53 protein-coding genes and 6 pseudogenes (2 of these 59 running past the window's edge) are annotated in these 57,671 nt (G+C 37.7%); 29 read left to right on the top strand and 30 right to left on the bottom strand.

The window, feature by feature from the left end; genetic code table 11:
• The 4 genes from topA to AA650_RS17945 all read right to left on the bottom strand — a co-directional run.
• Nucleotides 1–260: the 5' end (the start) of a type I DNA topoisomerase gene (gene topA / locus AA650_RS17955; protein WP_053540056.1), read on the bottom strand. The gene continues 1,906 nt to the left of window position 1, outside the view; the window shows 260 of its 2,166 coding nt (coding positions 1–260); it begins with the start codon at nucleotides 258–260; its stop codon lies beyond the left edge, outside the window.
• A 928-nt stretch (nucleotides 261–1,188) separates the two neighbouring features.
• Nucleotides 1,189–1,329 (bottom strand): hypothetical protein, encoded by a 141-nt coding sequence (locus AA650_RS28140; protein ID WP_168636572.1) that lies wholly within the window; start codon nucleotides 1,327–1,329, stop codon nucleotides 1,189–1,191.
• A gap of 111 nt (nucleotides 1,330–1,440) precedes the next feature.
• Nucleotides 1,441–2,280, bottom strand: coding sequence for an FAD-binding domain-containing protein (locus tag AA650_RS17950; RefSeq protein ID WP_053540055.1), 840 nt, complete (start codon nucleotides 2,278–2,280; stop codon nucleotides 1,441–1,443).
• Between the two features lie 783 nt (nucleotides 2,281–3,063).
• A complete protein-coding gene (locus AA650_RS17945) occupies nucleotides 3,064–3,648 on the bottom strand; it encodes a hypothetical protein (RefSeq protein WP_053540054.1) in 585 nt (194 codons plus the stop codon).
• A gap of 693 nt (nucleotides 3,649–4,341) precedes the next feature.
• On the opposite strand from AA650_RS17945, the gene sipA reads away from it, so the two are divergent.
• The 9 genes from sipA (at nucleotide 4,342) to AA650_RS17900 (ending at nucleotide 15,448) form a co-directional block, all read left to right on the top strand.
• Nucleotides 4,342–4,584 (top strand): regulatory protein SipA, encoded by a 243-nt coding sequence (sipA, locus tag AA650_RS17940; RefSeq protein WP_039204971.1) that lies wholly within the window; start codon nucleotides 4,342–4,344, stop codon nucleotides 4,582–4,584.
• 52 nt (nucleotides 4,585–4,636) lie between these two features.
• Nucleotides 4,637–5,194, top strand: a complete 558-nt coding sequence (locus AA650_RS17935; protein WP_053540053.1) for a peroxiredoxin — start codon at nucleotides 4,637–4,639, stop codon at nucleotides 5,192–5,194.
• Nucleotides 5,195–5,272: 78 nt separating this feature from the next.
• On the top strand, nucleotides 5,273–6,142 hold the full coding sequence (locus AA650_RS17930; protein ID WP_053540052.1) for a polyphosphate kinase 2 family protein: 870 nt from the start codon (nucleotides 5,273–5,275) through the stop codon (nucleotides 6,140–6,142).
• 200 nt (nucleotides 6,143–6,342) lie between these two features.
• A complete protein-coding gene (locus AA650_RS17925; RefSeq protein WP_053540051.1) occupies nucleotides 6,343–6,936 on the top strand; it encodes a chemotaxis protein CheB in 594 nt (197 codons plus the stop codon).
• A 218-nt stretch (nucleotides 6,937–7,154) separates the two neighbouring features.
• On the top strand, nucleotides 7,155–9,053 hold the full coding sequence (locus AA650_RS17920; RefSeq protein WP_053540050.1) for a CheR family methyltransferase: 1,899 nt from the start codon (nucleotides 7,155–7,157) through the stop codon (nucleotides 9,051–9,053).
• Between the two features lie 79 nt (nucleotides 9,054–9,132).
• Nucleotides 9,133–10,518, top strand: coding sequence for a cobyrinate a,c-diamide synthase (locus AA650_RS17915; protein WP_053540049.1), 1,386 nt, complete (start codon nucleotides 9,133–9,135; stop codon nucleotides 10,516–10,518).
• A gap of 175 nt (nucleotides 10,519–10,693) precedes the next feature.
• A complete protein-coding gene (locus AA650_RS17910) occupies nucleotides 10,694–13,639 on the top strand; it encodes a UPF0182 family protein (protein ID WP_234413221.1) in 2,946 nt (981 codons plus the stop codon).
• A 356-nt stretch (nucleotides 13,640–13,995) separates the two neighbouring features.
• Nucleotides 13,996–14,316, top strand: a complete 321-nt coding sequence (locus AA650_RS17905; RefSeq protein WP_053540047.1) for a muconolactone Delta-isomerase — start codon at nucleotides 13,996–13,998, stop codon at nucleotides 14,314–14,316.
• 736 nt (nucleotides 14,317–15,052) lie between these two features.
• Complete coding sequence (locus tag AA650_RS17900; RefSeq protein WP_053540046.1) at nucleotides 15,053–15,448, top strand: hypothetical protein; 396 nt, start codon at nucleotides 15,053–15,055, stop codon at nucleotides 15,446–15,448.
• A gap of 139 nt (nucleotides 15,449–15,587) precedes the next feature.
• On the opposite strand, the pseudogene AA650_RS28770 reads toward AA650_RS17900, so the two are convergent.
• A pseudogene (locus AA650_RS28770) lies at nucleotides 15,588–15,773 on the bottom strand (carotenoid isomerase); the annotation flags it as partial.
• Between the two features lie 363 nt (nucleotides 15,774–16,136).
• Between AA650_RS28770 and AA650_RS17895 the strand changes: the two are divergent.
• The 3 genes and pseudogenes from AA650_RS17895 to AA650_RS17885 all read left to right on the top strand — a co-directional run bounded on the left by AA650_RS17895 (nucleotide 16,137) and on the right by AA650_RS17885 (nucleotide 17,771).
• The gene (locus AA650_RS17895; protein WP_053540045.1) at nucleotides 16,137–16,538 is read left to right on the top strand and encodes a hypothetical protein; all 402 of its coding nucleotides are present in this window, start codon (nucleotides 16,137–16,139) and stop codon (nucleotides 16,536–16,538) included.
• A 285-nt stretch (nucleotides 16,539–16,823) separates the two neighbouring features.
• A pseudogene (locus AA650_RS17890) lies at nucleotides 16,824–17,111 on the top strand (transposase); the annotation flags it as partial.
• Nucleotides 17,112–17,432: 321 nt separating this feature from the next.
• Nucleotides 17,433–17,771: an ArsR/SmtB family transcription factor gene (locus tag AA650_RS17885; RefSeq protein ID WP_053540043.1), complete on the top strand. Its 339-nt coding sequence runs from the start codon at nucleotides 17,433–17,435 to the stop codon at nucleotides 17,769–17,771.
• Between the two features lie 1,230 nt (nucleotides 17,772–19,001).
• Here the strand turns inward: AA650_RS17885 and AA650_RS17880 are convergent.
• Both AA650_RS17880 and recR read right to left on the bottom strand, forming a co-directional pair.
• A complete protein-coding gene (locus tag AA650_RS17880) occupies nucleotides 19,002–19,622 on the bottom strand; it encodes a tetratricopeptide repeat protein (RefSeq protein WP_053540042.1) in 621 nt (206 codons plus the stop codon).
• Between the two features lie 23 nt (nucleotides 19,623–19,645).
• Nucleotides 19,646–20,245: a recombination mediator RecR gene (recR, locus tag AA650_RS17875; RefSeq protein ID WP_081424264.1), complete on the bottom strand. Its 600-nt coding sequence runs from the start codon at nucleotides 20,243–20,245 to the stop codon at nucleotides 19,646–19,648.
• Nucleotides 20,246–20,321: 76 nt separating this feature from the next.
• On the opposite strand from recR, the pseudogene AA650_RS17870 reads away from it, so the two are divergent.
• Nucleotides 20,322–20,765: pseudogene (locus tag AA650_RS17870) on the top strand (DUF4351 domain-containing protein); the annotation flags it as partial.
• On the opposite strand, the gene AA650_RS17865 reads toward AA650_RS17870, so the two are convergent.
• From AA650_RS17865 to AA650_RS17840, 6 genes are all read right to left on the bottom strand, one after another.
• Nucleotides 20,762–21,361 carry a tRNA-(ms[2]io[6]A)-hydroxylase gene (locus AA650_RS17865; RefSeq protein ID WP_039201206.1) on the bottom strand — a complete coding sequence of 200 codons (600 nt, stop codon included), beginning with the start codon at nucleotides 21,359–21,361 and terminating at the stop codon, nucleotides 20,762–20,764. The pseudogene AA650_RS17870 and the gene AA650_RS17865 overlap by 4 nt on opposite strands.
• Before the next feature lie 88 nt (nucleotides 21,362–21,449).
• Nucleotides 21,450–22,211 (bottom strand): sterol desaturase family protein, encoded by a 762-nt coding sequence (locus AA650_RS17860; RefSeq protein WP_053540040.1) that lies wholly within the window; start codon nucleotides 22,209–22,211, stop codon nucleotides 21,450–21,452.
• A 148-nt stretch (nucleotides 22,212–22,359) separates the two neighbouring features.
• A complete protein-coding gene (locus AA650_RS17855; RefSeq protein WP_053540039.1) occupies nucleotides 22,360–23,907 on the bottom strand; it encodes a mercuric reductase in 1,548 nt (515 codons plus the stop codon).
• A 273-nt stretch (nucleotides 23,908–24,180) separates the two neighbouring features.
• Complete coding sequence (locus AA650_RS17850) at nucleotides 24,181–24,861, bottom strand: TVP38/TMEM64 family protein (RefSeq protein WP_053540038.1); 681 nt, start codon at nucleotides 24,859–24,861, stop codon at nucleotides 24,181–24,183.
• A gap of 9 nt (nucleotides 24,862–24,870) precedes the next feature.
• On the bottom strand, nucleotides 24,871–25,557 hold the full coding sequence (locus AA650_RS17845) for a TIGR04283 family arsenosugar biosynthesis glycosyltransferase (RefSeq protein ID WP_053540037.1): 687 nt from the start codon (nucleotides 25,555–25,557) through the stop codon (nucleotides 24,871–24,873).
• A gap of 289 nt (nucleotides 25,558–25,846) precedes the next feature.
• Nucleotides 25,847–26,071: a DUF6737 family protein gene (locus AA650_RS17840; protein ID WP_053540036.1), complete on the bottom strand. Its 225-nt coding sequence runs from the start codon at nucleotides 26,069–26,071 to the stop codon at nucleotides 25,847–25,849.
• A gap of 289 nt (nucleotides 26,072–26,360) precedes the next feature.
• On the opposite strand from AA650_RS17840, the gene AA650_RS17835 reads away from it, so the two are divergent.
• Nucleotides 26,361–27,722, top strand: coding sequence for an NAD(P)/FAD-dependent oxidoreductase (locus AA650_RS17835; protein WP_039200825.1), 1,362 nt, complete (start codon nucleotides 26,361–26,363; stop codon nucleotides 27,720–27,722).
• A 122-nt stretch (nucleotides 27,723–27,844) separates the two neighbouring features.
• On the opposite strand, the gene AA650_RS17830 is transcribed toward AA650_RS17835, so the two are convergent.
• A complete protein-coding gene (locus AA650_RS17830) occupies nucleotides 27,845–28,249 on the bottom strand; it encodes a type II toxin-antitoxin system VapC family toxin (protein ID WP_053540035.1) in 405 nt (134 codons plus the stop codon).
• Between the two features lie 5 nt (nucleotides 28,250–28,254).
• Entirely contained in the window at nucleotides 28,255–28,551 is a 297-nt protein-coding gene (locus tag AA650_RS17825) for a hypothetical protein (RefSeq protein ID WP_053540034.1), read from the bottom strand.
• 245 nt (nucleotides 28,552–28,796) lie between these two features.
• Between AA650_RS17825 and AA650_RS17820 the strand changes: the two genes are divergently transcribed.
• From AA650_RS17820 to AA650_RS17800, 5 genes are all read left to right on the top strand, one after another.
• Nucleotides 28,797–29,216, top strand: coding sequence for a hypothetical protein (locus AA650_RS17820; RefSeq protein WP_234413220.1), 420 nt, complete (start codon nucleotides 28,797–28,799; stop codon nucleotides 29,214–29,216).
• A 320-nt stretch (nucleotides 29,217–29,536) separates the two neighbouring features.
• Nucleotides 29,537–31,840: a tetratricopeptide repeat protein gene (locus AA650_RS17815; protein WP_053540033.1), complete on the top strand. Its 2,304-nt coding sequence runs from the start codon at nucleotides 29,537–29,539 to the stop codon at nucleotides 31,838–31,840.
• 72 nt (nucleotides 31,841–31,912) lie between these two features.
• Nucleotides 31,913–32,272 carry a DUF433 domain-containing protein gene (locus tag AA650_RS17810; RefSeq protein ID WP_053540032.1) on the top strand — a complete coding sequence of 120 codons (360 nt, stop codon included), beginning with the start codon at nucleotides 31,913–31,915 and terminating at the stop codon, nucleotides 32,270–32,272.
• Nucleotides 32,273–32,276: 4 nt separating this feature from the next.
• Nucleotides 32,277–32,639 carry a DUF5615 family PIN-like protein gene (locus AA650_RS17805; protein ID WP_053540031.1) on the top strand — a complete coding sequence of 121 codons (363 nt, stop codon included), beginning with the start codon at nucleotides 32,277–32,279 and terminating at the stop codon, nucleotides 32,637–32,639.
• A gap of 116 nt (nucleotides 32,640–32,755) precedes the next feature.
• On the top strand, nucleotides 32,756–33,565 hold the full coding sequence (locus tag AA650_RS17800; RefSeq protein ID WP_053540030.1) for an Rpn family recombination-promoting nuclease/putative transposase: 810 nt from the start codon (nucleotides 32,756–32,758) through the stop codon (nucleotides 33,563–33,565).
• Nucleotides 33,566–34,080: 515 nt separating this feature from the next.
• On the opposite strand, the gene AA650_RS17795 is transcribed toward AA650_RS17800, so the two are convergent.
• The 5 genes from AA650_RS17795 to AA650_RS17775 form a co-directional block, all read right to left on the bottom strand.
• Nucleotides 34,081–34,662 carry a Uma2 family endonuclease gene (locus tag AA650_RS17795; RefSeq protein WP_053540029.1) on the bottom strand — a complete coding sequence of 194 codons (582 nt, stop codon included), beginning with the start codon at nucleotides 34,660–34,662 and terminating at the stop codon, nucleotides 34,081–34,083.
• A 592-nt stretch (nucleotides 34,663–35,254) separates the two neighbouring features.
• Entirely contained in the window at nucleotides 35,255–36,097 is an 843-nt protein-coding gene (locus tag AA650_RS17790) for a nitrate ABC transporter ATP-binding protein (RefSeq protein ID WP_039200832.1), read from the bottom strand.
• Nucleotides 36,098–36,313: 216 nt separating this feature from the next.
• On the bottom strand, nucleotides 36,314–38,320 hold the full coding sequence (locus tag AA650_RS17785; protein ID WP_053540028.1) for an ABC transporter ATP-binding/substrate-binding protein: 2,007 nt from the start codon (nucleotides 38,318–38,320) through the stop codon (nucleotides 36,314–36,316).
• A 406-nt stretch (nucleotides 38,321–38,726) separates the two neighbouring features.
• Nucleotides 38,727–39,566 carry a nitrate ABC transporter permease gene (gene ntrB, locus AA650_RS17780; protein ID WP_053540027.1) on the bottom strand — a complete coding sequence of 280 codons (840 nt, stop codon included), beginning with the start codon at nucleotides 39,564–39,566 and terminating at the stop codon, nucleotides 38,727–38,729.
• Nucleotides 39,567–39,831: 265 nt separating this feature from the next.
• Nucleotides 39,832–41,205, bottom strand: a complete 1,374-nt coding sequence (locus AA650_RS17775; RefSeq protein WP_053540026.1) for a CmpA/NrtA family ABC transporter substrate-binding protein — start codon at nucleotides 41,203–41,205, stop codon at nucleotides 39,832–39,834.
• Between the two features lie 872 nt (nucleotides 41,206–42,077).
• On the opposite strand from AA650_RS17775, the gene AA650_RS17770 reads away from it, so the two are divergent.
• The 3 genes and pseudogenes from AA650_RS17770 to AA650_RS17760 all read left to right on the top strand — a co-directional run bounded on the left by AA650_RS17770 (nucleotide 42,078) and on the right by AA650_RS17760 (nucleotide 44,981).
• Entirely contained in the window at nucleotides 42,078–42,518 is a 441-nt protein-coding gene (locus AA650_RS17770; protein WP_053540025.1) for a ubiquinol-cytochrome c reductase iron-sulfur subunit, read from the top strand.
• A gap of 387 nt (nucleotides 42,519–42,905) precedes the next feature.
• Nucleotides 42,906–43,834: pseudogene (locus AA650_RS17765) on the top strand (LysR family transcriptional regulator).
• Nucleotides 43,835–43,943: 109 nt separating this feature from the next.
• A complete protein-coding gene (locus tag AA650_RS17760) occupies nucleotides 43,944–44,981 on the top strand; it encodes an anthranilate phosphoribosyltransferase family protein (protein WP_053540024.1) in 1,038 nt (345 codons plus the stop codon).
• Nucleotides 44,982–45,033: 52 nt separating this feature from the next.
• Here AA650_RS17760 and panD read toward each other — a convergent pair whose 3' ends face one another.
• The 5 genes from panD to AA650_RS17735 form a co-directional block, all read right to left on the bottom strand.
• Entirely contained in the window at nucleotides 45,034–45,423 is a 390-nt protein-coding gene (panD, locus tag AA650_RS17755; RefSeq protein WP_027404164.1) for an aspartate 1-decarboxylase, read from the bottom strand.
• Between the two features lie 257 nt (nucleotides 45,424–45,680).
• Nucleotides 45,681–46,199, bottom strand: coding sequence for an inorganic diphosphatase (locus AA650_RS17750; RefSeq protein WP_027404163.1), 519 nt, complete (start codon nucleotides 46,197–46,199; stop codon nucleotides 45,681–45,683).
• Between the two features lie 717 nt (nucleotides 46,200–46,916).
• Nucleotides 46,917–47,105 (bottom strand): hypothetical protein, encoded by a 189-nt coding sequence (locus AA650_RS17745; RefSeq protein WP_053540023.1) that lies wholly within the window; start codon nucleotides 47,103–47,105, stop codon nucleotides 46,917–46,919.
• A gap of 201 nt (nucleotides 47,106–47,306) precedes the next feature.
• Nucleotides 47,307–48,098, bottom strand: a complete 792-nt coding sequence (locus tag AA650_RS17740; protein ID WP_053540022.1) for a DUF4231 domain-containing protein — start codon at nucleotides 48,096–48,098, stop codon at nucleotides 47,307–47,309.
• Nucleotides 48,099–48,257: 159 nt separating this feature from the next.
• Nucleotides 48,258–49,436: an MFS transporter gene (locus AA650_RS17735; RefSeq protein WP_053540021.1), complete on the bottom strand. Its 1,179-nt coding sequence runs from the start codon at nucleotides 49,434–49,436 to the stop codon at nucleotides 48,258–48,260.
• Between the two features lie 155 nt (nucleotides 49,437–49,591).
• Here AA650_RS17735 and AA650_RS29350 point away from each other — a divergent pair, with 155 nt between their 5' ends.
• The 3 genes and pseudogenes from AA650_RS29350 to AA650_RS17730 all read left to right on the top strand — a co-directional run bounded on the left by AA650_RS29350 (nucleotide 49,592) and on the right by AA650_RS17730 (nucleotide 51,022).
• On the top strand, nucleotides 49,592–49,735 hold the full coding sequence (locus AA650_RS29350) for a hypothetical protein (RefSeq protein WP_199924287.1): 144 nt from the start codon (nucleotides 49,592–49,594) through the stop codon (nucleotides 49,733–49,735).
• 526 nt (nucleotides 49,736–50,261) lie between these two features.
• A pseudogene (locus tag AA650_RS28760) lies at nucleotides 50,262–50,363 on the top strand (ion channel); the annotation flags it as partial.
• 26 nt (nucleotides 50,364–50,389) lie between these two features.
• Entirely contained in the window at nucleotides 50,390–51,022 is a 633-nt protein-coding gene (locus tag AA650_RS17730; RefSeq protein ID WP_053540020.1) for a bifunctional 4-hydroxy-2-oxoglutarate aldolase/2-dehydro-3-deoxy-phosphogluconate aldolase, read from the top strand.
• A gap of 542 nt (nucleotides 51,023–51,564) precedes the next feature.
• Here the strand turns inward: AA650_RS17730 and AA650_RS26825 are convergent.
• The 5 genes from AA650_RS26825 to petP form a co-directional block, all read right to left on the bottom strand.
• Complete coding sequence (locus tag AA650_RS26825; RefSeq protein WP_233455532.1) at nucleotides 51,565–51,714, bottom strand: hypothetical protein; 150 nt, start codon at nucleotides 51,712–51,714, stop codon at nucleotides 51,565–51,567.
• A gap of 24 nt (nucleotides 51,715–51,738) precedes the next feature.
• Nucleotides 51,739–51,951 (bottom strand): hypothetical protein, encoded by a 213-nt coding sequence (locus AA650_RS17725; RefSeq protein ID WP_053540019.1) that lies wholly within the window; start codon nucleotides 51,949–51,951, stop codon nucleotides 51,739–51,741.
• A 203-nt stretch (nucleotides 51,952–52,154) separates the two neighbouring features.
• The gene (gene chlG / locus AA650_RS17720) at nucleotides 52,155–53,189 is read right to left on the bottom strand and encodes a chlorophyll synthase ChlG (protein WP_053540018.1); all 1,035 of its coding nucleotides are present in this window, start codon (nucleotides 53,187–53,189) and stop codon (nucleotides 52,155–52,157) included.
• Nucleotides 53,190–53,281: 92 nt separating this feature from the next.
• On the bottom strand, nucleotides 53,282–54,382 hold the full coding sequence (locus tag AA650_RS17715; protein ID WP_053540017.1) for a Get3/ArsA fold putative tail anchor-mediating ATPase NosAFP: 1,101 nt from the start codon (nucleotides 54,380–54,382) through the stop codon (nucleotides 53,282–53,284).
• Between the two features lie 85 nt (nucleotides 54,383–54,467).
• Complete coding sequence (gene petP, locus AA650_RS17710) at nucleotides 54,468–54,659, bottom strand: cytochrome b6f subunit PetP (protein ID WP_053540016.1); 192 nt, start codon at nucleotides 54,657–54,659, stop codon at nucleotides 54,468–54,470.
• A 108-nt stretch (nucleotides 54,660–54,767) separates the two neighbouring features.
• Here petP and AA650_RS28130 point away from each other — a divergent pair.
• From AA650_RS28130 to AA650_RS17695, 4 genes and pseudogenes are all read left to right on the top strand, one after another.
• Nucleotides 54,768–54,911: pseudogene (locus AA650_RS28130) on the top strand (Uma2 family endonuclease); the annotation flags it as partial.
• Between the two features lie 342 nt (nucleotides 54,912–55,253).
• Entirely contained in the window at nucleotides 55,254–55,925 is a 672-nt protein-coding gene (locus AA650_RS17705; protein ID WP_053540015.1) for a Uma2 family endonuclease, read from the top strand.
• Between the two features lie 117 nt (nucleotides 55,926–56,042).
• Nucleotides 56,043–56,849 (top strand): ABC transporter permease, encoded by an 807-nt coding sequence (locus AA650_RS17700; RefSeq protein ID WP_053540014.1) that lies wholly within the window; start codon nucleotides 56,043–56,045, stop codon nucleotides 56,847–56,849.
• A 680-nt stretch (nucleotides 56,850–57,529) separates the two neighbouring features.
• Nucleotides 57,530–57,671, top strand: the 5' end (the start) of a protein-coding gene (locus AA650_RS17695) for a Uma2 family endonuclease (protein WP_053540013.1). The gene runs 626 nt beyond the window's last position; 142 of the gene's 768 nt are visible here — the first part of the coding sequence; its start codon is at nucleotides 57,530–57,532; its stop codon lies beyond the right edge, outside the window.

Genomic DNA, 57,671 nt, shown 5'->3' with positions numbered 1-57,671 from the left:
TCTGTAGCTAAAACAACTTCATCAACTTGCCTAACAGCGGCTTTTAATTGTTGAATTGTTTCTTTTGCCCGTTGGTCACGGGGGATATAATTGCAGCGAACAGTATTACCATCCATTGTAAATCCTAGTGAATCATCACCGTCGTTACTGAGTTCGCGGATATGTCCACAACTAGCGCGGACAATCCAATCTGCACCGAGAATTTGACTCAATTTTTTGACTTTTCCGGGAGATTCGACCACTAGGAGGCGTTTAGGCATGGCGCTTGTTTTTGAGATGCTTTATCTAGGATAATTGAGAACGAGTGTATTTACCATTCATAGCACAAAGAAAAATTAAGTAATTGGACAAAAATATTTATACTCAACACGGCTTAATAATTTGATTCTGTGGGTAGGGGTAAAGCAAGAGCTTCATTGGTGTCAACTTAAGCTCAAATCCTGATGATATCTCGTTCCCAGTCTCTGACTGGGAATGCTATTACAGAGGCTCTGCCTCTGTTTTCATAGAAGGCAGAGCCTTCTAGAATTCATTCCCATACAGAGTATGGGAACGAGAAATTCATTCCCAGGCGGGCTATGGGTTTTACGTTAATACTATTAGGGACTTCCAAGAAATAAATTATCTTGATTAACGAACCACAGAGGCGCAGAGGACACAGAGGAATAAGGGTTTGAGAGATTTTTGCGTTAGGTGGTTGAGTATTTTTTTATTTGGAAGTCCCTTAGACTGGGAATTCATTCCCAGGCGGGCTATGGGTTTTACGTTAAGTTGACACCAATGAAGCTCTTGCTTTACCCCTACAAATCTAGGTTTTTCGTAATTTTGTAAAAGTCCATGTCTCAACCGTGTTTAGTATACAGTCATTGCGAGCGAAGGGAAGCAATCACAACCCTTGCGATTGCTTCATTTCACTTCGTTCCATATGGCTAACGCCACGCAACGCTTACGCAATGGCATTGTGTAATTAATTTTGCCTCACTACTTAGAGCCGCTTTAAAATCTTTAAATTATACTGTAAAAAATCAATTGGGAAAGGACTATTTAGCTCATATCACAGCAATTTTCTCATTAAAACAAGGTATAAACATCTAAAAACCCGATCAAGGTTGACCGGGTTCTAATGAATTTGCAGGTTTCAAATGATTAAAGTGAGTAAGTGAATTTAAGTTACTAAGGGTGGACTTTCTAAAACGCAAATACAGCATCTCCACGTCTTTCCGCTCTGGGATTTGGCCTCGCCACCTCATCTAGAGTTTGGCTAGTTGCCACTTCGTCATCAATAACGCTGTAATTGTCGGGCTGATGATAGGGGACACACTGAATCATTTACCCTTTCTTTTAGTTGGTTTTTATTTGCTTGGTGTCCTATGCTTTTAAGATATCATTTGATTTTTGAGATAGGACTTATTCTTTACATTTATTAACAAATTGGTGGGCTTATCTTCGATGATTGCCTTTTTGCCAACTTTGACTATTAGGCTGTTTGCTGAATTTAGCTTGAGGAAAAAGTCGCTGTTCTATTTGTTCATAACTGCCTTCAAAGTCGCATTTACCGAAATGGGGACATTGACGACAATAAACGCCTTTGCTGTAACGTTCTAGATTCTCACGGTTGAAAAAATAGGGTTTATGACTAAATGTACTTGCTACCCATTGCCATGACATATTGTTACTTGCTGGATCACCGTCGAGTAAATGTTGAAGAAACCATTTTGCGCCGGCTTGCCATTGAATATGTCGCCAATGGATAATATAAGCTGCTAACCACATTCTTATATGGTTGTGTAGGTAGCCTGTTTCTCGTAGTTCCTGACTAAAGCTGTCAATGCAAACTAGTCCTGTCGTTCCGGTTGTGATATCTTCAGGTAGTTGGGCTGCGTAGTCTGTTGATTGATAACCGGTTTTGAATTCTTCTTGATTTTGCCAAATCTCGTTTCCTAGTTTGACATATAATCTTTGCCAATAATCACGCCAGCCTAATTCGTTAATTAGTTTATTAGCATCCTCTGGATTCTCAATTCGGTTCAGTATATATTCTCGAACTTCCCGCAAACTCAAGACTCCATGACGAAGGTATGGTGACAATTTGGTAATGTCACCAGTTAGGAAGTTGCGGGTTTTTGCGTAAGCTATGGGGTCAATTTTTTGTAGCGCTTGTTGTGCGGCTTTCCTTCCTCCGGGAATATCGCTAATGTGATCATCTTGTGCTGCGGCTTGGGGGAACTGTTCCTTGAGATATGCGACTAATTCGGCTCGATTTTGGAAATCACGTAACATAAAATTTGTATATGTAGGTGAACACAATAAAACCAAACTGTGTAAAGAAACGTAAAATCGCCCAAACCCTCTTCACTCTTGCCTCTTGCCTCTTGCCTTTTGCCTTGCCATAACGACAATTTTCAACGCCAACCTACTTATGTCAATTTAAGATTTTAAGAATAATTAAACGCAGATAAACGCAAATAAATGCAGATAAGGAAGGATGAGTCAATGTATTTTATGATTCTGTGGAGATTCACGTAAAATTGGTATTAGTAGTTTACAATCAGATGTGGTTTTATCCCCTAACTAATTGGTCTATATCCTAACTCATTTTACCTATTATAGTAGGTTGGCGTTGAAAATTGTCGTTATGGCAAGGCAAAAGGCAAGAGGCAAGAGGCAAGAGTGAAGAGGGTTTAGGCGATTTTACATTTCTTTACACAGTTTGGTTTTATTGTGTTCACCTACTTATACTCAAAACGGCTTGATTGTTTGATTCTAAACGTAGGGGTAAAGCAAGAGCTTCATTGGTGTCAACTTAAGCTCAAATCCCTACCACATCTCGTTCCTAGTCTCTGACTAGGAATGCAGTTGATGAGGCTCTGCCTCTAATATTATTGAAGGCAGAGCCTTCTAGAATTCATTTCCAGTCAGAGACTGGGAATAAGATGAACAGCATTAATATTTAAAATGAGTTCGTAGGGGCGCAGGGCCTGCGCCCAAATAAGGACTGCGCCCAAGCAAGGAATGTACCCAAACAAGGACTGCGCCCAAAATATTATGCGCTCAACATCGTATTTATCTTGAAGATACATTAAAGGAATTTAAAAACCCTTCTATACTCTTAGTTAAAAACTTCTGTCTTTTTTTGGTAGTTTCCGCACTTACTTGATATAACCGGGTTTTAACTAAATATATTCTTAGTTTGACAATGTTTCCTCCCGGTTTACTATAGCTAATTTCCCTGCCAAAATAAGGACTTAATCTAATTTTTTGTTCACTAATTAAAGTTCCTTTGGCTTTTTTAACCACATTATTGCGTCCGTTATCTAAAGCCTTTTCAACCAGCTTTTTGCGATTTAATAATTCAATATATTCAGAGGAATAATCAACATAACCAACGGCATAATTAACTTCCTCTTGTTGGCGTTCAACACTAAACAGATTTAATTTAATTTTCCCCGATTTTGTATTTACTGTTTGTTTAGTCTCTCTGGGATTCCCTGGCATTAAAATCCGAAAACTACCGTCAGCAGGAGAAAACAACTTCCAGATAGATTTCGCTACTTTTACCTGTTGGTTAGCGGCTATAGTTGGAGTAATTGTATATCCGCCACATAAAACCACCAGCGCAAGAGAATAATTGAGAAATCTTATTTTCATGATTATCGAATTTAAGTAGGTGAACACAATAAAACCAAACTGTGTAAAGAAACGTAAAATCGCCCAAACCCTCTTGCCTCTTGCCTCTTGCCTTTTGCCTTTTGCCTTGCCATAACGACAATTTTCAACGCCAACCTACTTAATGCTATGAAATTTTATAAGAAAATAGGCTAAAAACCCTTGAGGGCAGGTTTTGGACCTTGGCGGAAAAACTTAACTGTCCTTTAGGGACTTCCAATTAAAAAAATCCCCAAAAGTTTCTTGTGGTGCGGGCATCTTGCCCGCTAATTACCAAGGACAGACAGGATGCCCATCCCACAAAATTGGGTAATTTATTTTTTGGTGATCCCTTAGGCAAGGAATGAAAGCCAATGGAACGAAGTGAAATGAAGCAATTCCAAGGGTTGTGATTGCTTCCCTTCCCTCGCAATGACTGTAAGTAGGTTGGCGTTGAAAATTGTCGTTATGGCAAGGCAAGAGGCAAAAGGCAAAAGGCAAGAGGTAAGAGGGTTTGGGCGATTTTACGTTTCTTTACACAGTTTGGTTTTATTGTGTTCACCTACTTAAATATTTTTGTCCAATTACTTATCGGGGTAGGCACTGGGGCGCTACCCCTACACCTACATTAAATCTAAATCTTTTATATAATTAATTTTGCCTGCCTACTTATTCAAAACTACAAACCATTGCAAAATGTCTTCAGAATTCCCAATTGGTAGTAAAGTCCGTGTGGTATCATTGCCACCATACCTGAAAACGGCTGAACCAATGCCTATGTTACGTCCCCCTGAAGTAATTCATATTGGCGAGGAAGGTATAGTTCTTGACCATCGCCCTGGTGGTTATTGGGGTGTCCGCTTTACTAGAGGCGCTTTTCTCATAGATAGCCAACACATTGAAAGTATCGAAAACCTGTCCGAACCGCAATCAGATTGAAAGAGAACAACAAAAATGTAAACTTATTTAAGTTATTCTTTTGGTTGAGAAAATGGGTTCCCGTCGCACTTTTATTAGCATTTTATTTGCTTCTTGTTTGGCTGTTATTAGTTGGTTTAATTTTACCCCTCCTGCTCAAGCTTTAGGTGGTAAATTACCCACAATTAATCAACCTGCACCTGAGTTTACCTTACCCACTAATACAGGCAATGGTAAAGTTTCTCTAGCTGATTTTCGGGGTAAGTGGGTAGTTCTTTATTTCTACCCCAAAGATTTTACTTCTGGTTGTACTATTGAAGCCCGACGGTTTCAGCAAGATTTACCTAAATATATTCAGAAAAATACTGAGATTATTGGTATCAGTGCTGATGATGTTGATTCTCATGCAGAATTTTGTGACTCGGAGGGGTTAAAATTTCCTTTGTTAGCTGATATTAAGGGTGAAGTTAGTAAGGCTTATGGTTCTTGGATAGGTGTTGTCTCTATGCGCCATAGTTTTATTATTGATCCTCAAGGGATATTACGCGCAACTTTTGTGAAGGTTAATCCTAGTATTCACAGTATGCAAGTTTTGGAAATGTTGAACAAGTTGCAATCTTCTGTTTCTTAGCAAGAGGGCGATTAGAAAGATGCCGGAGGCATCTTTCCAATCGCCAGGGATAATTCCATTGGAGGCTAATTTTTTGAGATGAATCATGATCCTTATATTGTTAAACCAGGTGATCAGATTTCTTTGATCAAGGACTATAATCCAGGTTATAGATGCGAGTTTCACCCAAAAACTGATGCGATTAAAAAATTAAAAACAGGTGTTTTACAACTAGCTAAATATCAAGATGTTCTCTATGCCCAGAATAGTTATTCTTTGTTAATTATTTTTCAAGCTATGGATGCTGCTGGTAAGGATAGCACCATTAAGCACGTGATGTCGGGGGTGAATCCCCAAGGGTGTCAGGTATTTAGTTTTAAATCTCCTAGTGAGGAAGAATTAGATCATGATTATTTATGGCGTTCGATGAAGTCTCTCCCGGAAAGGGGTAGAATTGGCATTTTTAATCGTTCATATTACGAGGAATTACTTATAGTTCGTGTCCATCCAGAAATTCTTAAAAAACAACAATTACCCAAGTTTCCTCAAGGTAATCAGATATGGAAACAGCGATTTGAGGAAATTAATAATTTTGAAAAATACTTGGTTAATAATGGGGTAATTGTGCTGAAGTTTTTTCTAAATGTCTCAAAATCGGTGCAAAGAAAGCGGTTTTTAGCACGGATTGATTCACCGGAAAAACATTGGAAATTTTCTGCTAGTGATATCCGAGAAAGGGCTTTTTGGGATGATTATATGGATGCTTATGAGCAAGTTTTTAACAATACAAGTACAGAATTTGCTCCCTGGTATATTGTTCCTGCTGATCGGAAATGGTTTACACGGTTGGTGGTAGCAGATATTATTTGCACAAAGTTACAGGAATTAAATTTGCAATATCCTGAAATTAGTGAGGAAAATAAAAAGCAATTACAGGAAGCTAAAAAAAATCTGGAAGCAGAAAATTAGCTTTGTCAGTGAAATGTGAACAAAAAGATCCCCGACTTCTTTAAGAAAAAAGATCCCCGACTTCTTTAAGAAGTCGGGGATCTAAGCATTTATATGTTTACAAATTAGCTATGATTGATCCATAGGTCTGTAGGTACAGGGAATGAGTTGAAAATTTAGATATCTTAGAGTTGGGAAAGAAGATAATTTTCAGGATAAATATGCCAAATCTTCCTAACTTTGATATTGTGGCTTTAGCGGCTTCTGCTGGTGGATTAACGGCATTAATTGAGGTGCTTTCAAATTTACCTGCAAATTTCCGAGCAGCAATTGTTGTGGTTCAACATTTAGATCCTCGTCATCCATCCCTGATGGCAGAAATTCTCAGTCGTCGGACTCCACTGAAAGTAGTCCAAGCAAAAGCAGGAGATGAACTCACTCCGGGGACTGTTTATATTGCTCCTCCGAATAACCACCTGTTGGTGAATAGTGATGGTACAGCTTCTTTGTCTCAGTCGGAAATGGTGCATTTTCTCCGTCCTTCGGCGGATTTGTTGTTTGAATCCGTGGCAGCAAGTTATAAAGAAAGAGCGATCGCTGTTGTCCTCACAGGAACTGGTAGTGATGGCGCAATGGGAGTGGAAGCAATCAAAAAAATGGGTGGGACGGTAATTGTCCAGGATGACAAAAGTGCTGAATTTCCGGGAATGCCATCTTCAGCAATTAAGACAGGGAATGTAGATTTCATCCTCCCTTTAACAGAAATTTCTTCCGCTTTGATAACTTTGGTTATGTCTCACGCTATTTCGTCATAATCTCCATGCTGTTTTACCATAAAATACCACCAATTTATGTTATTATTAAAGACTGACTATGTATGAACAATAGTTTTGCAAGTTCAATATTCTCGGTTCTTCGGTACTTGTTATGCTCAACCGATAAGTTGAGAAAAGGGAATAGGGAACAGGGGAAGTTTATAATTTGTAATTATCTATGATGTGTATCTATTTCTAGTAAAAACCTAATTGATTTTATGAATGCTCCACACAAGGATCTGGATTTTGAAAATCTCCTCCAATATTTGAGAATCAATCGAGGGTTTGATTTCACAGGTTATAAACGTTCGACTTTAATGCGTCGTGTTATTAAAGAGATGGAGACTTTAAATATAGATAGCTTTGTGAATTATCAAGATTATTTAGAAGTTCATCCAGATGAGTTTAAAAATTTATTTAATACCATTTTAATTAATGTGACTGCTTTTTTTAGAGATAGTTCAGCTTGGGAATATTTAGCCAAAGAAATTATCCCTGATATCATCAAAAATAAACAAAAAGATGAACAGCTTCGGTTCTGGAGTGCTGGTTGTGCGTCTGGACAAGAGGCTTATACTTTAGCAATGGTTCTAGCAGAAATATTGGGAGTAGAAGAGTTTCGTAAGCGGGTAAAAATCTACGCAACAGATGTAGACGAAGAAGCTCTCACCCAAGCTCGTCAAGCTAGTTATTCAGCCAAAAATATCATTGAAGTTCCATCAGAACTGCGCGATAAATATTTTGATCTAGTAAATAAAAATTATGTTTTTCGCCAAGATTTGCGTCGTTGCGTGATTTTTGGTCGTCATGATTTACTTCAGGATGCACCAATTTCTCGTTTAGATTTATTGGCTTGTCGCAATACCTTAATGTATTTTAATTCAGAAATACAAGGAAAGATTATCAATCGGTTTCATTTTGCCATTAATGATCATGGCTATCTATTTTTAGGAAAAGCAGAGATGTTAGTCATGCACTCTAATTTATTTATACCTATACATTTAAAAGATCGTGTATTTGCGAAAGTATCTTTGGGAAACATCCGTAATCGTCAACTAGTTATGACAAATTTGCAAAATAAAGAATCCTCTAATAATGTTTATGCTGAAGAACTGCGAATTAGAGATTTGGCTTTTGATACAGCGTCTAGCGCCCAAGTTGTTATTGATAATCATGGTATATTAATTATGATTAATGAAGAAGCTCGACGTTTATTTAACCTGACAAATAAAGATTTAAATCGCCCCTTTCAGGATTTAGAATTATCCTATAGACCTGTAGAGTTACGCTCATTAATCGAGCAAGTATATAATGAACGCCATCCTATTATACTCACAAATGTTGAACGTTATCAGCCAAATTCAGAAGTTCAATATTTAGATGTGCGAATCATTCCTTTACAAGATAATGATCAAACCATTCTCGGTGTCACAATCTCTTTTAATGATGTCACCCGTTATCTGAAACTCCAAACAGCATTACAACGCTCTCGACAGGAATTAGAAACAACCAATGAAGAATTGCAATCTACTAATGAAGAACTAGAAACAACCAATGAAGAATTGCAATCTACTAATGAAGAACTAGAAACAACCAATGAAGAATTGCAATCAACAAATCAAGAAATGGAGACAATGAATGAAGAACTCCAATCTGCTAATGAAGAATTACAAACAATAAATAATGAATTAAGCGATCGCACCACTGAACTTGACCAAACTAATATTTTTCTTGCTTCTATTTTAAGCTCTCTGCAAATGGGAATGGTAGTCTTAGATAATAGTTTTAATATTTTAATTTGGAATCATACAGTTGAGGATATGTGGGGTTTACGCAGTGACGAAGTAATGAATAAATCCTGGTTTAGTTTGGATATCGGTTTACCTGTAGAACAACTGCGAAATTCCCTTCGTGATATTATATCTAGTAAGAAGAAATTACAGGAAATACTTCTGAATGCCACCAATCGTCGCGGTAAAAAAATCCAATGTTATGTTGCCTGTAGTCCTTTACTAAAAGAAACAGTAGAAGGTATTATCATTATGATAACAGATGTGGAGAAAATCAATAGTATGATTTCTCCAGTGGACATTGAAGAAAGACAACGGGAAGGATAATAGCAAGGAGTCAGGAGGTAGGGGCGCAGGGCCTGCGCCCAGTCTTTATTTTTAATTGTTAATTTTTAATTGCTAATCTATGTCTATAATTATTGCTGGAGAACGGAGTGGAGTCGGGAAAACAACAGTTACACTTACCCTATTAGCATCTTTACGTCGTCGTGGTGTAAAAGTGCAATCTTTTAAGGTGGGACCCGATTATATTGATCCGATGTTTCATCAATATGTTACTGGTCTTCCTTGCCGAAATTTAGATGCTGTGCTAACTTCAGAAAGTTATGTGCAGCAATGTTTTCACCATCATTCTCCCCAGTCTGAATATACTTTAGTTGAAGGGGTAATGGGTTTGTTTGATGGTATTAGCCATTTGTCAAACACAAATGAAAAAACCGACTTTGCAAGTACAGCCCACGTTGCTAGATTATTAGATATACCAATAATATTAGTAATTGATTGTAGTCGTTTATCGGGTTCAGTAGCTGCGATCGCTCACGGTTATTGTTCTTTAGATAGTAGAATTAAAGTTGCTGGATTAGTCTTAAATCGAGTCGGAAGCGATCGGCATTTATCATTATTAAAAGCTGCCCTTTCACCTTTACAATTACCCATACTCGGTGTCTTACGACGACAAGATAATATTACCATTCCTGACCGTCATCTGGGTTTAATTCCCACCGCAGAATTACCAGAATTAGATCAAATAATTAATAGTTTGGCAGATTTAGGTGATATTTACTTTGATTGGGATAAACTTCTCCCACTTTTAAAATCAGCATCTTCCCCAATTCTCAATTCTCAATTCTCAACTCCCAATTCTGCTGTAAGAATTGCTGTAGCGCGAGATCAAGCCTTTAATTTTTACTATCAAGATAACTTAGATCTACTAGAAGAATTAGGAGCAGAATTAGTATTTTGGAGTCCATTAAATGATGATCAATTACCCAAAGATATCCAAGGAATGTATTTTGGTGGAGGGTTTCCTGAAGTATTCGCACAACAATTATCTAAAAATACCAGCCTAATACAAACAGTCAAAAACTCAATTTTAGGAGGAATACCCACAATTGCGGAATGTGGAGGATTGATGTATTTGTGTGAAAAAATTATTGATTTTGATGGTAACTCTTGGTCAATGGTAGGAATATTACCCACTTATGCACAAATGGATAAAAGATTAACATTAGGATATCGTCGCGCAGTAGTTTTAGAAAATACTTTTTTACTTGATAGCAATAAAAACATTTTTGGACATGAATTTCATCGTTCTCATGTAATCACCAATTCTCCCCAACCATTATTTAATACCTATCGCTATGATTGTGATGAAAATACAGGTTTTGAAGGTTGGAATTTACCCAATGTTCATGCTTCTTATATTCATCAACACTGGGGAGAAAGTAGAGAAATTCCTCAAAGATTTATCCAGGAATGTTTAAGAGGATGTTTGAAAAGTCGTATCCCGTAATTTTCATCACATTGTTACCCCCCTTTCTTATAAAGGGGGGAAACAATAAAAATCCAGTTCCCTCCCCTTAGTAAGGGGAGGGTTAGGGTGGGGTAAAAAATATTTGATACATCAACCATAACTTTTAAAACACCTTCTAAAATCCTAGTGACAAATGACATTAAATGGTTTAAAAATGAAAACTATTAGAGTTTTTATAGGATGTTTGAGTTTGTGGCTATTCTTATATATAGCTGCTTATTTGGGTGCGGAAATTTTTTGGTTTCAGGAAGTTGGTTATATAGAAGTATTTTTGCAAAGATTGTTAACTCAGGGGAGTTTATGGTTGTTTATTGTGAGTTTGAGCGCCATTTACTTATTAGGAAATCTGACTTTAGCTGAGAGGTTGAAATATCCCCCTTTTTCTCATTCTATTCCGGTACAGGAACTAAAAATTAGTCAAAGATTAACGAGTTTTCTTAGTCCTCAATATCCCAGAAATAATCAATCCCCTCAATGGCAAAATTATACCAGTAAAATTAAATTGCGATCGCTCTTACCTCTAATATTAGGGTTAATTTTTTTACTGTGCCTGATGCTAATACACTATGGAAACATTGCCCTCTCCTATTGGTTAGAGAAAGTTAATCAATCTAGTTTATCAGTACCACTATTATTTCGAGCCGAGATAATTTTACAGTTGGGAAGACAGATAATTTCTCAACCTTGGTCTTTAGGACTATTGGGGGGATTATCTATGGCTATATTAATTTATAGCAAATTGTGCTTCAGAGCGATCGCTATTATTTTTAGTCTTATCTTTGGCTGGATACTATCTCAACATTGGGCAAAAATTCTCTTATCTTTTCATCCTATTTCCTTTGATCATCCTGAACCATTATTTGGCAAGGATATCAGTTTTTATATTTTCCATCTCCCCATTTGGGAACTTTTAGGATTTTGGTTAATAGGATTATCCCTATATGCTTGTATTAGCGTCATTCTCACCTATTTATTATCAGCAAATAGTCTCAGTCAAGCCGTTTTTCCCGGATTTTCTTCTCCACAAATGCGCCATTTATCGGGATTAGTCGGCTGTTTAATGTTAGTCGTATCTTTAAATTATTGGCTCAGTCGTTATCAACTCCTATACTCGGTTCGTGGTGTCAGTTATGGAGCTAGTTATACTGATGTTAAAGCCCAATTACCAGCAGATACAATACTGTATATTTTATCAGTATCTATAGCCTTATACTTATTATGGTTAACTGTATTTTGGCAACAAAAATCTTCACATCATCGTCGGGTAAGTTATGCTTTAGGTATTTATATAACTTTGATATTCATAGGTAATTTCATTGTACCTATGGCTGTACAAAATTTTATTGTTGAGCCAAATGAATTACAAAAAGAACAACCTTATATAATGCGAAATATCGCCCTAACTCGTCAAGCATTTAATTTAGATGTCATTGACTCTCAAATATTTAACCCCACAGGAAAACTCACAGAAGCAGATATCAAAGCCAATGAATTGACAATTAGAAATATTCGGCTTTGGGATCAAGAACCATTATTAAAAACTAACCGTCAGTTACAACAAATTCGCCCTTATTATAAATTTCCCGATGCTGATATTGATAGATATTTAATTAAAAATAACGGTGATCAAGAAAAACAACAGGTACTAATTGCAGCGAGAGAATTAAATTATCCAGATGTTCCCCTCCAAGCACAAACATGGGTAAACCAAAATATGATTTATACTCATGGTTATGGCTTCACTATGAGTCCCGTCAATACCGTTGCTGCTGGTGGATTACCAGAATATTTTGTCAAAGATATTAGTGAAAATGGTAGCGTATTAAATACTTCTAGTCCTAATATTCGTGCCAGTATTCCCATCGGACAACCCCGAATTTATTATGGAGAAATTAGTAATACTCACGTCATGACTGGGACAAAAGTTAAAGAATTAGATTATCCCAGTGGCAGCGATAATGTTTATAATAGTTATGATGGATTAGGGGGTATTCATATCAACTCTCTATGGCGAAGATGGCTATTTTCCATATATTTAAAAGACTGGAAAATGATATTTACCAGAGATTTTTTACCAGAAACCAAAATATTATTACGGCGGAATATTAACCAACGAATTCGCACCATTGCCCCTTTTTTAAAATTTGATAGTGATCCTTATTTAGTTGTAGCAGATGCCCATATAGATGGTCAAAATCAACAATTTCCCGGTAAAGAAAATTATCTTTATTGGATAGTTGATGCTTACACCACAAGCGATCGCTATCCTTACTCAGATACAGGTAAAAATAGTATTAACTATATCCGTAACTCTGTTAAAATCGTCATTGATGCTAACAACGGTACAGTCAGATTTTACATTGCTGATGCCTCCGATCCATTAATTACAGCTTGGTCAAAAATATTTCCCAAAATGTTTCAACCACTGAATAATTTACCAATCAATCTCCGCAATCATCTCCGCTATCCAGTAGATTATTTCAAAATTCAATCTGAACGCTTAATGATCTACCACATGACAGATACCCAGGTATTTTATAATCGGGAAGATCAATGGCAGATTCCCAATGAAATCTATGGTAACGAAAGCCGTAAAGTTGAACCCTACTATTTAATAACCAGTCTCCCTAACGTTTCCTTTGAAGAATTCATCCTCCTACTTCCCTACACACCCAAACAACGCACCAATTTAATCGCTTGGTTAGCAGCACGTTCCGACGGTGAAAATTATGGGAAATTAGTATTATATAACTTTCCCAAAGAACGTTTAATTTATGGACAAGAACAAATTGAAGCCAGAATAAATCAAGATCCAGTTATTTCTCAACAAATTTCCCTATGGAATCGTCAAGGTTCCAGAGTAATTCAAGGTAATCTGTTAATAGTTCCCATTGAGCAATCATTACTATATGTTGAACCAATTTATTTAGAAGCCACACAAAATAGTTTACCAACATTAGTGAGAGTAGTCGTAGCCTATGAAAATCGCATCATCATGGCACCCACCTTAGAACAAGCACTACAAGGAATCTTTCAACCAGAACTCGCACCACCAGCAACTATTATTCGTCTCCTAGAAGACGAAATACCCCCTGGTTAAATAGCTGATATTTCAACTCAGAATTATACTGATTTTAGTTTAAACTAATAAGTAATTGGACAAAAATATTTACAGTCATTCCGAGGGAAGGGAAGCAATCACAACCCTTGCGATTGCTTTATTTCACTTCGTTCCATATGGCTAACGCCACGCAACGCTTACGCAGTGACATTGTGTAATTAATTCTGTCTCACTACTTAAAATAAAAACTTCCAGGAAAATGTAACTAAGTAGGTGAACACAATAAAACCAAACTGTGTAAAGAAACGTAAAATCGCCCAAACCCTCTTCACTCTTGCCTCTTGCCTCTTGCCTTTTGCCTTGCCATAACGACAATTTTCAACGCCAACCTACTTATGCTATATCATTTAGATTTTCATGTTGAATACCCCGATAACATAAATCAACAAGAACTATTTGCCTTATGGAGTGAAGAAGCAGATGTCGCCCTCCAAGCCAAACAAGCCGGAATAGTGGTTGATTTATGGAAATGTGTTGGTACTCGTCGTGTAATTGTCATTGTTGATGTTCCTACTCCCGACACATTAGACCAAATTCTTCTAGACTTGCCTATCATGAAAAAAAACGGACAAAAAGTGCAAATAGAAGTAACACCTTTAAGAAAATATGAAGACTTCGCTGCTGATATCAAAGCTAGATTAAATAACCAGGAATAGCTACAACACCGATTTAATAATCCGTAAAATGGCAATTCTCTCTAGGGGCAATGCCCCCGTGCTTGCCCCAAAACCCTACCAGAACAACCACAGGGGGATTGCCTCTACAATTAAATTAATGTATCGGTGTTCTAGAAATTCAAAAATTTAAAAAACTATTAGAGTAAGCCGCAAAATAAATGATCCTGTTTTGTCATGCTGAGTGTAGCGTTCGCGGAGCGTGGCGTTAGCCATAGCGAAACGAAGCATCTCAAGAGATTCTTCACTACACTTCCTTTCGTAATGCCTATGGCAGCACGAACAGAATGACATTGGGCATTTCTTTTTGTGGAGTTCTCTTACCAACTGTATTTTTAATATCCACGTACTACTTCAGGTATATATTCACATAATAAAAAACAAAACTATTGACAGAGATAACTAATCTTTACTTTTGATAAACCTATAATCAGAAGCCATATACAGCTTTACTCAAACAAAGCATAGACTTAAATTAAAAGTTTCAAAATCAAACATCAGTCACAATTAAAACAGACTTTATATTGAGGAGCTTGCCACTTGGTTCTGTCACATTTTTTAATTACAGCACTTTCTGATGTTATCAGGTACAGTTTTCTATCGCAAAACCCGTAGGGGCGCAGGGCCTGCGCCCTCCATTATGTCCTTCGCTCTTCATTGTATTCCATGAAAACGAAAATTGTTGTAAGAACCATTATAGATAATTAAGGAAAATAAGATGTATATAGAGCAGGTATTGGGAAATACATTCATGACCGACAATACCAACTTGTCCATTGCTCAAGGTGCAGTTCAACAAGAAAAAGTCCAAGTGCAATATCACAACATCCAAATACCAGATTTAGCACTATCGTTAGCTCCTCTGGGATTTATTTTTGTTTGGGCTATTTTTCTCCTGCTTTTTCATAAAATCCGCACCAATGCAGATGATAAGGTCTGCATAAAAAACAAAATTCTACAAAAAGTCCCCTGTAAAAAATGTCAATTTTTTGCCAATAACCATTATTTAAAATGTGCCGTCAAGCCTGATACTGTTCTTACAGAAGAAGCCATAGACTGTTCTGAATACGTGCCTAAAAAGGTCAGCTTCCCCCCTAAAAACTTATTTCACTAAATATCAGATCCCCGACTTCTTACAGCAAATTGTCATCAAACCCGGAACAAGAACCCCACCCCCAACCCCCTCCCCGCAAGCGATGAGGGGGCTAAGATGTACTTTATATGATTGGAAATCATTGTGAAGAAGTCGGGGATCTATTTCCGATTGCTCCATAAATGCCATCTATCCATCCTAAAAAGCGTCTGTGAGTACGTGGAGTCCCAATTTCCAAATAATCTAACCCAGTATCTAAACCAGGAAAAATTGCCGCTAATCTGTCAATAATTTGCCATGCTGCTATTTCTTTTTTAGCCGCATACTCCCTTTCTGAAAGTCCTTCAGTCGGTTAAGGAAATGTAGGTTGGGTTGTTCGCTTTAGCGTTGCGGAGCAATCGGAACGAACCCCAACAAAATCCTTAATAATGTTGGGTTATGGCTATACTCAAAACGGCTTGATTGTTTGATTCTAAACGTAGGGGTAAAGCAAGAGCTTCATTGGTGTCAACTTAACGTAAAACCCTTAATAAATAAGGAGGAGAACAAGAGCGATGGCGCGGAATGAACTGCTATAGGCGATTCCTAGGTCGCGCTTTGCGATCGCTCTTGTTCAAGAGGGTGATGTGCCTAGCTCACCGAAGGAATCGCATTTGAACCAAAAAAGAGGATAATAAAATTATGAAAAACACTCACAGGGTCAAAAATTATGACTCAAACAAGAAAAAGAAAAAATGGGAATCCAGATTTGCGTCGTCAGCAACAAACTCCATCGCCATCATTACCACAAATTGAAGAAGAATTAACAAAATATCTACAACCAAGTCTATTTACACAATTAAAATATTTACCAGGAAACAATGATAAACCGATGAGAGATAGATTGCTAAACTTACCAGTAATGGTAGCACTAAGTAGGTTGGCGTTGAAAATTGTCGTTATGGCAGGGCAAGAGGCAAAAGGCAAGAGTAAAGAGGTTTTGGGCGATTTTACGTTTCTTTACACAGTTTGGTTTTATTGTGTTCACCTACTTAATTCTCAGTTTAGTTTATCGACAAATAGCGGGATTATCAGAAGCAGTAAGAGTATTAAAAGAAGAAGGATTAAGTAGGTTGGCGTTGAAAATTGTCGTTATGGCAGGGCAAGAGGCAAGAGGCAAAAGGCAAGAGTAAAGAGGTTTTGGGCGATTTTACGTTTCTTTACACAGTTTGGTTTTATTGTGTTCACCTACTTATTATGGGTATAACCAATAGAAGTTAGCAAACAAGCATTATCAAAAAGATTAAAAATAAGCGAAGATAATTCATCAAAATTAGGTGGGAAAATCATGATAATTGTCGAAGCTTTTACCCAAAATCCCGTCAAATTATGGTATTAACAAAATCCCAAAAGTCATGACCAAAACCGGGGAAAAGATTTGTTAGATAAACTGCCAGAAAGAGGCTTGATAATAGTGGATCTAGGATTTTTCAGCTTTAATTGGTTTGACAAATTAACCGAGAGTAAAAAGTACTTTATTACCAGAATAAAAGAAAAAACAAATTATAAATTTAAACAAGTATTATCTCAATGCACTTATTATAAAGATGAAATTATCATCATGGGTAAATATCGTTCAAATCCATGTAAATATCCAGTGCGATTAGTATCAGTTTTAATTTGGGAGGCTGTACCGTTAAGTTGACACCAATGATCACCGCTAAACCCCTACCCGCTTAAATCAAATAATTAAGCCGTGTTGAGTATAATTGACGGGTAAATAAATTTTTCCTCTTCCTTCTTCCTTCGCTCTCTTTGCGTCCTTCGTGGTTCATTTCTTCTTTATGTTCTTCCCTCCCCTGCCCTGCCTCTCTTCTCCCCCTGCTTGCCTTCACCCGTCATTTTCGGGTTGACAGACTACTAGGGTTTGCTGAATAAGTTGTCTGTGAGGGCTAGAAGTATGGCTAACGCCACGCTATCAGCAAACCCTATCTAGAAAATCAAATATCATGAGGATGGATACCTAATGCTCTTAAATAAACCACTAACTTTTCCTATTGCCACTCACAATTTAATAGTATCGGGTTTTCATGCCCTATCAGATCCCATTAGAATCAGTGTTATAGAACTTCTGCGTCAGCGTGAACTATGTGTATGTGATTTATGTGATGCTTTAGAAATAAATCAATCAAAACTTTCTTTTCATCTCAAAACCCTCAAAGAAGCAAGTCTAGTAAATTCCCGTCAAGAGGGACGCTGGATTTATTACAGCTTGAATATTTCCCAATTTCAGATTTTAGAAACATATCTGGGGGAATTTCGCGTCAATTCTGGACTTTTATCCCCTCGTTCCTGTGGTGAATAGTTGATTTTTATTTCTCGTTCCCATACTCTGTATAGGAATGAATTACAGAAGGCTCTGCCTTCAACATTGGTGTCAACTTAACGCAAAACCCATAGCCCGACTGGGAATTCATTCCCAGTCTCATAGCAAAACTTGTCTTTTGATGACTAAATAGGGTTTGCTGAAAAAGTTGTCTGTGAGGGCAGGGAACTGGATTTTTATTGTTTCCCTTCTTTATAAGGGGAAAGGGGGGTAAAAAAGCGATGAAAATGACGAAATACCACTTTTAAAACATCCTCTTAGGAACTGACAAGTAAATGCTTGGGCGATCGCTAGTATACTAAACACGGTTGAGAGATGGACTTTTGTAAAATCACGAACAACCCTGATTTGTAGGGGTTTAGCACTGCTAAACCCCTACCTACAGAATCAAATAATTAAGCCGTGTTGAGTATAGTTTTCCCAGTAAAGGTAAAACGTTCAAAGTAAAAGATATTTGTCTATATTTTTTACAACTATAGCAATCCTATTTGATTTGTGAACATTACCAGAGTCAGATCCCCGACTTCTTAGAGAAGTCGGGGATCTTGTTTTTCATAACTAATTTAGGATTACTATATAACTCGGACTTATTTCTGGCTCTTGCGTCTCTTTTATGGTGATTGAGGATTGATGATAACAAAACCCTTACGGGACAAGGGTTATAAACAATTATTTCCATATTTTCAATGAAATGCCTACACAATAGGGCTTTCAATGATTTTGAACCAGGGTTTCCATAAAAATAACCGAAGAACCTTATTTCTTTAATGATATTTTTATCTTACAGCAGTTGCAGGTTGAATGCAACACAATTAAGGGCGCAGACCCTGCGCCCCTACAGGATTGGCGATGAAAGTTTGTACCTCATAACAGCAGGAAGGGCTGTATTTTTTTTGTAAAACCCTTAATCCCCCTGATGCTTTGGGGGGAAACCGGAAAAATTAGTTCCCTCCCCTTGCAAAGAGGAGGGTTAGGGTGGGGTAATTTGAGGAATAATGGTGATTCGATAACTTGTGTGTACACCGTAGCCTTATAAAGGGGAGGGAACTGGATTTTTATTGTTTCCCCCGTTTACAAGGGGAAAAGGGGGTAATAATGTGATGAAAATTACGGGATACCACTTTTCAAACATCCTCTAAAAGCCGACTCACGATTTATTTCTGGGAAGCGATTCGTGAAATTTTATTTCTGGAGATGTATATATTTATATTAATCCCATTCCCGTAATTGCTTATGCACTACTGCTAAATACCACATATAATCATCAAGCTTATACTCATCCGCAGCTTTAACTATATATTCCTGCGCTAACTCTAAATTATTCTCAGCTTCATAATATAAACCCAAATAGAGATGACTGTAAAACTTACCTTTTAATCCTGCCAATTTTCCTACGTTCAAAACATCATCTGTTGTACAATTACCTGCAAATAAATCATAAACAGACTTCATGATTTTTCGCGGATCATTTTTCACAGGTAATAAAGAATTACGAGCTTCTGTAACACCGGATAATCTAGCTATACAAAGATATCTCCAGACAGTTTCTTCCACATCTTGAGCATTAACAGTTAAATCCTTTTCAAACTGTTTTGCACCTTCAGCAAATCGTTCTGCATAATAATAACTTAACCCGCGTTGCCAAAGATAAGGAGTAATTTGAAAATCTAACTTTTCTGCATGATCAAAATCTTGAATTGATTCGGTAATTTTTCCTAATTTAAAATTAATCATGCCGCGACGGACATAAGCATTGACATTATTTGGCTGAGTGTTAATGGTATTATTCCACCCTTGCAGTTGATTTTCTAGGGAGTTGGTAAAAAACATTTTGGTAATCAAATTTGCTACTTTTAATCTAGCTCTCTCCGTCCTTCTAATGCTCTAGCTAAGGTAAGTTCATCAGCATATTCTAAATCACCACCTACAGGTAAACCAAAAGCAATGCGGGTGACTTTTGTAAATGGTTTTAGTAATTGACCTATGTATAATGTTGTGGTTTCTCCTTCGATGCTAGGACTAATAGCTAAAATCACCTCTTGGGGTTTTTGTTCGCTTACCCGTCTGACTAAAGGCTGAATATTTAACTGTTCTGGTCCAATACCATCCATAGGGGAAATTACGCCACCTAAAACATGATATTTACCTTTAAATTCACGGGTTTTTTCCAATGCAATCACATCACGAGAATCTGCAACTACGCAAATAATTGTATTATCTCGCTGAGGATGACGACAAATTTCACAGATTGGATCTGATGAAAGGTGAAAACAAACTTTACACAAACCGATCTGTTTTTTTGCGTCAATAAGTGCTTGAGCTAAGGCTTCTACTTCTGCTTCTGGTCTTTTTAAGATGTGCAAAGCTAAACGTTGGGCGCTTTTTGGACCAACTCCGGGTAGCCGTTGCAATTGTTCGATTAATCTGGCTAGGGGACGTGCGTAAACCGTAATTCTACCTCCGGGGTTTTTTCTATTTTACAGTTAAATTATGTTTCGCGCAAAGGCGCAAAGACGCAAAGTTTGAGGAATTTTAACCAGAACCCATGAGGAGATTGTCACACCATCAAGTCAAGCTATGATGGAGATGATCACGACAATCATGGTCTACAAGTTTGAAAATCTGAGTCGTCGGGAGGTAGAATCAATGTTAGGAATTACACTCAAAGAAACTAGAGTTTATCAAGAAATTAAAGAAGAAGGCAGAGAGGAAGGACTGGAACAAGGCAGAGAAGAAGGACTAGAGGAAGGACTAGAACAAGGCATAGAACAAGGCATAGAACAAGCTACAATTAATTTGGTGATTCGACAATTAACAAAGCGGTTTGGTAAAATATCTCAGAGAAAGATAAAATCTATTTCTGGTTTACCATTGTCTGTGTTAGAAGAATTGAGTGAAGCTCTTTTAGATTTTCAGAGTTTGAATGATTTGCAAACTTGGTTGTTAATCCATACTCCGGCAAAAACTGACTAACTATGTATTCTGGGTTCTGGGTGTAAGGTTGATAATAATTGACTTTCCACCTCTGCTAATTCGTCTAATCTGTCCATGACGATTTTTCGATCATAATAGGTGTCAGCTAAAACCCAATACATCCCAAAATGTCTGGCTTCTGATGCCATTAAACTGCGGTAAAATTGAGCTAGTTCTGGTTCTGGACAGTTAGCAGCTAGGAGTCCTAAGCGTTCATGACTGCGGGCTTCTATTAAGCCGGTGACGAGTAAGGAGTCTAAAAATCTCTGGGGTTCTTGTCCCCGAACTTGGGATTTTAACCCCGCACCGTAGGGGGGTGCGGATAGGGCTGCTAGTTTGATCTGACGGCGTTCTAGCCATTGATTAACAAGTTCAAAGTGTTCGAGTTCTTCACGAGCGATCGCTGTTAACTCCCTCACCATTTTAGCATTAGAGGGATAGCGGAACATCATATTTAATGCTACTCCTGCGGCTTTGCGTTCACAGTGGGAGTGATCTAGTAAAATAATATCAAGGTTAGCGATCGCTTGCTCTACCCAAGCATCACTGGTAGGTTGTTTGAGGGCGTTGATTGTGGGTAAAGGTGAACTCAGCACAGCGAAAAAACTCCAAATTTAATAATTAATTTTAATCTAGGAAAAAAGAGATGTTTGCCGAATTATTCCTATAATACAGTAAATTTGATTATTTATTCACAGCCACAAACGGTAATTTTAATAAACTGATCACATTAAAATTTCTAGTTTCTTCGGGTACACCAAATTGGATGGTTTCTGGTTGGGGTGGATAATAACGAGATTGAAATATTATATCCCAGATAGTTAATAAACTTGTATAATTACTATTTAAATATTTTGTTAGTTGACAATGATGAGCGCGATGATAATTAGGTGTAACAATAAAATAACTCAGGAATTTATCTATTTTGAAAGGTAAAGCAAAATTACTATGATGAAAAACTAAGGATATAGCAAATAAAGATTCATATAATATCCACGCATTTGGGGTAACTCCCAATAGATAAATTAATCCAATTTTGGGAATATTAGAGACAATTACTTCTACCGGATGAAAGCGGTAAGCTGTGGATATATTCATCCATCTATCTGTATGATGAACTTTGTGAAACCGCCAAGCAAAACCCCAAGTGTGGATTAATCTATGCCACGTATACATATATAAATCTAGCAACAAAAAAGAGAGAATAAAGTGCAACCAGGGTAAATTTAGATCATAAAAAAATCCCTGTGATAAAGTTGGTTTCCAGAGAGATTTTAAGATTAAAATAACTGTGAGGTTAACCAATAAAGAATTTACTAAACCTAAAATTAGATTGTGAATAACTCTTTTAAGTAAAGTTTGATGATATTGAAAAAAGGGAATTAATGTTTCTAAGATTCCAAATATCACAATACTGCTGAAAACAGCCAGAGATTTATATTCCATTTTGTTTGATGTCCTGATAATTCTGCCGTAGGTGGGTCAATTTTTTCTCTCTATTCATGAATTTTACCATGAATATTTTCTTGAGTCTCAAGAACAAAGAACAAGATCCCCAACTTCTTTAAGAAGTCGGGGATCTGAAACTCTTAATTTAAGAAAATTTCCTTAAAAATCCCAATAATTGCTTAGTTTTTGGTGTGAGTAAAGTCTTGCGATAAGCGTCTGCGGCTTTTTTAATGGCTTCTGCTTGGGTGGGGTAAGGATGAATTACACTGCTAAGTTTACTTAAACCAATTTGATGAACAATAGCTGTGGTAATTTCGGAAATCATCTCCCCTGCATGATTAGCAACTATGGTTGCACCCAGAATTTGATCTGAGCCTTTTTTGTGATGAATCTTTAAAAAACCAGATTCTTCATGATCGGCGATCGCTCGATCTATGCGACTATAAGGTATCTTAATAGTTTCTATCTCTATACCCAATTCTTTCGCCTCCTGTGCATACATCCCCACATGGGCAATTTCCGGGCTGGTATATGTCACCCAAGGCATCACTAAACTACTGAGTTTAGATCGTCCCCAACCAAAAGGCGAAAACAGGGTATTTTTAATCACAATTCGGGCTGCCGCATCTGCCGCATGAGTAAATTTCCAATTCATGCAGATATCACCAGCGGCGTAAATTTTCGGATTTGTGGTTTGCAAATAATCATTTACTTTCACACCGAAGGTTTGATCGTATTCTACACCAACTACCTCTAGATTCAAATTTTCCACATTTGGCGCACGTCCCGCACCAACTAATATTTCATCAACTGTCACTGAATCTCTTTCACTATTCACAGAAAAATATAGGCGTTTTCCTTCCGTAACTGTGACAACTTCTTCTAATTGACAATTTAATACTAAACGAATCCCTTCATCAATCAAAACTTTTTGCAAAATTTCCACTGCTTCTGGATCTTCCTGATTTAAAATATGTGAACCGCGATGAAATAATGTCACCTCACAACCCAAACGCTGAAATGTTTGTGCTAATTCACAACCGACAGGACCACCACCAATTATTGCTAATTTTTCCGGTTTCTGAGTCAGAGAAAAAACAGTTTCATTAGTTAAATAACCTGCGGCTTCAATTCCTCGAATTTTCGGTTTCACAGCCCTAGCACCCGTGGCAATGACAGCTTTTTTAAATTTTAAGGTTTGCTGATCAACTTCTATAGTATTCTGACTTTTAAATTTACCATTACCTAAAAAAACATCAATTCCTAAACTTTTAAATCTTTCCACAGAGTCATGATGACTAATACTCGCCCGAATACGTCTCATTCTCTCCATAACTGTGGCAAAGTCTACATCAAATTTCTGGGAAATATTAATCCCTAAATCTTTGGCTTTTTTGATTTCTTCAACTACACGAGAAGAACGAATTAAACATTTAGAGGGGATACAACCAAAATTTAAACAATCTCCTCCCATGAGATTTTTTTCAATTAATGCTATTTTCAAACCCAAATCTAAACCCGCAGCCCCCGCAGCGACAACTAAACCCGCAGTTCCCCCACCAATAACCACCAAATCATAATAATCAGCCGGTTGGGGATTTACCCAGTTATCGGGATGAACATTTTTGATTAGTTTTTGATTAAACTCATCCATTGGACGCATTGTGACTCTTGGAGATTCTGAATTTGACATTTTTTTACCTCTGAAGAATCAAGTAAGTAGGTTAGCATTGAAAATCGTCGTTATGGCAAGGCAAGAGGCAAGAGGCAAAAGGCAAGAGTGAAGAGGGTTTGGGCGATTTTACTTTTCTTTACACAGATTGGTTTTATTGTGTTCACCTACTTATCAAGTATGTTTGTGATTAGACAATCTGTTATTTATAGATACATTATAATTAAAATTTCGTCGGTTTGATATTTAACAGATTTTCTCAAGTTTCTGTAAATAAGCAACTAAACCTCGGAATCAAATTTCTTCGTCTAAAGCTTTCTTAGCTATTTTAGTAACATAGATTGTCACAGCAATTGTCGCTATTAACCCAATGATTTTAATTACCCAGGACAAGATGATATTCACAGGTTGATTATGAGTGCTAATTAAGGCTAAATCTCCTGCTAAATAACCAAAATACACATACATAATTGTTCCAGGAATCATCCCCACTGAACCAATTAAATAGTCTTGAAAAGAAACACTAGTAATTCCGAAAGCATAGTTTAATAAGTTGAAGGGAAAAAGGGGAGAAAGTCGAACTAATAGGACTATTTTTAATCCTTCTTTACTAACGGCTTTATCAATGATGGCAAATTTTTTATAACTAGATATTTTCTCTTTTACCCAACTTTGAGCTAAATAACGTCCTACTAAAAATGCGGCTACTGCACCTAATGTAGCCCCAATAAACACATATAAAGAACCCCAAATTACCCCAAAAAGGACTCCAGCACCTAAAGTGAGAATTGCGGCTGGTAAAAAAGCCAAAGTAGCAATAATGTAGATACCAATAAATACTATTCCCCCCAAAGCACCAAGACTATTAATCCATTGTAAAGTATTTGGTAAAAATGACAGGAAACTGAGAGAAGATACACTAATAGATTCCTGTACTAAAGCTAAATCTATTTCTGGTAAAAATGTCATAACCATAAGAATTATTTACAATTTTGAAGAAGAGTACCAATTACGAATTCGATGGGGGGATATCCCTAGTAAATAAGCGATGACAATAATTTGATTCCAAAGAGTAGTCTGGATAATTCCTTTTTTTAACCATCTGCGAGGTGAGGTAATTACAGGTGTTGGTAATAGATAAATTTTCCCCAGAGTTTTTAATTTTCTCATGAGTTCAAAGTCTTCCATAATTGGCATTTGGGGGAAATTACCAACTTGCTGAAATACATCTTTGGTGAGAAAAATACCTTGATCACCATAGGGCATTTGCCAAAGATGCGATCGCCATTTTACCCCAAATTCGACTAAACGCAACCCCCAATCAGGGGCATTTATCCGTAAAGCGAACGCACCAGCGACAATTCCCGGTTGTGCTAAGGTTGTGCAAATCATCTGTTCGAAATTAGTCGGTAAACGAGTATCAGCATGGAGAAACAGCAAAATCTCCCCACTAGCAGCCATAGCACCTGCATTCATTTGATTAGCACGTCCGGGAGGAGAAATAATCACCTGAACATTTAAGGATTTGGCTATTAATAATGTTTGATCTTGTGAACCACCATCAACCACAATTATTTCTACATTATTACTGGATTGACTGCTAGTAATTGCTTCCTTAATATTACTCGCTTCATTGAGTGTGGGAATAATAATAGAAATTTGAGCATTCATATCATTAGGGCTAGGAGGTAGGGGCGCTAGGAGGTAGGGGCGCAGGGCCTGCGCCCAGTCAGGAGTCAGGAAGAAGAATTGGAGGATTGATTTATTAAATTAGTTATTCTGTCATTTTGTTTAAGAGGTTGTTTGAAAAATCTAAATTATTACTTATCCTGGCGACTAGAAGTCGCGGCTACACAGACAAAACCCTTGATTTTAATTAGTCCACGGAGGTGGAATTCGTTTGTGTAGTAGCGTATCCCTGACGGGAGCCGGATGCTCTATTATATTCGCCCCAAACTTTTCAAACATCCTCTAAGACTCCACTACGAATCATCATTTGTGGCCAAATTAACAGAAAAAATCCCATCCAAATTAATAATGGAATAGCTACTAAAATTGTCACCCAAAGAATTTTAAATATTAACCAACTACCGCCAATTAATGTGACAGCAGTGAGGATAATTGACCAAGGCTGACACCACCAAGGTTTATATTTCCAAGGACTAATTGTTTGTTGTTCAGACATTTTTAGATGAAAAAACTAGAATTTGCTAAGAGAGAAATCATGGGCAATAGGTGACTTTTTTAATAAAGTGACTACTAACCATTGACACTTGCCGATTTTGATATTTCATTATGTACATGAATATTATATCAGCATTTATCCTCATATTTTTTCATAATCATTTATTCGTAACTTTGACTACTTTTAGTATTTTTTCAAGAGTTCTAAATAGACGGCAAAATATATTATAATATTGTTACATATTTGTTAAGAAAGGTTACATGACTCTTAACAAAAGGAAATATTGTTTATGGTTGTTCCCAATGAGAAGAATGCACCACATGAGATTGTTATCGTTGGTGGTGGCTTTGGTGGACTGTATGCCGCCAAGGCTCTTGCGAACGCGAAGGTAAATGTTACTCTCATTGATAAACGTAATTTCCACCTATTTCAGCCGCTTTTATATCAAGTTGCCACAGGTACGCTATCACCTTCGGATATTTCCGCACCACTACGATCTGTATTCAGCAAAAGCAAAAATACAAAGGTGTTGTTAGGAGAAGTAACTGATATTAATCCTAAAGCGCAACGAGTTATTTTTGGTGATGAATCCATACCTTATGATACATTAATTCTAGCCACTGGTGCTAATCATTCCTATTTTGGTAAGGATAATTGGAAAGAAATTGCCCCTGGTTTGAAAACTGTAGAAGATGCGATAGAAATGCGTCGGCAGATATTTTCAGCATTTGAAGCCGCAGAAAAAGAAAGTGATCCGGCAAAACGTCGGGCTTTGTTAACTTTTGTGATTGTGGGGGGAGGTCCGACTGGTGTAGAATTGTCAGGTGCGATCGCAGAGTTGGCATACCAAACCCTCAAAGAAGATTTTCGTAACATTGACACCACAGAAACGAAAATTTTACTATTACAAGGGGGCGATCGCATTCTCCCACACATTGCCCCAGAATTATCGCAAGTAGCAATAGAATCTTTACAAAAATTGGGTGTGGTTATTCACACTCAAACCAGAGTCACAAATATTGAAAATGACATTGTTACTTTCAAGCAAAACGGTGAATTGACAGAAATTCCCTCAAAAACTATCTTGTGGGCAGCAGGTGTGCAAGGTTCGGCTTTGGGGAAAATCCTCGCAGAACGCACAGATGTAGAGTGCGATTTCTCTGCCAGAGTAATTGTAGAACCTGACTTAACTATCAAGGATTATAAAAACATTTTCGTAATTGGAGATCTAGCTAATTTCTCCCATCAAAATGGTAAACCCTTACCGGGTGTTGCCCCCGTAGCTAAACAACAAGGAGAGTATGTAGGTAAACTCATCAAACGACGGCTTCAAGGTCGTACTTTGCCAGAATTTAAATACAATGATGTAGGTAGTTTGGCAATGATTGGGCAAAATTTAGCCGTTGTAGATTTAGGCTTCATCAAACTCACAGGTTTCATTGCTTGGGTATTTTGGCTAGTAATTCACATCTATTTCTTAATTGAGTTTGACACTAAACTAGTAATAGTAATTCAGTGGGCATGGAATTATATTACTCGGAATCGGCGCTCTCGCTTGATTACAGGTAAAGAGGCTTTTTTAGCAACACAACCTGTTAACAATAGTGGCGATTCCCAACCCAACAAAAATAAGCAGCCAGTCAATCTCTAGTATTTGTGGTTGGCATTAAGTAGCTCAATTAAGAACACTTGACACCCAAATCCTTGACTATTTAGAGAAGTCGGGGATTTATTTTTTTGCATTGAGTTCTTCTCATCAAATACTCACAAAACTTATTCCTGCAACCAATTTTCTAAACTTAATCCCTCAACTCTCAATAAATCGCTATCATTAGAAACCAGAATAAATCCTTTAACAATAGCAGTTGCAGCAATTAAAATATCCTCTGTTTGGATTGGTAATCCTCTTAATCTAAGATTTGCATGAATTTCTGACGCTTTTTCTAAAATCGCTAAATCATCCAAGAAAATGATTTGATAATCCTTACAGAAATTATCAAATCTTTCTAATTGCTTAATTGCATTGACTGCAAATAAACCTCTTTTAACTTCAAAGTAAGTAATGCAACTGATACTCAATAACCCTTCTTGAGATTGAAATTCTTTTAATCTTTGCTTAATTTTGGGATTATTTTTTAGTTCTAAGGAGACAATATTGGTATCTAATAAATATGCCATGTTCTTTATTTCCGTTTAATCATTTCATCAAAAATTGCTATTTGTTCGGGAGTTAATTCATTTAAAGTTCCTGCTACTGCTTCTGTCACCATGATTCCGCTACAACGGGTTTTTAAGTCCTGATCTTGCATACTATTAAACTCATCAATAGGTAAGTTTTGCTGAAATAGATTATATAACTCGTGAATCATTTCCTCTGCATTCAGTTCTTCCTTAAATAAAGGACGTTCTTCCATCAAAATATTAACTATTTTCTCAATTCTGCTGATCATGGACTCTTGTTGAAGTTCTGTTGATAACATAATATTTCCTCCTGGGAAATGTAAATTATATTCATGGATGTCATTTATTATAGCATTTTTTAGTTTTGTGATGTCTGTTCATTGCTCCAGTGTTAATTTCTTGCTAATGGCTGAATGCTTGAAAATATTAGTTTTTTACAGTGATATTGAATCTATATTTGTAATATTTTTTAGTTTTAACCCTGACTCTGTTAGAAATGCGCTATTATACCTTTGTATAAATAACAGTAGTCAAACCTCGAATTATGGATATTGTCACTTCTGTTGCTGCGATCGTTAAGTTAATCGCCCCCTGTATGCCTTTTCTGATGACAATGGGTAATAAAGTCGCAGAAGGTGCATCTCAAAAAGTAGGTGAGGATGTGTGGAATAGGGCGAAAACGATTTGGGCTAAGTTGCAGCCGAAGATAGAAGCCAAGGAAGCAGCAAAGGAAGCAGCGGAGGATGTAGCTAAAAATCCCGATGATGAACTTTCAAAAGCAAGTTTGCAGAACCAACTGAAGAAGATTTTGGAAGCGGATACAGCGCTCGCTGAAGAAATAGCCAAGATTTTACAAGCAGAGATTGATAAACCTGGTGACAATATTCAAATGAGCGCTAATGCTTACGATAACAGCACGGTTAAGCAGGTGGGTAAAATTGAAGCTGATAGTGTAACTTTTTAATCAGTCACATTTCACAGGTAGGGGTTTAGCAATGCTCATTGGTGTCAACTTAACGTAAAACCCATAGCCCGCCTGGGAATGAATTCCCAGTCTAATAGCAAAAGTCATCTAAAGATGACTAAGAATTATCTAAATCCTCAGTTTACTTTAGTAAACTTTAGCTATTAGCCCGGAAATTCATTTCTGGGCGGGTGTGGAAGCCAAACAAATAAGCCATTTGTAGCTTAAGTTAACACCTGATAAATCCCTACAATTTATACAATGTCGCGCCATCTTTCGAGTTCGCAGCTACAACATCCACCATTTACCTGCTGTAAGCTATGACAAATGAATCTAACCCCAATCACCAAAATAATATTGAAATGAATGTCAATGCCTTTGGTGATAGTAAGGTGACTCAAATTGGACAATTAAATGCCCAGCAGGTACAGATTATTGTTGACAGAATAAATCCTGCTATAGAACGAATTGAACAACTTGCTAAACCAGAATCACCGGGGATTCTCAAAGCGGGAAACCCTAGTAAAAGTTTGGCTTATTGGCAAGGAAGAACAGCAGAAATTGCCAATTTAAAACAATGGTTAAATAATCCAAATATTCCTCTAATTGGTATTGAAGGTATTGGTGGTATAGGCAAATCTATGTTATCAGCCTATATTTATGAAGATGAAACAATAGCAGGTTTTACAAAACGTTTTTGGGCTGATGTGAGTTCTGGGGCAATTTTTACTGATGTAGCTACACAAGTTTTGCAAGATTTTGGTTTTCGAGTCCCAGAACAAGAAACACAATTAGTACAAGCTTTGGTGAAATGTTTGCAATCCGATGAATATTTATTGATCATTGATAACTTAGAAAGTCTTTTAAGAACAGATGGAATTTGGGGAAGTCAATTCTATGAGGAATTTTTTACAACTTGGGTAGAATGTGGGGGTAAAAGTAAGGTAATTGTCACCACGAGAGAAAGACCAGAATTACCGAAAAGATGGGAATGGCTACCCTTATCAGGTTTAAAAATAGAAGATGGCATCAAACTATTAACAGCTTTAGGTATTCAAGGAAATTTAGAGGAATTTGTCAAATTAGTAGATGGTTATCCCTTACTGTTGCGATTTGTAGCAGATTTATTAAAGGAAGAATATCCCCAACACCCGCATTTAAAAAGATTGGAAAGTTTAGGTTTGGGGAATTTGCAGCAATTATTAACAGATAAAAAAGTAGTGGGTTCGCACCGTCGGGAAAATGTGGCGATGGTGTTGGTATTAGATACCAGTTTTGGGCGGTTGAGTGAGTTGCAAAAGTCTCTATTACAAAATATTAGTGTTTTTCGTGGGGCGGTAAATAGTAAGGCTGCGGTAGCTGTATGTTTAGGAAGTTCAGAAACCGAGATTGAGAAAGAATTAAGAAATCTTGTCAAGCGTTCTTTTTTATCAGAAAAACTGATTGATGATGGCAGATGGTTTGAGTTTCAGCCTGTGGTTTTGGAATATGTGCGATATAAGGCTGGTGATCAGACAGAAGCACATCAAACAGCTATTAAATATTATCAGTCAATTGCTAAACAACAACCTTGGCAAACCAAAGATGATATTCAGGAATATTTAGAAATCTTTTATCATTTTTACCAATTGGCAGATTATGATTCAGCATTTGAGGCAATTTGGCATTGCAATGATTTTTTGAAATTGCGGGGTTATTATGCTAACCAAGTGGAATTATATGAGCAGTTGGTAAATAAATGGTCGGAAATTGATGATAGACAAAATTGGAATCATCTCGCTTCTCTCATTTCATTAGGCAATGCTTACAAGTCTATGGGGAAGTACGAAAGAGCAATCAAGTTTCTCCAGCAGTCTTTGGATATAGCTATAGAGATAGGTGATCAAACAGGCAAAGGTATTTCCTTAAAGAGCTTGGGTCTTACTTACCACGAATTGAGCCAGTACGAAAGAGCAATTGAGTTCCATCAGCAGTCTTTCAAGATATTTAGAGAGATAGGATATCGCAAAGGCGAAGGTGATTCTTTAAATAATTTGGGTCTTGCTTACTGCTTTCTGGGAGATTCCCAAAAGGCGATTGAGTTTCTCCAAGAGTCTTTGGAGATATGTAAAGAGATAAAAGATCGCCTTGGCGAAGGTTCTACCTTAATCAATTTGGGTCTTGCTTTCAATAAACTGGGACAGCACGAAAGAGCGATTGAGTTCTATCAGCCGTCCTTGAATATAAATAGGGAGATAGGCCATCGCTTAGACGAAAGTATTTCTCTATTGGGTTTAGGTAATGCTTACGGCTCCCTGGGACAGTACGAAAGGGCGATCGCTTTCTACCAGCAATCTTTGGATATCAGCAGGGAAATTGGCGATGTTCTAGGGGAAAGTTTGTCTCTCAACAATTTAGGTGATGCTTACGACTCCCTGGGACTAGATAGGGAACAAGACGCACTGGAGGCTTATCGCAATGCGCGGGAACTATATCAGACAATGGGACTTGATGCCGATGTGCAAGATTGCAATGATAAAATTGAGGGTCTTTCTCAACCTAAAAAACCTGTAGTTTCTCAGCATGGGTTTTGGGGTTGGTTGCGTCGGTTGTGGCGTTGGCTAAGTGGTTGGTTTCGGCGATAAATAAAATCTGTTAAGTTATAATTAATCTAATCTGTTAATTCCCAAATCTTTGAAAATTATAGTTTCAAATTTATGAACAGCCAAACTATTCCTCAAATTATTCCTAAGAAGGATATTACTGAGTATTTCAATTTTCTTTTTCCTGGAGATATTAGACTAAAAAACTCCAGAATAGGAATTGAGACAATACTTTATGAATACATTGATTGTGGACGTTCTCCAGAAGAGATTGCTCAAATATATCAATCACTTTCTTTAGAACAAGTCTATGCCACTATTCTTTACTATTTGCAAAACAAAGAAACTATCAGCGATTACATGAAGAACTGGATAGAACATGGTCATAGAATGAGAGAAGAACAGAGACTTAATCCCCCACCAGTATCAGAAAAACTCCGTCAACTGAGAATAGAAAGACAAGCAAAAGTATAAGGAAATGACCATTAAATATTTGATTGATGAAAATATCAATCCTTTATATCCAAAACAAATTAAACTCAAAGAACCTGATATTGTTGTTCAGGTAATAGGAGAACCAGGAATACCACCGAAAGGGACACTTGATCCTGAAATTCTCTGTTGGTGTGAGGAGAATAATTTCGTATTAGTCACAAATAACCGTACTTCTATGCCTGTACATTTAGCTGATCACATGGCTGTGAATCGTCACATACCAGGAATTTTCATTCTCAATCCTAATTTAAGTGTTGGTGAAAATATAGAAGAATTAATCTTAGTTGCTTTAGCTTCAGAAGATGGTGAATATCAAGATCGTATAGTTTATTTACCCTTACCATAGCTGTTAAAAATATTCAAGAGAAAGTTATTTCTTGGAAAATTTAGGCAATGCTTAGGACTCGCTAGTATAATACAAAAGAGCGCGTAATTAATAAACTATTAAAGTTGTAAAATCCAATGTATGACAACATCTGTAAATATCTCGCCGAAAACTTCCAAGCAGACTTAGCTACATGGTTACTAGGTTCACCAGTCGAATTAACAGAACTGAGTCCAACAGAATTATCAAACGAACCAATTCGCGCCGATTCGTTAATTTTATTACAATCAGAGAACTTAATATTACATATTGAATTTCAGACCGATGGTAATAAAAATATACCCTTTAGGATGTTAGATTATCGAGTTAGAGGTTATCGGCGTTTTCCTGACAAACAGATGCGTCAAGTAGTGATTTATTTGAGAAAAACAGATTCTGAATTAGTCCATGAGAATAGTTTCAGATTAAACAAAACTTACCATGAGTTTGAAGTAATCCGTCTATGGGAACAACCAACAGAACAATTTATGACCGCGCCCGGTTTATTACCATTTGCCGTGCTAAGTCAGACAGAAGATCCTACAATGGTATTGAGCCAGGTAGCACAAGCAGTCGAAAAAATTAAAGATCAACAACAACAAAGGGATATAGCTGCTGCCAGCAGTATTTTAGCCGGGTTGGTGTTAAATAGAAATGTAATCAAGAAAATTTTCAGGAGTGAGATTATGCGCGAATCAGTAATTTATCAAGACATCCTTGAAGAAGGTGAAGCTAAAGGTGAAGCCAGAGGCAAAGCTGAAGGTGAAGCCAAAGGTAAGGCTGAAACAACAAGAAAATTGGCTATAAATTTATTACGAATTGGTATGAATTTAGAGCAAATTGCTGAAGTCACTGAATTATCTGTTGAACAAGTTCGAGATTTACAACAAGAAATTCAATCATTGTAAAACTGAGTATTTGTAGTGATTTTTCAGTAAAGAGTGCGATTCCTACGGAGCGCTTCGCTATCGCTCTCCGTAGGCACAATGTATACATCACAACTAATGAAGATGAGCGATCGCCTTAATCCCCCATCATTATCAGAAAAACTCCGTCAACTTAGAATAGAAAGACAAGCGAAAGTATGAGGAAATGACCATTAAATATTTGATTAGAGACTTCCAAGAAATAAATTATCCTAAGAAACGAACCACAGAGGCACAGAGTACACAGAGAGAGAATTTCTGCATCAGTTTTGGGACATTTTTTTATTTGGAAGTCTCTTAATGAAAATATCAATCCTTTATATCCAAATCTTTGAAAATCATTTTTAAGTAATTGGACAAAAATATTTACAGTCATTGCGAGCGAAGGGAAGCAATCACAACCCTTGGAATTGCTTCATTTCACTTCGTTCCATATGGCTAACGCCACGCAACGCTTACGCAATGACATTGTGTAATTAATTCTGTTTCACTACTTATCAATCTTCCTGCAACTTAAAATTCACATCTTCATAAATATCTAACAGTGGAATTTCCAAATTTATAGAACCTAAAAAGATTTTATCTTGATCAGATTCATAAGCACGAAATAACCAAGCATCATCTTCAGCTTTTTTATAATGTTCTATGCTGATTTCATATTGGCTAATTAACACATATTCTTGAAAATCAGGAATTGAGCGATAATAACGAAATTTATCAGTGCGGTCGTGATTTTGTGTAGATTTAGAAAGAACCTCAACAATTAAACAAGGATTAAGAATAGTATCTTTACGTTGCGGTTGAAAAAGTGGTTCACCATCAATCACTAAAATATCTGGATAAGTATATTGATGATAACGCGGAATCCATAATCGCAAATCACCGATATATGGTTTGCAACTTTTACCCCGCAGTGCAAATTTCAAAAAGGCATAAACATTGCCGGCAATTTGATTATGATTAAGAGAACCCCCAGTCATTGCTACTATTTCTCCATTTCGGTACTCGCTGCGAAATTCTGCAAGTTCTTCTTGTGCTAAATATTCTTCAGTAGTGTAGTAACGTTGTTGAGTTTGCATAGTTTATTTTTTTGCTATCTCATGTTTTGATAATAACTACAGTAGATACATTTTTCATGTGGTAAATTTTATATTATTTTAGATGATATCTGTGAAAACTGCAAGCTAACACGAGTATAATCATAACACTTGGTGAATAATATATCAAAAAAGGAGAATATTCTAGAATGAATTAGAGGTTGTTTGAAAACTTTTTCGTGTGGGATCTGACACCCGCAGATCCCCCTAAATCCCCCTTGAAAAGGGGGACTTTGAGGAATTTAGCCCCCCCTTTGTAAGGGGGGTTGGGGGATCTCGATTAATTCTGATACTTTTCAAACATCCTCTTAGCTATGAGAAACATTAATATTCATTATGATGAAACTGATTTAAGTAGGTAAACAAAATAAAAATGAGGGGTATTGCATTTTTTAAAATGGCTGAAACTCAATCAGAATCTCGCATTGAGACAACTTTACATACCGTTATATACCTTTAAATTTTTCTGTTTACCTACTTATCACTAATTAATATTCATTCAATATCTTCATAATTAAAGTTAATATTTATAATAATTAGGAATATAGGCGAACATTAGTTCGCCCAAAATATCCTAACCAACATCATCATGAGCGAAACGGTTAAACAAGAAATCTAAGGCATAATTTCGCAGTTGATAATATTGAGGATCTTCCATAATTCTCGCTCTATCTCTAGGGCGAGAAAAAGGAATTTCCATCACTTCCCCAATTTTTGCATGAGGTCCATTGGTCATCATTACCAACTTATCAGCCAAAAATAAAGCCTCATCAATATCATGGGTAATCATCAAAACTGTACAACGATTATCACCCCAAATCTTCAACAATTCTTCTTGTAATTCTTCCTTAGTAATTGCATCTAACGCCCCAAAAGGTTCATCTAAAATCAACACTTTCGGACGAATAGCCAAAGCCCGGGCAATAGAAACCCTTTGTCTCATCCCCCCAGACATTTGCATAGGTTTCTTTTCCATTGCATCAGCTAAACCCACCATTGCTAAATGATCTCTGACAATAGCGCGTTTTTCTGCTTCTGGCTTAGTTGGATAAACTGCATTTACAGCTAAATAAATATTTTCAAATGCTGTTCTCCAAGGTAGTAAGGCGTAGTTTTGAAATACGACCATTCTATCTGGACCTGGTTTTGTAATAGGTTGTCCTTCTAATAAAACTTGTCCAGTGGTAGGAAAGTTGAAACCGGAAACCATGTTTAATAAAGTTGATTTACCGCAACCAGAGTGACCGATAACGCAAAGAAATTCCCCTTGTTCAACGTTGAGGTTAACACCATCGAGAACTGTAAATGGTCCATTTTTAGTGGGATAAACTTTACAAACATCTTGGATTTGTAAAAACGGTTGACTGCTAATTGTGCTAGTAGCTGTGTTGGTAGTTCTCAAGTTGCGGTTTTGCATTTTAAATTTTTAGTTTTGAATTTTTTTAATAACTCGTTCCCAGTCTCCGACTGGGAATGCTATCAAGAGGCTCTGCCTCTAGTAAAATGAAGGCAGAGCCTTCTATACTTCATTCCCATACAGAGTATGGGAACGAGGAAACGATGAAAGATCCCCGACTTCTAATGTGATGATGTCAATAAATCATGAATCTTTAGTAGAAGTCGGGGATCTGGTTTAAGCTGCAATTTTACGCGGTGCATCAAGAACAACTTCTGCGACGGAAAAATCGCGTTTAATTTCTAAACTGGTGAGATAGGCAAAAGGATCATCAGAGTTGAAAGGTTTACCATCAAATAATTGAATTGGTTGACGAGTGTAGCTAATATCTAAACCTAATTCTCTAGCTGCGGTACTAAATACACCAACTCGACAAACTCTTTCCACAATTTCTACCCAGTTGCGAGGAAATGGCGTTTCTCCCCATCTTGCTAATTGTGTCATGATCCAGATTTGTTCGGTTCTGCTAGGACGATTAATAGCAGAATCAGAATAAAATTGATGATGGGCATACTCACGCATGGGATGATCTAAATCACAGGTATTAATGCCATCAGGATCTTCAATTTGGATAAAATCAATGTCGGTGCTGACATAATCCCGACTTGCTAAAATTTGTCTAACTTCTTGGGCATTTTGGGGATCAGCACAATATTGACAAGCTTCTAATAATGATTTGGTTAAGGCAATATGAGTGTTTGGATATTTATTTGCCCAGTTTTCCCGTACTCCTAAAACCTTACCAGGATGTCCTAACCAAACTTCTAAATCTGTGGCAATGGTAAAGCCTGAACCTTCAACTGCTGCCCGATAATTCCAAGGTTCACCTACAGAATAACCGTCAATAGTTCCACCTTTTAAATCTACTACCATTTGAGCAGGAGGGATATTTTTCATAACCACATCACTGTCGGGGTCAATTCCACCTGCTGCTAACCAATAACGTAGTAATAGGTTGTGCATGGATGCGGGATGAACTACTCCCATTCTGTGTGTTTGTTCGCGGGTTTTTAGGAGATAATTTTTGAAGTCGGATAAGCTATGTACACCTTCGTCATAAAAACGTTTGGCTAAGGTAATGGCGTTACCGTTGCGAGTCATGGTTAAGGAGGTAACTACTGGTAATGGTTCGTTTTTATTGCCTCCTAAAGATAACCAAATTGGCATTCCTGACGGCATTTGTGCCGCATCTAAATAACCCCCAGTGATGCCATCAACGACTCCGCGCCAGTTGCTTTCTCTGACTAAGGAAACTTCATCTAAACCATGTTTGGTGAAAAAGCCTTTTTCTTTGGCTATAGCTAATGGCGCACAAGCTGTAAGGGGTAAGAAACCGATTTCTAAATTAACTTTTTCTAAACCATGACGGGCAATATCTGGAGTTTTTCTTGCCCGAATTTTTTTGATGCGTTTTTGTTGGTTAAGGAAGTAAATCATTTCACTTCGCAAGGTGTAGTAGCTGGGATGTTTTACTACTTCCATGCGTTTGCGAGGACGAGGAATATCAACTTCTAAAATATCGCCAATTTTTGATTCTGGTCCGTTGGTTAACATGACAATTCTGTCAGATAACAAAACGGCTTCGTCTACGTCGTGTGTCACCATAACGGCGGTAACTTCGTTTTCTTCACAAATTTGCATTAATTGTTCTTGCAAATTCCCGCGAGTCAGTGCGTCTAATGCACCGAAGGGTTCATCTAATAGTAATAGTTTAGGACGAATTGCCAAGGCGCGGGCTATAGCTACCCGTTGTTTTTGTCCACCTGATAACATCCCTGGTTGTTTATCAGCATGGGGACGCAAACCAACCATATCTATGTGTCTATCAATAACCGCTTTGCGTTCGGCTGCGGGCATTCCATGCAATACTGAATCTACCGCTAAGGCGATATTTTCTCTTACTGTTCGCCAAGGTAAAAGCGAATAGTTTTGAAATACGACCATTCTATCTGGTCCTGGTTTTTTAATTCTTTGTCCTTCTAAAGTGACTAAACCTTCTGTTGGTAAATCCAAACCGGCAATCATATTTAAAAGCGTGGATTTACCGCAACCAGAGTGACCGATAAGAGAAACAAATTCGCCTTTTTTAATTTGGAGGTCAATACCTTTGAGGGCGATATATTGACCGCCACCAGTTAATTCAAAAACTTTATCAATTTGCTCAACGCCAACAAATATAGACATAATTTTGGTAATTGTTAGTTGTTAGTTGTCAGTTGTCAGTTGTCAGTTGTCAGTTGTTATTTCTTTGTTATTAACTAATGACCACTGACTAAGTAGGTAAACACAATAAAACCAATCTTTGTAAAGAAAAGTAAAATCGCCCAAACCCTCTTCACTCTTGCCTTTTGCCTTTTGCCTCTTGCCTTGCCATAACGACAATTTTTAATGCTAACCTACTTAATGACTAAGAGGGTGTTTGAAAAGTTATGATTGCTGTATCAAATATTTTACCCCTCCCTAACCCTCCCCTTATAAAGGGGAGGGAACTAGATTTTTATTGTTTCCCCCCTTTACAAGGGGAAAGGGGGTAACAATGTGATGAAAATTACGGGATACCACTTTTCAAACAACCTCTAATGACTAATAACTATTTCTGTTCACTTGGTAAAATCCAGTTTTGTAATGCAGCCATGAGTTTATCTAGGATGAGACCAACAACACCGATATAAACTAGTGCCAAAATTACTTCACTAACGTTGTTATTTTGATAAGCATCCCAGATAAAAAAGCCGATACCAACAATACCGGACATCACGATTTCTGCCGCAATAATCGCTAACCAAGCCAAACCAATAGCAATTCTTAAACCTGTAAAAATGTAGGGTAATGCTGAAGGAATTAAGATATTAAAGAAATACTCTTTTTTAGAAAGTTGCAGAACTTTAGCAACGTTGTTATAGTCTTGAGGAATTTGAGTTACACCCACCGCAGTGTTAATGAGAATCGGCCAAATTGCGGTGATGAAAATTACGAATAATGCGGCTGGTTCGTTTTGGCGTAATGCTGCTAGGGAAATAGGAACCCAAGCTAAAGGAGGTACTGTTCTTAATAACTGAAACAAGGGATCTAAAGCTTTTGACATGGTTCTATTAACACCAATCAAAACACCCAAGGCAATACCGACAATCGCTGCTAATGTATAGCTAATAGCAACCCGTTGGAGACTAGCCCAGATTTGCCAAAAAAGTCCTTTATCAGTGCCTCCTTTGTCATAGAAGGGATACAAAATCAAGATCCAAGTGTCTTGAATAACTTGAATTGGTCCGGGTAATGTTGCCCCTGGAGTCCAAGAAAATAGTTGCCAAATAGTTAAGAAAATTAAAAGGGCAATAGCTGGGGGGATAAGTTCAGGAAGTTGTTTCTGTAAACTTGATAAAAGTTTATTCTCTAATTTAGGGCTTGTGGCACGTTTTTGGGCTATGGTCATGGATTTTTCCTCTAATTTATGAATGATTAATGGGTGTTTTGTGAAAATTAAATTTGCATTTTAAAAATCCGTGTAGAGACGTTCTAAGTAGTGAGACAGAATTAATACACAATGTCATTGCGTAAGTCTTGCGTGGCGTTAGCCATATGGAACGAAGTGAAATGAAGCAATCGCAAGGGTTGTGATTGCTTCCCTTCGCTCGCAATGACTGTAAATATTTTTGTCCAATTACTTATGTCTCTACATTTTCAGGCAGGTCTATTGATTAAACACCTACTTTTTTAATTTTTAAACTCTTGAGATATTCTTCTGGTTTTTCAGGGTCGAATTTGACTCCATCAAAAAACTCTTCAACTCCACGAGATGTACTAGTGGGAATGTCAGCAGCAGGTATTCCTAATTCTTTAGCTGCTTCTTTCCAAATATCTTCGCGGTTCACTTTTTTGATTAATTCTTTAGCTTTAGCTGCACCATTGGTAATGTAATCTTTGGGTAAGAATCCCCAACGCACATTTTCGGTGATGAACCATAAATCATGACTTTGGTAAGGATAGGAAACGCTGCCTTTAGCATCTTTCCAATAATAAGCAGCCATTGATTTATCATCAATTGTTCGACCATCACCCATGTCATATTTACCTTGGTATGGGTCAGCCAGAACTGCTGGGGAAGATAAACCAAAATACTTTTTAGCGGCGAGAATTTCTGCGGCTTCTTTGCGGTTATCAAAGTTATCTAGCCACTGTTGGGCTTCCATGACACCTTTTAATAAGGCTTTTGTGGCTTTGGGATTTTGGTCAACCCAATCACCTCTCATGGCAAAATATTCTTCGGGGTGATTTTTCCAAATTTCGGCTGTTAATGCCGCCATGAAGCCGATTTTGTCGTTAACCAGACGAAATGGCCAGGGGTCGCCAGTGCTGAAAGCATCCATTGTCCCGGTTTTCATGTTGGCGACAGTTTGCGCCGCTGGAACTGTCAGCAATTTGACATCTGTATCCGGGTCAATGCCACTTGCTGCTAACCAATAACGAATCCATAAGTCTTGGTTAACGTGAGGGAATGTGAAAGCTGCGGTGAAGGGTGTGGAGGATTTGAGTTGGGCAAATAGGGGTTTAGCCGCATCGAGTTTTAAGCTAATACCTTTCCCTAAATGTTTGTTGGCGATCGCAATGGCATTACCATGAGTAACTAACTGGGCAAGAACATACATGGGTATTGGTTTATTACCCTTAGTAATTTTTCCTTCTGTAATTAAGTGTGGCATGGGCATTTGCCATTGACCACCATCAATACCACCACCAGCAGAACCAATTTCTACGTTGTCTCTTGCTGAACCCCAAGAAGCTTGTTTAGAAATTTCGACATCTGACATCCCATATTTCTGAAAAAAGCCTTTTTCTAAAGCAATTATTAATGGTGCAGACTCAACAATGGGAATATATCCAAGTTTAACTTTTGTCGTTTCTGGTTTTTGTTCTGGGTTAGTATTAGCTACTGCTTGAACACCAGATTTTGCAGAATTACCAGTGGTTTCTGGTGGGTTTCCTAAACAGCCTTTCAGTAATACGGCACTGGCAGAAACTCCAGCAGTGACAATAAATTTACGGCGAGTAATTTGATTCAAAAAGTCGGACATAACTAAATCTCCTACATTTACAAAGTTATTTTTTAGCCATAATTAGACATTAAAATTCAAGCAAAATCATAATATTTTCTTGCTAATGCCATAAAAGAATTGCCTTTTCTAGATAAAAAAGCTGATTTAGGTATGGGGGCAAAGTTTAATTACTTTGGGTTTTTGGGTAAGATGGAAAACAACCTCTGAACCAATTAAAATCAGTTTACAGGTTTTTTTGGGAAATGGATCAACTTGGCAAGGTAATTATTAAATAAATATTAGATTAGACATATAAGTAAAAACTTATAGTCTGGACTTAATTTTGTGACAAGTTCTTAATATATATTGCTTGATTGATGATAATGATTATTCTCAACTATGGTTTCCGTAATTTTAGGTTTATTTAATCACATAAAACAGGAGAGAAATAGACAATCCTGATGTTAACTATAGAATGACATCTTCATCCATAGATGAATTTGATGATAACCATTTTTGATGACAGAGAATTACTACAGTATAATTCAGGAGTCAGGAGTAAAACTGGCTTTGTGTATATATAAGTAGGTTGGCGTTAAAAATTGTCGTGATGGGAAGGGAACTCCAAAAGAGGTTTTGGGCAACTTTACTTTTCGTTACATATTACTCTTACAGCAGTTGCAGGTTGAATGCAATACAATTAAGGGCGCAGACCCTGCGCCCCTACAGGATTGGCGATGAAACTTTGTACCTCATAACAGCAGGAGGTGCTGTATGAGAAGCCGCTCCGCGTCTACAGTTTTTTCCGTTCACCTACTTAGTTATAGGAAGGGGATTATAGCTAAACAATGACAGGATCAACCTTTGCCAGTGATAATAGACGAAAAATCACATACTGATTACCAGCAAATATGAAACGTCGTGAATTTATAAATTGGGTGGGATTAGGTTGTTTAGCTAGTTCCTTACCTGTCGCAATTGCAGCCTGTTCTCCCGAAACCAGTACATCAGCTAATCCTGGATCTAATGCTGCTACTAAAGGCTGGCAAAAGGTGGGTACGGTGGCACAATTAGACAAAACTGGTCAACTATTGCTGGAAAATTCCCCAATTGGTGCAGTATTAGTGGTTGGCACATCTAAAACCGCAAAAAATTTGATTGCTGTGAATCCAACTTGTACTCATCAAGGTTGTACGATCGACTGGAAAGCCAAAGAAAGCAAATTTGTTTGTCCCTGTCATGGAGCAAAATTTGCTCGTGATGGCAAAGCACAAGACGGACCCGCTAAAAAACCACTGAAAACTTACCAAGCCAAAATTGAAGGTAGTTCTGTCTTAGTCCAAGCAACTTGATCTTCCTAAAGAATTTTATATAGCAGGAAGTAGGGGCGCAGGGCCTGCGCCCAGTTAGTACAGGTCTTGCGCCCAGTTAGTACAAGTCCTGCGCCCAGTTAGTACAAGTCCTGCGCCCAGTTAGTACAAGTCCTGCGCCCAGTTAGTACAAGTCCTGCGCCCAGTTAGTACAGGTCTTGCGCCCAGTTAGGAGTCAGAAAAACATTCTTCTCCCTGTTCCCTGCTATATAAATCGCTATACAACACATCAATTCAGTATTCGCAAGTATTTTTGCTAATTTGGTTATGTAAATTAAATACTAGACAATTAATTAAATTAAATTAAAATTATACAAATAACCCGTTAAATTAATAAGAGCTATAATTTTATACTTAGGTTAAATCAAAATGCGTCTAGAGCAGTTGCAAGCCTTTTTGGCGATTGTTCAAACTGGCAGCTTTCAACAAGCAGCAAAACAATGTGGTGTGACTCAATCAACCATTAGTAGGCAAATTCAGGCATTAGAAGCAGATTTAGGGATAGAACTATTTCATAGAACCTCCCATGCCAAATTAACGTTAGGTGGTGAACGATTACTTCCTCGTGTACATAAAATCTGCCAGGAATGGGAGTTGGCTACACAGGAATTAACAGATTTAATCGGAGGAAAGCAACCAGAACTATGTATTGCAGCGATACACTCAGTTTGTGCTTCTTACTTACCACCCGTGTTACAAGAGTTTTGTCATCATTATCCAGATGTCCAATTGCGAGTTACATCATTAGGAAGCGATCGCTCTCTGAAAGTCCTCAAAGATGGTTTGGTAGACTTAGCAATTGTCATGCACAATCGCTTTCTGATCACAGGCAAAGAAATGGCTATAGAATTCCTATACGAAGAACCCATAGAAGTCCTCACCGCAGCCAATCATCCCCTAGCTGAATATGAATCTATCCCCTGGTTAGAGTTAATTCGTTATCCTCAAGTAGTATTTAAGGATGGTTATGGAATGCAACGTCTGATTCAAGATAAATTTGAACAGATGAAAACTACACTTAAAACAGCTTTAGAAGTAAATACCCTAGATGCCTTTCGGGGGTAGTTCGTCAAGGAGAACTCATTGCCTTACTTCCCCAGTCAGCACTCATAGAAGCCAGATATGACCCCACTCTGGCTGTCCGTTCCCTCTGTGAAAATAGTAATTTACGTCATAATTCCCCCCTGACTCGTCAGGTAGTCATGGTAACAACTCAAGATCGTCTCCACATTCCTCCCATACAATATTTTTGGCAACTTGTCAAGGATAATATTCCTGGAAATTCTAGCAAGAGTTAGGAGTAAAAGAGAATTGTGGAAGGAGTTTCATGATCAATTTGAGCCTATACAGCACTTTTCCTTTAAAATTGCCTTTTTCCACTAACAACTGATAATTAACAACTAACAAATGACTAATAAATTTCGGGAATTTATCCAAAAAGTAGGTAGTGGAAGTCACACATCAGATCATTTAACCCGTGCTGAAGCAGCTACTGCGACAAAAATGATGTTATTATCTGAGGCGACACCAGCACAAATTGGCGCGTTTTTAATTGCCCATCGGATTAAGCGCCCTACTGGGGAAGAGTTAGCAGGAATGTTAGATGCTTACTATGAACTAGGTCCAAAATTGTCGGCAATAGCCCAACCTGTCATCGTTTTGGGTATGCCCCATGATGGCAGAACCCGTACTGCACCCATCAATATCATTACGGCTTTGTTATTAGCTACTGCGGGTCAACCTGTAATTATGCACGGCGGAGATCGCTTACCCACAAAATATGGTTTACCTTTAATCGAGATTTGGCAAGGTTTAGGAATAGATTGGACTGGTTTATCACTGGAACAAACCCAGGGGATTTTTGAAGAAACAGGAATTGGCTTTATTTACACACCCAAACATTTTCCTTTAAATCAAACTCTGTGGGAATATCGTGATCAATTGGGGAAACGTCCACCGTTAGCAACAATGGAGTTAATTTGGTGTCCATACATGGGGGAAGCCCATATTATTGCCGGTTTTGTTCATCCACCCACGGAAGCAATGTTTCAAGCCGCTTTAGGATTACGTGGGATGACAAAATATACTTTTGTTAAGGGCTTAGAAGGTAGTTGTGACTTACCACGCGATCGCACAGCCATTGTCGGTTTATCTTCATCAAATCCAGAAACATTAACCCGTCTACAACTTTCACCCCGTGAATATGGCTTTACTACTAAAAATGTTCCTCTAACTACTACAGAAGAACTCATTCAAGATATGCAAGGGGTTTTGATAGGAAAAGCCAGCGAATTAATGCAAACAGCCCTCTGGAATGGTGGTTTTTACCTATGGCGCAGTGGGATTTGTCCAGATATGCAAGCTGGTATAGACAAAGCCGCCGAATTAATTACCAGTGGTCTATTAGCTGCTAAACTGCACCAAATCAAGATGTTGCTGAGTTAAATTTATAACCCATTCTTTCTTCTAACTCCTGACTCGGTGACTCCTACTATTCCTAATTAATCCGCTTACTAAGCAGATCATCATAATGTCGCACTTCTAATAGCTGGTTTTTTTCACCCACAATGACAACAGTAGGAGAGTAACATTTTAACTCTTCCATAGTAAACTGCCCGTAAGTCATTATAATCAAGCGATCGCCAACTACGCCTAAACGTGCGGCTGCTCCATTCAATTCAATAGCTCCTGAATTAGCTGGAGCGGATATGGCATAAGTAATAAAACGCTCGCCATTAGCAATATTCACTACTTGTACTTGCTCGTAAGGGAATATACCAGCTTTTGCCAAGAGAACCTCGTCAATGCTGATACTGCCCACATAATTAATATTTGCCGCTGTGAGTGTACAGTTATGAATTTTTGCTGATAAGAGAGTGCGCTGCATTTGATTTTAAATTTTTTTTTTGCAACCAGTGAGAGATGGGGGAATGAGATCAGTAGGTTCTTACTAATTATTCCAGAATAATCGGTTTAAGTAGTCAGACAGAATTAATTACACAATGTCATTGGGAATGGAAAGAAGTGAAATGAAGCAATTCCAAGGGTTATGATTGCTTCCCTTCGCTCGCAATGACTGTAAATATTTTTGTCCAATTACTTAGTGGGTAATGAGTAATTCACATTACCATCACCCATAGTCTATTATGCTTTAGCTTTAGCTGCTTGAATGAACTTTTCTACTAAGGGGGCTACCTTATCAACATCCTGCCAACCGAGAATTTGTGTTACCTTTTTTTCCAAATTTTTATAACTACGGAAAAACTCGGCAATTTCTTCCAGTTTATGAGGGGCTATGTCTTTAAGGGACAATACATGAGCATAGCGCGGATCTTTATCGGGAACACAAAGAATTTTTTCATCGCGATCGCCACCATCAATCATTTCCAAATAACCAACAGGTCTAGCGGCAATAACGCAACCGGGAAATGTTGGCTCATCCATGATCACCATACCATCTAACGGATCGCCATCATCAGCCAAGGTATTGGGGATAAAACCATAATCATAAGGATACTTAACTGAAGAATAGAGAACCCGATCTAGGGCAAACGCTTGTAAATCCTTATCGTATTCGTATTTATTTTTACTTCCACCAGCAATTTCAATCAGGACATTAATTACACCTGGCTTTGGTTGGGCGGGAATCAAAGATAAATCCACAATAAAACTCCTTTACTAAAAGTGAATCAGCGGTAGCAGCCATTTTCGCTCCCAGTGTAAGATCTTAAAACATTGTGGATCTCTTCCTCAACATTCCTTCTAAAATACTGGTAAATTTCATAAGAGAAATCCACAAAAAAGATGATCCTAGTGCTTACGCATTGACAAAGTTTTCTAAATATGTAATGTAGATTTTATCTCTTGTAGGGTGCGTCAGACCCAATAATTTGGTAAAAAACAGATTTCCTCTATCTGACGTGGTTGGTGAGCTTGCCGAACCACACCCTACTCAATATGTAATGTGGATTTTATCTCTTGTAGGGTGCGTCAGACCCAATAATTTAGTGAGGGACTTCCAAGAAATAAATTATCCTGATTAACGAACCACGGAGGCGCAGAGGACACAGAGGAATAAGGGTTTGAGAGATTTTTGCGTTAGGTGGTTTATCGGTTGTCAAGAGATTGCTTCCTTTCACTCGCAATGACAACTCATGCAGCACAGGTTTATTAGAGACTTCCAATCAAAAAAATATCCCAAAATTTCTTGTGGTGCGGGACGAATTGCCCGCTAATCATCAAGGACGGGCAAGGATGCCCATCCCACAAAATTGGATCATTTTTTTTGTGGAGTTCTCTAAATGACCCACAAAAAAGGCTCAAGAAGAAAACTCCCTACCCCTAATCCTCTGCTTTAAGTCTTAAATTCTGCTGTATATTCTAATCTCCACGAATAGGTAGATTGTAAGTTAAGGATGGTTGATTGTTTTCAACATTAACAGAAGAATAGTGGGCAATGATAAATACTGGTAAAGTGAGAGTGATCAGGGCGATCAGTGTTCCCACAATGTCTGCCAAACGCTGGGAATATGTATCGGAAGAATTGGCAGACGGGCTATTTAAATTCATATAAAGTTGCAATTAATTCAAATCACGAGTAGGTTGACTCTCTGGAAAAGAGCGTCTACACTATTCTAACTATTTTTTACTATAAACCGTAATGTCAGGGATAACTGACATTTTTGATCATTCAGAAATTCCGTAGGGGCGCAGGGCTTGCGCCCAGAAATTGATATGTCCTGCGCCCCTAAATTGGTGATTACACCAAAACTATACAGCTACTTTTTGTTTTGTAGTTGATTCTTCAGATTGTAGAGACTCTTGTTTTTCTTGATTTCCCTGTTCTGAATCACTGTTTGGTTGAACTAGTTGAAGGTGAATATTATTCACTTGATTAATGAATAGTTCTATTGCCTGACTTACTCTTTGTTGTTGTTTACCTTCTTCTGAAATATCATAACAACGATAGGCTGGGCTAATTCCCAAAATAAACTTTTCCTGTTCAGCTTCTAATAATTCAACGGCTTTGTTAGCAGCCATCCAATTTTTCTCAAAAGGAAATGAGGTAACGATACTAGCAACAATGGAAGCAACGGCTGGGCAAATAACAGGCAGCCATTTTAACCAACTTTGTCCTGCCTCTAATTTATCTACCAACACTAAAATTGGTGTTACACCTGACAAAATAACGGTAGAAATTTGCAAAACATAGTAAAGAGTTCTGGCAAGATTTCGAGAACTTTTATAGTCGTCAATCAACTCTTGCGAATATTCTAAAGCTTTGGCTCGTGCCGGCAAAACTGTATTATAGTCCAATGTAGTACCATTGCTTAATAGAGATGTATAGAGTTCAGCTTTTTTGGAAAGCTCAGTTTTTTGTGATTCCTTTTTAGCATTATTTACCGATTGTCTATTGAAAAGAAATAAACCAATCGAAACAGTTAAAGCAACGGAGGCAGCAGTTACATATTGTGGATTACTAGAATCAACATAAATAATGAAGCCTGATGTTATCGCAACTGCGCCTAATAAGTAATCAATCAACTTGAAAAAAAACAACATATTTTTGCCTGGTGTAGTTATTGGGATAATGTTGAATTCGTCACTGAGAAAAGTTGTTGCAAAATAGTAATTTTACAAACAATGATGTATATTACACGAAAGTAACAATATTGACAAGTTGTACTAACTGTCAATATTGTCAATAGTATAATTTAACGCTTAAATAGCCGTGCTATATCTTTTGCGCGTACCTATGGCTAAGGTTAAAACCAAAAATGTTAAACCTCCTGCTAGATATAAAGGATAGCCATAGGTAATGGGTTGGGATTGGTGAACTATCATCCCCGCAATCACTGGACCAATACCGTTGGAAATACTTAAATAGGATGCGTTTAATCCTAATACAGTTCCCTGATCTTGTGGTCGAGCATTGAGAGAAATCAATGTACTAATCATGGGTTGGACTAGGGCATTAAAAAGCGCAAATAGGATGCTAACTACAATAAAATAATTGATGCTAGGCCAAACAGGCATTAACAAAAATGATAAACTGCGAACAAATAAGCCTAAAAATAATATCTTGACAACATTAAATTTACGACTGAGGACAGATACTCCCCAAGTTTGCATGATTACTCCTAATGTGCCAAAAACTAAAAATAAGAGTGTTAAAGATTTATTATTTTGATGTAAAACTTGGATAAAGTATGGTTGAAAGGCATAGGTGAACATGGTAAATGTTGTCCCGGTGCAAAAGTTAATGAATAATAAAATGCCAATTCCTGGCATGGCAAATCCTTTAATTAAATTTTCTAACCCTAAATCAAAGATATTCGTAGCCTTTGGAGATTTATTTTGTAAGGTTTCTGGTAATAAGAAGATTGTCATTAACATCGCTATCATAGCAACTGCACCGGAAACTAAAAATGCCGTTCCTAAAGAAATTTGCTGTGCTACTAAACTCATAACTGGACCAACAATAAATCCTAATCCCATCGCCGCACCATAAATCCCAAATGCCTGAGCGCGATTTTTTTGGCTGGTAACATCAGAAATAACGGCTTGGGCAACTGAAGCATTTCCACCTGTGATACCATCTAAAAATCTGGCGAAAAATAGTAATATTGCTGTTGTGGCAGTTCCTGCGATAGTATTAGCAATTACTGTTCCTGCTAAACTGATTATTAATAATGGTTTCCGCCCAAATCTGTCGGAGAGTTTACCAATTACAGGAGTGGCGAAAAACTGAGCAATAGAATATGTTGAGAATAATAAACTGGTTTGGAAATCATTTAAACCAAATTGTTTACCATAAAGATAAATTATGGGGATGAGAATTGTAAAACTCAGGGAATTAATAAAGGCAATTAAGGCGGTAATCCAAAAAATTCGATTCATTTTTGATTAAATATATTTATCTTTAGTCATCTTACCATTGACCAGACTTTTACTTACTGCTCATAAAATTTAAATTACAGAGATTTCTTTGCAAGCCAGAAAAACACTTGCATTCACGAGTTCATATTCAAATCCATAATGGACAATTCAAAATTATGGGTATGGGTGCATGGCATTCCTATTGGTATGATCCTTCCCATCTGTTACTGACGATTCCTTGGATTGGCTTTTTTTTGCCGATTTGTGGCGCTTATGTAGCTATTACAGCAGTTTGCGATCGCTTAGGGACTTCCAATTAAAAAAATACCCAAAAATTTCTTGTGGTGCGGGCTGAAAAGCCTGTTAATCATCAAGGACAGGCAGGATGCCCATCCCACAAAATTGGGTAATTTATTTTTTGGTGTTCCCTTATTGGTTAGGAGGAAATTGTATTGCTAAGGGACTTCCAAATAAAAAAATACTCAACCACCTAACGCAAAAATCTCTCAAACCCTTATTCCTCTGTGTCCTCTGCGCCTCTGTGGTTCGTTAATCAGGATAATTTATTTCTTGGAAGTCCCTAATGCTAAACCAGGTTCTTTTTTAGATGCTTTTTTCTTTATCTTGGACGGTAATGCACATTATTGATGAGTCCAGTCCTCTGTATGGGATAACTTCAGCATTATTAAGCTAACATCAGGTTTTGCTGATTGGGATTGATGAAACTCATTACCCGTCAAAATAAATTTGACGAACTACTAGGGGTAAAGCAAGAGCTAAATCCCTACAAATCTAGGTTTTTCGTAATTTTCCAAAAGTCCATATTTCAACCATGTTGAGTATAATAAGATTTTGTGGAATCATCAATTTGTAGATATTATGTACCATACGCCTGATGGACATCGTTACTGTGACTATACGCATTTTCACGATGTCTTACCAGTTTAATTGATGCTGTTTAAGTTACGGTAAAAATGTCTAATCAAGTTTGGTTGTCACAGTTAAAATTACATCGAGCGATCGCTGTTATTCGCGCCCCGAAGATGGTATGGGGTGAGAAAATGGCTTTAGCTGTAGCATCTGGAGGAATGCAGTTAATTGAAATTACCTGGAATAGCGATCGCGCACCGGAATTAATTGCCCAACTCCGTGCTAAATTACCTAACTGTATGATTGGTACGGGGACTTTATTTAATGTTCAACAGTTACAAGAGGCGATCGCCTGTGGGGCGCAATTTCTCTTCAGTCCCCACACTGATCTAGATATGATTCAAGCTGCATTAACCGCAAATATCCCGATTATTCCCGGTGCATTGACACCCACAGAAATTATTACCGCTTGGAATCATGGTGCAAGTTGTGTCAAAGTGTTTCCGGTGCAAGCAGTGGGCGGAACTAGCTATATCAAGAGTTTACAAGGACCCCTTGGGCATATTCCCCTAATTCCTACGGGGGGTATAACATTAGAAAATGCTCAAGATTTTTTACAAGTGGGTGCAGTAGCGGTGGGGTTAAGTGGCGAATTATTCCCCACAGAATCAGTATTACAGGAAAATTGGCAAGCTATCAGTGAACAGGCCAGAAACCTCATGCAGAGGTTACATTAAATGTAAAGCGCATTACTAAACCCCTTCAAATTATGGCGTTGCTGAATTGGCGTATGATTTTTGGAGGTAGAGACGTTCCATGGAACGTCTCTACAAGAGTCTTGAACGTATGCAAAATTATTTTCATCCCTAAAATCAGCAACGCCCAAATTATTAACGATAGATGAGTAGTAATAGCGCAAGCGCTGACTTATCAGCTTCTAGCACTCATCCTAATCATTTAGGGACTTCCAAGAAATAAATTATCCTGATTAACGAACCACAGAGGCGCAGAGGACACAGAGGAATAAGGGTTTGAGAGATTTTTGCGTTAGGTGGTTGAGTATTTTTTTATTTGGAAGTCCCTTAGTTCCTCTGATGGAAAAAATTAGTGACATCCTTTCATCTTTATCTGTGGGAGCATTTGTATTAATCAATGACTTAGGTGAAATTGAATATATTGGTTAATTATTGACTTTTCATTGCTAAAAGCCTAAATTTACCTACAAATATTGATGATAGAAGAGCGATCGCATTCTCCATAACTACCCAAAAGCGATACATCAATTGATAACTTCTGAAACCGTAATTACAGATATGGTATGATTTTTAAAACTAGTTTTATAAGCAATGGCTTTAGCTATAACTTGGGGATTTTTGCCTTTGCGAATTTCCGATAAAATATCTGTATCAATTAAAGTTTTATTTTTCAATATTAATTTATTATTTTTTAGGTTCTATGTTTTATATAACATATCTTCAATTAGTTGATCAACTAATTCCGCATCATCTGACCATTTGCCAATAAATGAATCGTTGAGAATTTCTGGTTGAGTAAGTTGCTCAATCATGGCTTTAATTAAATCTGAGATTTGACAATGATTAGTTTGGGTTAATTGTTGTATTTTGTCATAGGTTTCTTGATCTAGTTCTATTTCTATTTTTTTCATAATTAGGAATTGAGCGCATTGCTGATATCTATCAACTTAAGCCTTAAGCCAGGGAATAAATTCCCTGTCTCATAGCTAAAGTCCGTTAAAACGGACTAATAAATTTACCCAGTTTTTAGTCATCTTTAGATGACTTTCGCTATGAGACTGGGAATTCATTCCCAGACGGGATAGGGGTTTTTACGACTGATTACACCCTACAATTAAACGCCGGCGTGACCTAATGCAATACCTGTCACCAACATTCCCAAAACCAAAAATGGTTGGGCGCTGGCTTGATATTTGACATCATTGGCTATGGGGTCACGAAGAAAATACATATCTTGGAAAGTGATTTGGGGAATGATTAATAATACGAGAATGGCTGCATATAAATTCTCGTGAATACTCACCAAATAACCTGCAACCAAACCTTGAAATAAGTCAATCATGACGACACAAATCAAAGCCGCATTTTGGATGCCAAACATAACTGGTAATGATTGTAATCCTAATTGGCGATCGCCTTCCACACTCTTAAAATCATTAACAATGGCAATCCCTAAACCCGCCAAACTGTAAAATAGAGTCAGAATCACAATTTTCCAGTTCAATTCCCCAAATAAAGCATGACCAGCCCACCAAGGTAAAGCAATGTAACTTGCACCTAAAGCATAATTTCCTAGCCAACCATTTTGTTTTAATTTCAATGGTGGTGCAGAATAGATATAGGCAATGAAACTACCAAAAACAGACAACAGTAAAACATTAGGAACTGAATGACCTGCCCATAAATCTAAGGTGTAAGCCACTCCATATCCTAATAATACTAAAAGCACGAATTGGCTAATTACTTGCTTTTCCGAAATTCTCCCCGAAGGTATAGGACGATAAGGTTCATTAATCGCGTCAATTTCCCGGTCATAATAATCATTGATGGTTTGGGTATAACCAGTCAATAAAGGACCAGAAAGCAACATACACAGGGCAGACTTCAAAACATTTTCTAAAGTCCAGGTATAGTTACCAGAAGAAGCCGCACCGCAGACCACACCCCAAATTAGGGGAATCCAGGTAATCGGTTTCATCAATTGCAAGCGAATTTTCCAAATAGAAGTTTCTCCAGCGCTCGCACCTTTCATTCCCAGCAATTGCCGAGTTTTCGCATTGCGGTCTTCTGTAATTGTAACTTCTGGATTTGGAGATTCTACAGCCTCATTCGGCTGCGAATTGGGATTAATGGGAGTTGATTCAGACATAAGGTGTAATGGTAATTGGTAATAGGTGATTGGTAATAGGTAATGGGTAATTGGTAATTATTACCCAGTCCCCAATCCCCAGTCCCCAATCCCTAAAAAGAAATTATCAAATAACTATTTTGAAACTTTGCACCTGTGACAGGTTTACCGCTTAAAGCAGGGGGGAGGAAGATATTACGTCTTTGATCTCCGGCTTCTACTGTAACCTCTGGACCCTGTTGAGTGAGTTTTACCTGTTTTTTGTCGAAACCAGGTAAAAATAGGCGTACTTGGCGATTATGCACGTCAATTTCAATGGGTGGGTTAGCTTGTAATGCTTGCTCAATCAAGTTGGGTAAAGCATCTATCAGAGGTTGCCATTCACCATTGACAACATCAGGAACTATGCTCACAGGTAGAGGTGCAAATTCCTCAGATAAATTAGGTTGTTCTGCCCCAGCAAATAAAATTGCGCCACCAATAGTTAAACCAATTTGTTGAGCGCTTCCCCATAAATAACGGGAATTTGCCATGTCAATAGGTTCAGATGTTGTCACCAAAAAAGCAGCAACGCGCCGAGGATTAGCCAGGGCAGCTTTACCTTCTTCGAGGAAATTATTAACTTGGTTAGTAGGTTGGGAAAAATTATCAGCAGTCCAATTAAAATTGAAAAGGCTACTAATTAAAGGTTGAATTAGGGGTGATTCAGAAATTGTTTTCCCTAAATCAGAGTTAACAAATAATTGCCGAAATCGTCTGACATACCAACTTAAAGATTCTGGCATTCCCAACATTCGCAAACTAGCAGCATCGCCCGTACCATCATAAATAATCGCGTCATATTTGCCACTGGCATCATATTCACGAATCGCATTGAGAGCGAGGGCGTTATCCATGCCCGGTAATACTACCAATTCTTGCCCATAAACCTCTTTAAAAATTGGTGTGCGGAGGTATTGAGCCTCTAATTTTTTCACTTCCTCCCAGTTGCGTTCTAGCAGTACAGATGCTTGAAACTGTACTGCTTGGAGATTGGGAGAGATTTCCTGGGGGTCAGGAGTCAGAGGAGTATTGAGTAGAATTGACAATGTTGGATCTGCTAGTCCTGCTAGGAGTACCCGTTTGCCTTGTGTTGCCAAACTAATGGCTGCGGCGATCGCTATCTTACTGCGAGCGATGCCGTTTTTGCCCAAAAACGTCAGTATCAAGGCCATTACTTAATTTCCAATTTTGCCGATCTTGTCAATAACAACTTAGCACTCAACCAATCTTCTTAGCCTCTGCTATAAGTTGTTTTGACTAAGCTGGTCTGATTTCATCTTCAAAAAACCAAGTGGAGGAGTTGTCGTCAAACTTGACTACCACACCAATTCCTTTACCATCTGTGACTTTGTAGCCTTCGATAGTGCCAATTTTGCCGAGTTTTTGAGCGATAGTAGAGGATACGCGATCGCGCAAACGAATCACCTTAACTTTCTGTCCGATGTCCATGATCTAGTTAAAATAAAATAATCCAAATCTCAGTGTAGCTGAATCTGGCACTCTGTTTTCATTGTTCATGGCTTAAAATTAAATCAGTAAGCAAGTAGGTATACTCTTATGTTTGTTACAGCCCAACAGCTAGAACAACAAATGCCCGATGCGACTCGTTTATTAAGTGATGAGCCGGAAATGGAAAGTTCTTTGCATTATATGCAGTTCCTATTATTGGTAACTAGCTTAGAGTGGTTATGGCGTGATCGCTGGGAATAGATCCTGATACAATACTGTTCGGTTAAGACTAAAAAGCAAAAATACGTAGGTTGGGTTGAGGAACGAAACCCAACATTTTCAATTCACTTCGTTCCATATGGCTAACGCCACGCTTTGCTAACGCAATGACATTGTGTAATTAATTCTGTCTCACTACTTATTTGCGATCGCTAGGCGTAAGTGAGTTGGCGTTAAAAATTGTCGTTATGGCAAGGCAAGAGGCAATGGGCAAGAGTAAAGAAGTTTTCGGCGATTTTACGTTTCTTTACACAGTTTGGTTTTATTGTGTTCACCTACTTAGATCCTGATAGTGTGGTTAATTAGGAAAAAACTATGACTACAACCATAAAGTTAACCGATGTCACCATCGAATATCCTAGCTCTGATGGAGAACCCGTGGCAGAAACCTATATACATCTCTATGCGATTTTAACTACTTTAGAAGTTTTAAAACAGTACCTAGCAGGAAGACAAGCAACGGTACTCGCAAATCAATTTTTATACTATGCTCAAAGTTTTCCGAAATTAAGAGTAGCACCAGATGTGATGGTAATTTTTGATGTGCCACCTGGAGGTAGAGATAATTATAAGGTCTGGGAAGAAGGTCAAGTTCCCCAAGTTGTCTTGGAAATGACCAGTGCCGGAACTCAAAGGCAGGATCAAGAGCAAAAGAAGTTATTGTATGAACAATTAGGGATTTTAGAATATTGGTTATTTGACCCGAAAGGAGAATGGATTAACAAAAAGTTACAGGGGTATCGTTTACAGGATGAGATTTATCAACCCATTACCGATAGTTTATCTCAGCCGTTGGGATTGCGTCTAGAAGTGGAAGGGGAGCTTTTAAGATTTTACCGTCTTGATACAGGTGATAAATTACTCATACCTACAGAATTGGCAGAAAAGGCTGAAAGTGAACGCCAAAGGGCTGATGATGCGGAGGCTAAAGTAGCAATTTTGGCTCAACGGTTAAGGGAGTTAGGTATTGACTCTGATAGTTTGTAAGTAATTACCTGAGATAGATAAAATTTCACTTATCTGAAAATTAATCGTCAACAATTGCACTCGTATGGTATAGAATGCCAAAATGACTTTTTTCCGGTGTGTAATGGTGCTATAAGAATGACACTTTCCCTGAAAGATAATTTAAATTGGTTACAAGTGCAGCGTTATTGCGAACTCCTGCACGTCTTAGTTGGACGGACACTTAAAGTCCGTTATCGGGGGTCTTTTCTAGGGGTTTATTGGTCACTATTGAACCCATTGATTATGACAGGGTTGTATACTGCCATCTTTGGTGCTACCTTTGCATCCTACTATGGTAACTCCATCATTAACTATATGCTGGCAGCGCTGACAGGACTGTTAGTAATTAATTTTTTCTCCGCTTGCACATCCCAAGCTTTAACCAGCGTAGTCGGCAATGGTGCATTATTAAATAAGATTCAGTTACCAGTTAGTGTTTTTCCGGTATCAATGATTTCGTCCAATGTCTTTCAGTTTTCAGTGGGAGCATTTCCGTTACTAGCAATTATGACATTGCTTAATTCCAAAAGTCTCATCAATGTCATCGCTTTAGTATTTCCATTTTTAGCATTAATTTTAGTTTCTACAGGAGTCGGTTTTTTAGTCAGCGCTTTGTACGTATTTTTCAGGGATTTACCTTACTTTTATGAATTAGTAGTATTTGTAATTTGGATTAGCAGTCCGATCTTTTACCCAGCAGCTATTGTTCCCAAGCCGGTAAAACAGTTTTTAGGTTTGAACCCCTTATCCCCAATCATCGAAAGTCTCCGTCAGATTACATTATCAGGTTCTCCACCAGATTTAGGTCTGATTTGGGGGGCTTTACTGAGTGGCATCATTATTTTAGCCTTGGGATGGACTTGTTTTCACCTGTGGCGGCATCAATTTATGGATTTGCTGTAAGAGGATGTTTGAAAAGTTTTTAATGTATAAACAAACCCCTCTCCAAACCTCTCCCCGAAGCGGGGAGAGGCTTTGAAAACCCCCTTCCCAGCCTTCGGCACGCTGCGCTAACGTAGGGAAGGGGGGCAGGGGGGTTAGGTTTTTGGAGATTATCGGTTTCATCTAATACTTTTAAAACATCCTCTTAGAGGATGTTTTAAAAGTGGTATTCCGTAATTTTCATCACATTGCTACCCCCCTAGTCCCACCTTTACAAGGGGGGAAACAATAAAAATCCAGTTCCCTCCCCTTTACAAGGGGAGGGTTAGGGAGGGGTAAAAAATATTTGATACATCAAGCATAACTTTTCAAACACCCTCTAACATAGCTATCGTTTGGTAATTGCATAAGTAGGTGAACACAATAAAACCAAACTGTGTAAAGAAATGTAAAATCGCCCAAACCCTCTTCACTCTTGCCTCTTGCATGAGTGCCTTTTGCCTTTCCATAACGACAATTTTCAACACCAACCTACTTAGGAATGTGAATTAAATAAGGTGCAAAAGTAGGGTGTGTTAGCGACAGCGTAACGCACCATTCCAGGTTACATCAGAATTGCAGGTTATTAAATTTGCGTTCCTTAGACTAGAACCTGATAGTTTATAATTAACCAAAGATAGTAATTTATCCTAATAAAATCTATGGCTTTAACCGCACAAGAAATAGAAGCATTAATGCCAGATTGCACTGAACTACTCAGCGACGAACCAGAAATGGAAAGCTCTTTACACTATACACAACTATTAATATTAGTAACTTGTTTAGAATGGTTATGGCGTAATA

Source organism: Anabaena sp. WA102, assembly GCF_001277295.1.
Lineage (GTDB): Bacteria > Cyanobacteriota > Cyanobacteriia > Cyanobacteriales > Nostocaceae > Dolichospermum > Dolichospermum heterosporum.
Note: the sequence above shows the minus strand (reverse complement) of the source record. Positions and strands in the feature narration are given on the sequence as shown.

Excerpts from the sequence above, each read along its gene's own strand:
- AA650_RS28140 (WP_168636572.1), bottom strand. The coding sequence starts at position 1,329 with ATGATTCAGTGTGTCCCCTATCATCAGCCCGACAATTACAGCGTTATT.
- AA650_RS17950 (WP_053540055.1), bottom strand. The coding sequence starts at position 2,280 with ATGTTACGTGATTTCCAAAATCGAGCCGAATTAGTCGCATATCTCAAG.
- AA650_RS17945 (WP_053540054.1), bottom strand. The coding sequence starts at position 3,648 with ATGAAAATAAGATTTCTCAATTATTCTCTTGCGCTGGTGGTTTTATGT.
- sipA (WP_039204971.1), top strand. The coding sequence starts at position 4,342 with ATGTCTTCAGAATTCCCAATTGGTAGTAAAGTCCGTGTGGTATCATTG.
- AA650_RS17935 (WP_053540053.1), top strand. The coding sequence starts at position 4,637 with ATGGGTTCCCGTCGCACTTTTATTAGCATTTTATTTGCTTCTTGTTTG.
- AA650_RS17930 (WP_053540052.1), top strand. The coding sequence starts at position 5,273 with ATGAATCATGATCCTTATATTGTTAAACCAGGTGATCAGATTTCTTTG.
- AA650_RS17925 (WP_053540051.1), top strand. The coding sequence starts at position 6,343 with ATGCCAAATCTTCCTAACTTTGATATTGTGGCTTTAGCGGCTTCTGCT.
- AA650_RS17920 (WP_053540050.1), top strand. The coding sequence starts at position 7,155 with ATGAATGCTCCACACAAGGATCTGGATTTTGAAAATCTCCTCCAATAT.
- AA650_RS17915 (WP_053540049.1), top strand. The coding sequence starts at position 9,133 with ATGTCTATAATTATTGCTGGAGAACGGAGTGGAGTCGGGAAAACAACA.
- AA650_RS17910 (WP_234413221.1), top strand. The coding sequence starts at position 10,694 with ATGAAAACTATTAGAGTTTTTATAGGATGTTTGAGTTTGTGGCTATTC.
- AA650_RS17905 (WP_053540047.1), top strand. The coding sequence starts at position 13,996 with ATGCTATATCATTTAGATTTTCATGTTGAATACCCCGATAACATAAAT.
- AA650_RS17900 (WP_053540046.1), top strand. The coding sequence starts at position 15,053 with ATGTATATAGAGCAGGTATTGGGAAATACATTCATGACCGACAATACC.
- AA650_RS17895 (WP_053540045.1), top strand. The coding sequence starts at position 16,137 with ATGACTCAAACAAGAAAAAGAAAAAATGGGAATCCAGATTTGCGTCGT.
- AA650_RS17885 (WP_053540043.1), top strand. The coding sequence starts at position 17,433 with ATGCTCTTAAATAAACCACTAACTTTTCCTATTGCCACTCACAATTTA.
- AA650_RS17880 (WP_053540042.1), bottom strand. The coding sequence starts at position 19,622 with ATGTTTTTTACCAACTCCCTAGAAAATCAACTGCAAGGGTGGAATAAT.
- AA650_RS17860 (WP_053540040.1), bottom strand. The coding sequence starts at position 22,211 with ATGGAATATAAATCTCTGGCTGTTTTCAGCAGTATTGTGATATTTGGA.
- AA650_RS17855 (WP_053540039.1), bottom strand. The coding sequence starts at position 23,907 with ATGTCAAATTCAGAATCTCCAAGAGTCACAATGCGTCCAATGGATGAG.
- AA650_RS17850 (WP_053540038.1), bottom strand. The coding sequence starts at position 24,861 with ATGGTTATGACATTTTTACCAGAAATAGATTTAGCTTTAGTACAGGAA.
- AA650_RS17845 (WP_053540037.1), bottom strand. The coding sequence starts at position 25,557 with ATGAATGCTCAAATTTCTATTATTATTCCCACACTCAATGAAGCGAGT.
- AA650_RS17840 (WP_053540036.1), bottom strand. The coding sequence starts at position 26,071 with ATGTCTGAACAACAAACAATTAGTCCTTGGAAATATAAACCTTGGTGG.
- AA650_RS17835 (WP_039200825.1), top strand. The coding sequence starts at position 26,361 with ATGGTTGTTCCCAATGAGAAGAATGCACCACATGAGATTGTTATCGTT.
- AA650_RS17830 (WP_053540035.1), bottom strand. The coding sequence starts at position 28,249 with ATGGCATATTTATTAGATACCAATATTGTCTCCTTAGAACTAAAAAAT.
- AA650_RS17825 (WP_053540034.1), bottom strand. The coding sequence starts at position 28,551 with ATGTTATCAACAGAACTTCAACAAGAGTCCATGATCAGCAGAATTGAG.
- AA650_RS17820 (WP_234413220.1), top strand. The coding sequence starts at position 28,797 with ATGGATATTGTCACTTCTGTTGCTGCGATCGTTAAGTTAATCGCCCCC.
- AA650_RS17815 (WP_053540033.1), top strand. The coding sequence starts at position 29,537 with ATGACAAATGAATCTAACCCCAATCACCAAAATAATATTGAAATGAAT.
- AA650_RS17810 (WP_053540032.1), top strand. The coding sequence starts at position 31,913 with ATGAACAGCCAAACTATTCCTCAAATTATTCCTAAGAAGGATATTACT.
- AA650_RS17805 (WP_053540031.1), top strand. The coding sequence starts at position 32,277 with ATGACCATTAAATATTTGATTGATGAAAATATCAATCCTTTATATCCA.
- AA650_RS17800 (WP_053540030.1), top strand. The coding sequence starts at position 32,756 with ATGTATGACAACATCTGTAAATATCTCGCCGAAAACTTCCAAGCAGAC.
- AA650_RS17795 (WP_053540029.1), bottom strand. The coding sequence starts at position 34,662 with ATGCAAACTCAACAACGTTACTACACTACTGAAGAATATTTAGCACAA.
- AA650_RS17790 (WP_039200832.1), bottom strand. The coding sequence starts at position 36,097 with ATGCAAAACCGCAACTTGAGAACTACCAACACAGCTACTAGCACAATT.
- AA650_RS17785 (WP_053540028.1), bottom strand. The coding sequence starts at position 38,320 with ATGTCTATATTTGTTGGCGTTGAGCAAATTGATAAAGTTTTTGAATTA.
- ntrB (WP_053540027.1), bottom strand. The coding sequence starts at position 39,566 with ATGACCATAGCCCAAAAACGTGCCACAAGCCCTAAATTAGAGAATAAA.
- AA650_RS17775 (WP_053540026.1), bottom strand. The coding sequence starts at position 41,205 with ATGTCCGACTTTTTGAATCAAATTACTCGCCGTAAATTTATTGTCACT.
- AA650_RS17770 (WP_053540025.1), top strand. The coding sequence starts at position 42,078 with ATGAAACGTCGTGAATTTATAAATTGGGTGGGATTAGGTTGTTTAGCT.
- AA650_RS17760 (WP_053540024.1), top strand. The coding sequence starts at position 43,944 with ATGACTAATAAATTTCGGGAATTTATCCAAAAAGTAGGTAGTGGAAGT.
- panD (WP_027404164.1), bottom strand. The coding sequence starts at position 45,423 with ATGCAGCGCACTCTCTTATCAGCAAAAATTCATAACTGTACACTCACA.
- AA650_RS17745 (WP_053540023.1), bottom strand. The coding sequence starts at position 47,105 with ATGAATTTAAATAGCCCGTCTGCCAATTCTTCCGATACATATTCCCAG.
- AA650_RS17740 (WP_053540022.1), bottom strand. The coding sequence starts at position 48,098 with ATGTTGTTTTTTTTCAAGTTGATTGATTACTTATTAGGCGCAGTTGCG.
- AA650_RS17735 (WP_053540021.1), bottom strand. The coding sequence starts at position 49,436 with ATGAATCGAATTTTTTGGATTACCGCCTTAATTGCCTTTATTAATTCC.
- AA650_RS29350 (WP_199924287.1), top strand. The coding sequence starts at position 49,592 with ATGGGTATGGGTGCATGGCATTCCTATTGGTATGATCCTTCCCATCTG.
- AA650_RS17730 (WP_053540020.1), top strand. The coding sequence starts at position 50,390 with ATGTCTAATCAAGTTTGGTTGTCACAGTTAAAATTACATCGAGCGATC.
- AA650_RS17725 (WP_053540019.1), bottom strand. The coding sequence starts at position 51,951 with ATGAAAAAAATAGAAATAGAACTAGATCAAGAAACCTATGACAAAATA.
- chlG (WP_053540018.1), bottom strand. The coding sequence starts at position 53,189 with ATGTCTGAATCAACTCCCATTAATCCCAATTCGCAGCCGAATGAGGCT.
- AA650_RS17715 (WP_053540017.1), bottom strand. The coding sequence starts at position 54,382 with ATGGCCTTGATACTGACGTTTTTGGGCAAAAACGGCATCGCTCGCAGT.
- petP (WP_053540016.1), bottom strand. The coding sequence starts at position 54,659 with ATGGACATCGGACAGAAAGTTAAGGTGATTCGTTTGCGCGATCGCGTA.
- AA650_RS17705 (WP_053540015.1), top strand. The coding sequence starts at position 55,254 with ATGACTACAACCATAAAGTTAACCGATGTCACCATCGAATATCCTAGC.
- AA650_RS17700 (WP_053540014.1), top strand. The coding sequence starts at position 56,043 with ATGACACTTTCCCTGAAAGATAATTTAAATTGGTTACAAGTGCAGCGT.